This window comes from Acinetobacter sp. YH12205 (assembly GCF_013418125.1).
Classification (GTDB): domain Bacteria; phylum Pseudomonadota; class Gammaproteobacteria; order Pseudomonadales; family Moraxellaceae; genus Acinetobacter; species Acinetobacter towneri.
This window is the reverse complement of record NZ_VPCQ01000006.1, coordinates 57303-114973: the sequence shown is the minus strand read 5'-3', so window position 1 is coordinate 114973 and position 57671 is coordinate 57303. Positions and strand designations below refer to the sequence as shown.

The following is a 57671-nucleotide window of genomic DNA, read 5'->3' as shown; positions in this document are numbered from 1 at the left end:
GCCTAAGCGATATTTGCGATGATCCAGTGCGGTATTGATATGCTGTTCGGAAACCGTTTTATCGCCCGCCTGTGCCGCATGGTGATGCGATTCACGAATTAAATCCCCCAAGGTGAGGGCATGTAAGGAGAGTGAGCTTTGATCTTCAGCTTGACGACTTGAGTCAGTAAGTAAAGCTGCCAAAGCAGAACGGTCAAATGGTAATAATTTGTCAGATTGCACATAGTCGGCAATCAGCTGCATATATGCCTGCTCGTTTTCGTCATTACGTTGTAATGTATCGGTAAAGTCGGCACGGATTTTAAACACGCTGCCAAGTTCGGGTTCTAGCTCTAAAATTTCATAATAAATTTCAGGCTCTGCCAGTAAAATCACTTTAATATTTAGTGGAATGGCTTGTGGTTCAATTGAAATGCTGCCTGTTAAAGTTAGCATGTGTTCCAAAGATGAAAGTTTCAATTGCCCCGATTTTAAAGCGCGTTTCAGTCCTTGCCATGCATAAGGCTGTTCCAGTAACTGCTCTGCTTCGAGCATCAAAAAGCCGCCATTGGCTTTATGTAAGCTACCTGCACGAATTAAGGTGAAGTCAGTGGTAATGGTGCCGTTTTGCGTGAGTTGTTCTACATGCCCCAATAAATTGTAATGGGTTGGAAAATCTTCAAAAATAACAGGTACACCGCTGTTGGGTTTGTGCGTCACAATAATATTGGCTTGGTAGCGCGCAGGAATACGGCTAAAGGTGCCAGGACGGAAATCATCTTCTTCCTGTTCTAAAACAAACTCGACATTATTAATAATATCTTCGGCATAGTATTGTAAATATTCAGTCAAACCTTCGACACTAGGATATTTATTTTGAATAATATCAATGCGTGGCATTACCACTTGTTTGGCAATATCACGGTTCAGGTCTTGTACTTTGTCACGTGCGTCATCTTCTAAATCGCCTAAATGCAAACCCAAACGCTCCAGTTTTTTATTCATATAACGAATATTGGACGCAATTTCTGCACGGGTTTTGCTGTCCAAGGCGTTAATATCTTCCTTAGACATTTCCTGCATTTTGTCATTTTTCAGATGCACGGGTACAAAGCAATGTTCATCTTCCTGCGCAATCAGTTTTAAATCGAGTTCTTCACCTTCACTGGTCAGCTCAATTAAGGCTTGTTGCTGTTCATCACCCGCTTGCTGACGAATCATTTCAATGCGGTTGTGATAGGTTTCTGCGGTAAAGCGACGTTCGAGTTGCTTTAAAATAGTTTGCCAAGTTTGATGTAACAAACTTTGAAATTTAGGCGCTTGACCTGCAGGCAGTTGCAAGGCAATCGGTTGGCGCGGGTGTTTGAAATTATTGACATAAACCCAGTCATTCGGTGTGGGCATGCTCTTGGCATGTTGCTGCAGCAAACGCTTGACCATGGTACGTTTGCCCAATCCCGCCGTACCCACTGCAAAAATATTGTAGCCAGAATATGGCAGGGAAATACCTGCTTCCACCGAAGCGCGTGCCCGATCTTGTCCTAAAAAATTATTCAGCGGTTTAATGCGTCGGGTCGAAGCGGGAATGTTATCGTAATTTGGAATATGGGTTAGTTGTGTTGCTTTGAGTCGTGTATTTTCTAAAGTCGTTTGTATTTCGCTTTGTTCAAAGGCAGAGCTGAGAAGCGGTTGTTGTTCATCTTGCGCTGCTGTTGTTGTGTTGGTTGTCATTGATGGGGTGATTTGATCAAGTCTTTGGGTCACTGTAGAAATCCAAAACGAAATATTGCAGTTAGAAGTTTAAAGGTATACAGGTTTAAGCGGAAAATTCAAGCTAAGCCGTAATTTTTACTACAAAATGACAAGGCTGTTGTGGATAATTTCATAAATACTGTTGAAACAGAAGCTATTCCGCGATTGAATAACAACAATTTGACTTGATAGAAAATAATAATCGAATGACCACACAACAGACTGGGCAAACTTCAGCACAAAATACAGGGTGGAAAGCAGCATTTACGGCATTTTTAGACCGTCGTGCGCTGATCATGCTGTTTTTGGGCTTCTCTGCAGGTATTCCAATTTTACTGATTTTTTCCAGTCTATCTTTGTGGTTGGGCGAAGCAGGCATTGACAAAAGTGCGGTCACTTTCTTTAGTTGGGCTGCCTTGGGTTATTCCTTTAAATTTGTCTGGGCACCATTAATTGATGAATTACCCGTACCCTATTTAACCAAAAAACTGGGGCGACGTCGGGCATGGCTGCTCATCGCCCAATGTTTAATTGTTTGTGCAATTGCGGTGATGGCATTTTCTGACCCAGCTTTGGGACAGGCGCATTTATATCAAATGGCATTGGGTGCAGTATTACTGGGCTTTTCTGCAGCCACGCAAGATATTGTGATTGATGCTTACCGTATCGAACTGGCTGAAACTCAAATGCAAACCGTGTTGGCATCGACCTATAACGCGGGCTATCGCATTGGGATGATTGTCGCAGGGGCAGGTGCTTTATTTTTGGCAGCCTCGTTAGGTACAGCCAAAGGCAACTATATTTATAGTGCATGGAAAATTACCTATTTGGCGATGGCTGCGGTGATGCTGATTGGCATTATCACGACTTTGGTGATTCGTGAGCCGCAAGTGAATCGGGTCAGCAAGCATTATCAACGACGCGACTATTTTCGTCTGGTTACGGTGTTTTTTGTTGCGGTATTCAGTTTTGTATTGTGCTACGTCTTTTCGGGTAATTTTACCGAAGCCTTAAAACAACAATTCCAACTCAAAGATGCATTTTTATTATTTTCTATAGAAGCTTTACGTTTTATTGCATCGGGTGCGGCTGCTGTAGGCATGGGCACAATTTTGGTCAAATTGGGCGCAGTCAATAAACAGATGGCATTTGAAACATGGGTGCATCCTGTTGCAGATTTCTTTAAACGCTACGGCATGAAACTGGCACTGGTGTTATTACTCTTGATTGGTTTTTATCGAGTTTCAGACATTATTGCAGGTGTAATTTCCAATGTGTTCTATCAGGATTTGAACTTTAGCAAAGAACAAATTGCCGAAGCGGTTAAGGTTTATGGGGTCATTTTCAGTTTAGTGGGTGGCTTCTTGGGCGGTTTACTGGCACAGCGTATGAACATTATGAAATTAATGTTTGTTGGCGCGGTGTTGGCATCATCCACCAATCTTATTTTTATTGGTCTGGTGAAGTCAGGACAGCAACTGAGCGATGTGCAAGTTTCTGTGGGGCAGCAACAATATCAAACCCAGGCCGATGAAGTTGGATATTGGAAAGTGGCTGTGCCTAGTCAGGTTTTAGCAACACAGGATGAAATTCAGGTACGTGCGCAATACCAAACGGGCGATACGCCGTCACGTTTAGTGTCGATGCCGTATTTGCACCAAACTGAGATTGAAACTGCACAACTCCAGTTTTTACCACTGACTTCGGATAATCGTATTAGCGAAAATGAAGCCAGCAACAGTATTGTCGTACGTGGGCAATATGCAGGGCCTGCCTTAACCGAACAGCAAAAAATTGTACTGCAGCTAGATGGTCAAAATTTTGATGCAAAACTAGATGCACAAGGAATTTTTACGGCAGCGATTGCAGGGCAGCTTTTGGCAGACTCACCAAGTAAACAACTGCAAGCCGTATTATTGAATAGACAGCAAACAGTACAACAACACAGCCAAACCTATCAGGTCGATTTAAACACACATGAAGGCAATGCTTTGGATGTAGATATACAACCTTTGCCGATCGTTCAATCATCTTCAAACAATATGGTTGAAATTCAGGGCAAGGTGATTAAGCCATATAGCACAGCATGGTTATATTTTGCGATTATTGTCGATAACTTGGCTTCAGGTTTAGCGGGCGCGGCTTTTATCGCATTTTTATCCAGTTTAACCAGTGTGTCATTTACTGCTGTGCAATATGCAATTTTTAGCTCACTCATGACCTTGACTCCTAAGATTTTAGGTGGTTATTCAGGTACTATAGTGACCAATATTGGTTATCCAAACTTTTTCCTCATGACCACATTAATTGGAATCCCTATTTTAATTTTAGTGGTGTGGGTGGCGAAATTGTTACGTGACCATCAACACATACAAGCAAAACCGATTGAACAAAAGGATGAATGACATGCGCATGCTGCATACCATGTTACGTGTAGGTAATTTAGAGCAATCATTAAAATTTTATACAGAAGTTTTAGGCATGACTTTGCTGCGTAAGCGTGATTATGAAGAAGGTCGTTTTACCCTTGCTTTTGTAGGCTATGGCGATGAAGAAAATCACACCGTTTTGGAGTTGACGCATAACTGGGATACAGACAGCTATGATTTGGGCAATGGTTATGGTCATATTGCAATTGCGGTAGACGATGCCTACAAAGCATGTGAAGAAATTAAAGCGCGCGGCGGCAATGTGGTACGTGAAGCAGGGCCAATGAAAGGTGGTGTAACTGTCATTGCTTTTGTTGAAGACCCAGATGGTTATAAAGTTGAATTGATTCAGCAAGATCAGAACGCACGTAATAACTAAGTCTTCATCAGTGAAGCAGTAAAAACCAAACCTTTATGGCGCAATAAACTGAATGTTGTTCAGTATTCATTTTGAAAATATTGAACATCGCCTGAAAATGCTCGCTTTTTGAATATTGCTCAGTAATATACCTTTATCGAAAGGTAAAAATTGCTGGGCTTTTTTGCAACAGTAAAAGAATATACAGGATGTGTTTATGTTGAAGTTATTGGCATTGGATCGCTTTACCATTCTTTTGTTTGTGATGGTCATCCTCGCCAGTGTCGTGCCTGTGTCAGGGCAAGCAGCCGAAGTTTTTAGTGTGATTACGACAGTTGCCATTGCAATCTTATTCTTTTTGCATGGGGCGAAATTATCACGTGAAGCTGTCATTCAGGGCATGATGCATTGGAAATTGCATGCGTTGGTATTTACTTTTACCTTTGCGTTATTCCCAATTTTAGGTTTGCTGGCAAAGCCAATTCTAGTGCCAATGCTCGGGCAGGAGCTGTATTGGGGCTTTTTGTTCATGTGCTTTTTGCCTTCAACCGTGCAATCTTCAATTGCCTTTACGTCAGTGGCAAAAGGCAATGTTGCCAGCGCAGTCTGCAGTGCGTCATTCTCTAATTTAATTGGGATGTTTATTACCCCAGTTTTAGTAGGCATCTTTATTTTAGGGCAGTCTGAACACGGTTTTGACCCGACAAATTCGATTATTCAAATTACTTTATTGTTATTGGTGCCATTTATTTTGGGGCAGTTATTACGTCCTTATGTTTTTCCTCAGATGTTGAAATTACCAAAGCTGGTCAAGGTATTTGATCAGGGTTCGATTTTGATGGTGGTTTATGGTGCATTTAGTGGGGCAGTGGTAGCAGGATTGTGGCATCAAGTTAGTGGTATGACTTTATTGCTGTTGATTATTGCTTGTTCCGTGTTATTGACCCTTGTGATGTGGTTGGCGTGGGTTGTGCCGCAATGGTTGGGTTTTGCACGTGAAGACCAAATTGCCGCATTTTTTTGTAGCTCCAAAAAAACCTTAGCCAGTGGTGTACCGATGGCGCAAATTTTATTTATTGGGCAGCCGTTGGGGATGATTGTTTTACCGATCATGATTTTCCATCAAATTCAGTTGATGGTGTGCGGTGTGATAGCCAATTATCTCGAAAAGCAGCCCGATTCGACTGAACCTCAGGAATTAAATTCCTAAGAATAATTAGCTTTAAAATATTTTATTCCGTATAATATTGCCCAACTTGTTGTGCTTAGCTCTGACGGTATCCGTCTCGGTGGGCCAAAAGAATGGTCTGTTGTGGTGTTGGTCTGCTTTTAAAGCATGTCCTCATTTTTTTAATGAGAGTGACCAATTGCGATGACAGCTTAAGCCTTCTTAAATCTTAGGAGTAATCGACGATGCGCGCCGATATTCACCCAAAATATGAAAAATTAGTTGCAACTTGTTCTTGCGGTAACGTAATCGAAACTCGTTCAGCAGTTGGTAAAGAAACTCTTTATCTTGACGTATGTTCTGCATGCCACCCGTTCTACACTGGTAAGCAAAAGAACGTTGACACTGGCGGTCGTATCGACAAGTTCAAACAACGTTTTGCTGGTATGTCACGTTCTATCAAACGTTAATATCCAGTACGAAAAAAACGGGCAATTGCCCGTTTTTTTGTGCCTTAAATTTTAGGGTCTACAAATAGACCCTAATGCACAAGACCTTATTGGTCTTGCACATCAATTAAATGATCGAGTTTTTTCTGGAAATAATCACCCTGAATAAAGCGCGCATCGACATTCCACGCATTCGCAAACAGGTTCATATCATTTAAGTCACGCAATAACACTTCTACAGGTTTAATTTCACTATAAATGCTCAATTGTTCCTGTAATTCTTGCGTCGAGTCATCAGCAGCCAGTTTTTCAGTCAGTGCACTGTGCAAGGTCAAGTAGTGAATATCGACTTGTTTCAAGATAGATTCACTATAAATCGAATGACCAAAATCACGCAGAGAAATTTCAGCGCCGTGCTGACGTAATAAACTGATTTGTTTCTGCGCATCACCTAAGTTTTGGCTGATGTCTTCTTCAGAGAATTGCAAAATTAATGGATGGCTGAGGCGGCTACCAATAATCGTTATCAGTTTAGACACAAACTCAGGGAAGCTGCGGTCTTGTAATAAAACAAATTTGTTTAAATTGATAATCAGCTTCGCTTCAGGATATTGGGTGATGAAGTTGTGCAATTGTTTACAAGCTTCGACCAAAATCCAACGATCCAGTTTAATGGATAATTCTGGGTCTTCAGCCAAATCTATTAAGCCTGTCAGTGATTTCCATTCACTATTGAAAATAAAGCCACTAGTTACTTCATAGGTATATAAATTGGTGTCTTGCTTATCATAAAGTTGTTGATACTTCAGATGAATTTCACCACGATCAAGACTTTGACGTATCGCTGCAATAATCGCAGATTCACTATACGATTGTGGTACAGCTGCAGCAGATTCAATTACATTTAAGTTAGATTCACCAAAGGACAAGTCTAAGGTTAAACCTGAGTTATGTTGTTCTTGCTGTTGTGGTAATGCGTTGGCAAAACCTTGGCTAATCAGTTGCTCAAAACTGCTTTCATTTTGAATGTCTGGAGTGAATGGCACATAACCAATACGCAAATTAAGTGGGTAAGTATGTTGATCTACCGTAAGTAATTGCGGTTTCGTGAGTGAATTTAAGCCAATCAGTTTCGATTCTAAAATTGCAGGCGATTCTGCTTGGAACAAACCAACCACTAAACCATTACTCACATTAAATAATGGTACATTGGTCTGTTCTTTTAAAAAATTTTGAATGTTGGTAAAGTAATTTTTTGTGGTTTGCCAGTCGGCTTGGAAAATTGATTCAGGGCAGTTCGCCAAAGAAAACACCACCAAAGCATTGGCATTAGATGGCTGTTTGGCTAAAGTGCGATTTACCAATTGGTAGGTGCTTGGTTTTGTCGCTGCTTTGTCTGCTGTCGTTTGAGCAGGGACAGTATTTTGCGCCGTATTTTCAATATCTATGGTGATTTGTATGGCGTCGTCAGCTGCTCCAACAAATTCAATTTTGAGCGGGTTTTGTTTTGCTAATAGCGGGTTTTGGCTATGAATATCAAAACGGCCGTGTTCAAATTGTCCTTGACTGACTTTCTTAAAGCGGAATTTAAAATCTGTAATATCTTGCGGTTGCAATAAATCCAATAATGGCAAGCCAATAAGGTCATCTTCACTTTTTAAACCAAATAGCTGTAAATATTCAGCATTGGCTTGTGCATGAATTCCTTCCTGAATAATGGCTACTGCTTTGCTACTGTCTTCGACCAACGCCTGAGCTTGTGATTGCGCATTTTCCAGTTCAGTCATAAGTTGTTCTTGTGACTGCTGTAAGCGACTAAAAGACAGTGCGCGAATTAAGCCAAAATAGAAGCGTTCGGGGTAATCTAAATTGATAATGTCATAGATGCCTTTGCGCACATAACTGGTGTATTGCGTGGCATCGTAATCGTCTGGTTTGAGCAAAAGTAGCGGTAAATTTGGTTGCTGTGATGCACGAATTAAAGTGAGTGCCTGATCGACTTTTAGGTCATAAGCACGACCAAAGATCACCAAATCCCAAGTTAAATGTAATTGTTTTTCAAAGTTTTTAATGTCATCTAATAGATAAGCCTGAACACGGTGCTCATTTGCAGTGAGTTGTTCACAAATTTGATTAAAACGTATTTGGTTGTCATCGATTATGAGTAAACGTGTTTCGGTACGTTTGAGCTTTTTAGACAATAATGGATTTCTCACTTTAATGCTTCCCATAAATCGTGATTTTTAACTTCATTCACTTGTTTCTGAATAAAACCATCAAGTAAAGACTGTTGTTGGTCATTCAACAACTCAAAATCAAAGCGCATAAAGCTTTGGGTAATCAATAACGGCTTAATTAAGAACACTTTTAGTTCTTCTTCACCTAAACGTAGCTGTACGGTTTGTTTGTCACGTAATAATTGCAGACTTGGCAAAATCAATGAGGTATTGACTTCATTGACCTGCGTACTTTGTACCAATAATGCTGGATGATAATGTCCTGTATGCCGATCTGTTTTAACAAAAACAGCACAAGGGTAAATATCTTGGGTTAAAATTTCCAAGCCAAGTTCTAAGCTTTTTTCAGCAGATTGTTTAATCCAGCGAATAACACCACCACGCCACGGACTTTGGCTATTTTCCTGAACCAGAATAAATTCACCTGTTTTAAGGTTTTTCGGTGTTTCACCCGTCCATTTAATACGATAGCCATTGACACTAATATCTAAAACATCGGCATTGTAAATTTGTTTGGCTTCACGGTCTAAGGTTTTAACAGCGCTAATATCTACCGTAGAGTTGGTATGCATGGCATTGATAAACTGGCTTTCATTCTGGAATTGGTAGTTATCGCCCAAAGCCAGCGTTTCATTGAAGTTTTTACCATTAGACAGATAAAAATGTGCCACAGTCAAACCAAAGCAAATTTTAATCCGTGCCGAATATTCATAACGCTCATGCACACGTTCTGCTGTATTGGTCAAAATATTGTGCAAATGGAAATGCAAAGCAGGGGTTAAGAATAGCTTTTCATTGCGTGATAAATGTTCACCTTTACGACCTTGAACTTCATTTAAATGATCGAGTAGGGGTTGAGTTGCAATAAAAATATTGGCATGAAAACCTTGGCTTTGGTGCGTATTGTAAATAGGTGGATGATCTTTGCTTGCATCGACCACATAACGTGAAAGCGTCGTTTCTTTGGGTAAAACTTGAATCAGTTTTGCCCAATCAAAGCTACAGAGATATAAGCCTTGAATTTCTGCAGGTCGAATTTGATGGGTATTGAAAATTTCCAATAAAATCAGCTGTGCATAGGCTTGAGCAATATTAATCAGTTGATGTTGTGTGCCTTGTAACTGATTAATATTATTTAAATAATAATGTTGTTGAATGGCTGTATCTAAAAGTTGGTGTGCAATTAACCACTGATTTGGCAAGGCGTGGCTATAAAGCATGTGTTGTTGATAGCGCAGTAGAGCTAATTGTTGTAAAGCATAATAGCTAGATAGAACTCGTGCAGTTTGTAAGTTCTTTTTTAAATTAAAGGCAAATAAAGAAAATTTTTGTTGGGTGAGTTGTTGGTGGCTACGTCGGGAAATATTAATATAGACTTTGGCGAAATGACTGCGTAATAACAGCGCGAGTTCAATAATATGATCGTTGCGGTCATTACTAATCAAAGCCTGGTTGAAAAAATGCTTTTCCAGACTGGTAAGCACATTTTCAAGTGTCGGATGAATAGCTTGAATTAAGTCAAAACGTAATGTTTCCTGACATTTCAGTTCTGAAATTTCTAAAAGTGCATTAAATAGAGCTTGGGAAGAATCACCCAATTGTAAAATGGATAAATCCGCTGCCCATGCCTGAATGCTTTTAACCGTATTTTGACAAAAACTCAATTGCTCCAGCTTTAGTTCGCTGGGAACTAGAAAAAGATCTGAAGTATTCATATTCATGATTGTTATTTAACTCAATAAGTTGAAACCCCAAAAAGCGGTGTCTTGTTTTTTTCGCCCGCAATTTCCCTAACGAGTTTAGGAACTAAATAGCCGGGTAAGTTCGCTAAAAGCTCTTTATAGATGTGATCAATGTCTTGCGGCATTAAATCAAAATGATGCGCTCCTTTTACTTTATCTAACACGTGTAAATAGTAAGGCATCACCCCTGCATCAAAAAGACGATAGCTTAAATCGACCAAGACCTGAGCAGAATTATTGACCCCATTTAATAAGACTGCTTGATTCAGAACGGTGATGTTTTGTTCGACTAACTTGGCAAGTTGCGAACAGGTAAAGTCATCTAATTCTGATGCGTGGTTCGAGTGTACCACTAGAATAATACGCAGCCTACTATTTTTTAGTAAGGAAATCAGCGATTCATCGACACGGTTGGGAATAACAATCGGAACTCGTGAATGAATTCTCAAAAATTTTATTTGCGGAATAGACGCCAATCGCTCAATCCAGATATTTAATTTACGATTTGACAAAGTGAGCGGGTCGCCACCACTTAAAATCACTTCATTAATATCGGGCTGACTTTCAATGTAATTACGGATATTGTCCCAGTCTTCAGTTTTTGGCAGATTTTCCTGATAAGGAAAGTGCCTGCGGAAACAATAACGACAATGTACTGCGCAAGCACCAGTCAAGGTCAGCAAAAAGCGTGATTTATATTTGTGTAAGACTCCAGGTTGTTGATTGGCTTGTTCCTCACCCAAAGGGTCGGTCACAAATCCAGGATGATCTTCCAGTTCTAAATGATGCGGCAGAACCTGTAACAGTAAAGGATCGAGTGGATTGCCTTTTTGCATTTTGGCCACAAATGCACGCGGGATACGCAATTTAAACTGATTGGATGCCAGTAAAGCACCTGACAGCAACTGCTGTTCAGACAGCTCTAAAATATTTAACAATTCGCGTGGGTCGGTGATCAAGTCACTGAGTTGAGATTGCCAGTTTTGTTCTTGGTACAGGTAGTTGATCATGCCAGAAAAGATTTAAATATGAGGTGAAAGGAACCAAGTACACATCTATTTAGCGTAGATGAATTCTTTGTTCATTGAGCGTGAATGCCGCGAATGATTAATCGCTTTGAATCAGAATCATTACAAAACAGCTGATTTTACTGATATCTTGAGGTGATCGGTAGTGGATTTTCATTGCTTCGTTATGGCTTGCTCATTTACAATACGTCCGATGAAAAAAGATGTTGCAAGATGGCGAGCATCGCAAAGCTGCGTTGGTCATTTGCTTTGTAACATAAATAGTTAAGTTAGTCAGTTTGGAGTGTGCCAGTCATGGCCTATTATTCTACGAATGATTTCAAGTCAGGCCTTAAGGTTATGCTTGATGGTAACCCATGTTCAATCATGGAAAATGAATATGTAAAGCCAGGTAAAGGTCAAGCGTTTAACCGCGTAAAACTTCGTAACCTTCGTTCTGGTAAAGTTTTAGAAAAAACATTTAAGTCTGGTGATTCACTAGAAGCAGCTGACATTGTAGAAGTAGAAATGGAATACCTCTACAACGATGGCGAAATGTGGAACTTCATGGATCCTGTATCTTTTGAGCAAATTGCTGCTGACAAAACCGCAATGGGCGATGCTGCAAAATGGTTAAAAGATGATTCAAACGAAAAATGTACCATTATGTTGTTTAACGGTGTGCCTTTAACTGTAAACGCACCAAACTTCGTGGTATTAAAAATTGTCGAAACTGATCCGGGTGTACGTGGCGATACTTCTGGTGGTGGCGGTAAACCAGCGAAATTAGAAACAGGTGCAGTGGTACGTGTTCCTTTATTCGTACAGCAAGAAGAAAGCGTTCGTGTAGATACACGTACAGGTGAATACCTAGAACGCGCATAATGATTTATTGATAAATCATAAGTAAAAGAGGGGGATGATTCGCGTCATCCCCCTTTTTTGTTGATTTGATTATGTGGTAAAAGAATAGGTGAAAAGTATAGGAAACTGTTGGTGCTCCATTTAAGTGTACGGTAGCGCACACTATGGATGTAAGGGCAGCAGACATCAAAATAAAAGGAGCAGGATCAACCAAGGATTTAGGAATTAAAGCAAGGGTCTGTAGACATTTCATAAATGGCTTGCGCTGTAGGCTAAAACTGAGCAGATCAGGCATGAAACGCAGGGAATAGCGAGACTATTGCCAAGTTTCATAACGCAATCTGAGAAAGTTTTAGCCACAGCCTTAGCAAAAACAAGCACTGCTTTGTTTGCAGTGCAAGGCGCAGCGAAGGACAAGCATATTTTTTTGCTGCTATTTCGTTATGAGTCAGTCATTTAGAATGACTAAATTTCCTGCCTCATGCCTTATATCAGTTAAAAAATATGCGTAGTCGCAAACATAGACGAAGTGTCTACAGCCCCTAAATCTCGACAATAAAAGTAACACTTAAAAAATGTAACAAGAAGAGAGATTGACATGGAAACAGTTCAACCGAAGTCTGGTCTGACTTCAAAAATTATATGGCTTTTGGTCGCTATATTGGGTGCAGTATCTTTTGGGATATTGGCAGTCAGTAGAGGCGAACACGTCAATGCAGTCTGGTTAGTTTTAGCTGCGGTCTGTGTCTATAGCATTGCATACCGCTTCTACAGTTTATTTATTGCCACCAAAGTATTTGAGTTAAATGAGCGACGCTTAACGCCCGCACATCGTTTGGCTGACGGTTTAGATTATGTGCCCACCAATAAAAGTGTGTTATTTGGTCACCACTTTGCCGCGATTGCAGGTGCAGGCCCTTTAGTTGGGCCTATTCTTGCAGCACAAATGGGTTATTTACCCGGCACGATCTGGCTTTTAGTCGGGGTGGTGTTGGCAGGTGCAGTCCAAGACTTTTTGGTTTTGTTTATTTCTACACGTCGTGATGGGCGTTCTTTGGGAGAAATGGCAAAACAAGAGTTGGGTTCATTTGCTGGTGTGATTGTCATGCTGGGTGCGCTGGGCGTGATGGTGATTATTCTTGCCGTACTCGCTTTGGTTGTCGTGAAAGCTTTAACCAATAGTCCGTGGGGCGTATTTAGTATTGCAGCCACCATCCCAATTGCGATTTTCATGGGCATTTATATGCGTTTTATTCGCCCGGGGAAAATTGCTGAGGTTTCCATTATTGGTTTTGTCCTGATGATGATGGGTATTATTTATGGTGAAAATGTTGCACAGCATCCATTCTGGGGGCCTTTATTTACTTTAAGTGGCACAGAATTAACGTGGTGTTTAATTGCCTACGGTTTTATTGCTTCAGTTTTGCCAGTGTGGTTGTTATTGGCGCCACGTGATTATTTATCGACGTTCTTAAAAATTGGTGTTATAGCGGGTTTGGCTGTCGGGATTGTGTTTGCAATGCCTGAAATGAAGATGCCTGCGGTGACCCATTTTATTGATGGTACAGGGCCAGTATTTGCGGGTTCATTGTTCCCATTCTTATTTATTACCATTGCCTGCGGTGCGATTTCAGGTTTCCACGCCTTAGTGTCTTCAGGTACGACGCCAAAACTAGTCAATAACGAAAAAGACATTCGGATGATTGGTTATGGCGGCATGTTGATGGAGTCTTTCGTGGCAATCATGGCAATGATTTGTGCCACGGTGCTAGACCCAGGCGTGTACTTTGCCATTAATGCACCCACTGCAGTTTTAGGTACAACGGTGGAAAGTGCAGCAGAAGCGGTACGAAATTTAGGCTTTGTAGTGACTCCTGAGGCTTTAACCATTTTGGCAAAAGAAGTCGGTGAAAGCTCGATTCTGTCACGTACGGGTGGTGCGCCAACGTTTGCAATTGGTATGGCACATATCATCACCGAGATTTTTAATAACCGCTCAATGATGGCATTCTGGTATCACTTTGCCATTTTATTTGAAGCCTTATTTATTTTAACTGCAGTAGATGCAGGCACACGTGCTTGCCGTTTTATGGTGCAAGATACTGTAGGTATTGTTATTCCTGCAGTGAAAAACTCACATAACTTCTTTGGTAACTTGCTTGGCACAGCAGTTGCGGTGGCTGGTTGGGGCTTCTTCGTCTATCAAGGCGTGGTCGATCCTTTAGGCGGTATTAATAGCTTATGGCCTCTATTTGGTATTGGTAACCAAATTTTGGCAGCGATGGCGCTCATTTTAGGTACAGTGATTCTGTTTAAAATGAAAAAAGAAAAATATGTTTGGGTGACGATTATCCCTACAGTTTTCTTGTTCATTACTTCAATGACTGCAGGTTGGCAAAAGATTTTCCACGACAATCCCAAAATTGGTTTCTTGGCGCAAGCAGATCGTTTCAATGCTGCAATTCAACGCAATGAAATTTTAGCACCTGCAAAAACAGTGACTGAAATGCAAACCATTGTCATGTCCAATCAAATTAATGCCGTGTTATGTGGTTTCTTTATGATTGTGGCATTTGTGATGTTGTTCGCTGCCATTGGGGTGATTCGTCGTGCCTTGGCAAGTCCAACACCAACTGTACATGAAGCTGAAGCGATTTATCGTGATCCTGAAACGATTCAGCCGAATAGTGGTCATTAGGAGTGAGCACATGATTAAGCTTAAATTTGCCCAACAGAGTAAAACGGTGATTTACAACATCATTAAAATGACCATCATGTCGCAAAAGGATTTGATTCTGAATCCGAAAAACTGGTCGCGTATCGCTACTTTATGGCAGCGTTTGCAACAAAGTTTTCGTTTAATGGTCGGTGTACCCGATTATCAGAATTATTTGGAACACATGCGTAAGCATCATCCAGATTTAGAAGCCATGGATCCGAAGACTTTTTATCGCTACTGTGTCGATGCGCGTTATCCATCGGCAAAAGGTGGTTTGAAAAAGTGTCCGTGTTAATCCCGTATCACGATGGAAACGTATAGAGATACGAGCTGTTTAAAACTTACTTTTTTAGGCAGTTTAGAATATCTCGAGGATTTCTTTGGAAATTTAGCAAAACGGTGTATGTTTAAACATGCGCCGTTTTTTATTGGGGATAAGGGGATTTACTGTGATTTGGGGTACAGAAAAAGTTCAAAAACAACAACTGACGCAAGCGCAGCAACAGCTCAATGCACAGATTGAATCTTATGCTGGAAAAATTCAGGCTTTTTTGACTGAAATTAATACCATTATTTTAGATAAAGAACAGCAGACCAAATTGGCGTTAAGTTGTTTGTTGGCGGGCGGGCATGTGCTTTTTGAAGATTTACCCGGATTAGGTAAAACGACTTTATCGAGTGCCTTATCGCACTTGGCGGGTCTGCAATTTCAGCGTATTCAGTTTACCAATGACATGCTGGCCAGTGATGTGATTGGCGTGAATATGTTTAATCAAAAAGAACATCAATTTGAGTTTAAGCAAGGCCCTATTTTTACCCAAATTTTATTGGCAGATGAAATTAACCGTTGTTCGCCTAAAACCCAAAGTGCCTTGTTGGAAGCGATGGAAGAAGGCGCGGTTACGGTGGATGGTGTGCGTTATAGCTTGCCGCAACCTTTTTGGGTGATTGCCACACAAAATCCACTGTTTCAAAGTGGTACTTATGCGCTGCCAGAATCACAGCTTGATCGTTTTTTAATGCGTCTGTCTTTGGGTTATCCATCGCGTTTTGCTGAAAAAATGTTGCTGCAACAAAACTCCAGACATGCGCTGATTGCCAGTTTGGCCCATATTTTTACTGAAACAGAAATTTTAAATTTACAGCAATTGGTCACGGAAATTTATGTGTCAGATACCGCGCTAGATTACTTACTCGACTTAGCCACAGAAACCCGTAAAGCGCGTCACGGATTATCTACCCGTGGTGTTTTGGCATTGAAAAAAGCAGCACAAGCACATGCTCTAATTGAGCAACGTAGTTTTGTCACTGCCGATGATATTCAAGCGGTATTTGTGGCAGTTGCTGCACATCGTATTGGATTGAGTGAGGCAGAAACTTTGTATGTGATGCAACAGGTTAAAGTGAGTTAGTACACGCATGTTTAAGCAGGCATGGCAAAACTGGATCAAGACACGTTTTAAATTTGATCGACACAAGGCCTTAAAACAAAAAGATATTTTGGTTTTTATTTACCAACAGGGCTATCTGTATTTAGTGCTGATTTTGATCACGTTTATTGCAGGCGTGAATTATGGCAATAACCTGATTTTAGGCTTTTGCTTTTTGATCAGTGCCATTTTATGTATCAGCTTTTATTTGACCTTTAAGCAGTTGCATGAATTAGAGATAGAAATTGTGACTACTGAAGTTGGGCAAGTGGGCGAAGTATTGCAATTACAATTGCATTTCAAACAAGAGGTCGCGCAGGCACGCTATTTATGGATTAAAGCCAATCATCAATTAGAAAAGGTTCTTATTCAAGACACCCAGCAGCAGTATGTATTGACATTTTTTGCGGAGCAACGTGGGCAGTTTAATTTCCCTCATTTACACATTTATTCGGTTTATCCTTTTGGCTTGGTACGTGCGTGGACTTATTTGAATTTGACACGTACCGCGTGGGTTGCGCCCAAAGCCGCCATGTATAGCGCAGAGAATAAACAGCATCAACACAGCTTTCAACCTGATTTAGACGAGTTTCGTGAGCTGCGTGATTTTCAATTGGGCGATTCTTTGCAAGCTGTGTCGTGGAAGCAAGCGGCACGAGGGCAAGGCTTATATGTCAAAGTTTTTGAACAATATCAGGATCAACAGAGTATCGACATTCACTATGAACACATGCCTGCACCGACCCACGAAGAAAAATTAAGTTTGATGATGGGTTTGGCCGAGCAATGTGAACAACAACAGTTGAATTATGCGATGTTTTTGCCACATGCGACCCTTGAAAAAGGCGTAGGTGAGCGGCAGTTGAAACAGGCAAAAATTCTTTTGGCACAGGCTTGATGATCATGCACAATTCGATTCAGCAATCTATTCTGCTTAGCCTGATCTTAATTTTGGCTGCTCACATGCTGTTTAGCCCTGTGGCATTGAGTGTCATTTTCGGACTCATGTTGTTGCTGTTGTATCTTCACTATAAAAACAAGACAGCGCGTATTTCTAAAGTTTGGACTTATGGATTGACCTGTTGTGCCTTAGCCAGCATTTATTTGAGTTATAAAAGCCTGATTGGTGTAGAGGCAGGGGTTGCCTTATTAAGCACCTTTTTGTTTGCCAAAGCTTTAGAAAGTCATACTCAGCGCGACCTGATTATTTTATTTAATTTTGCGCTTTTTGTGAGCGCCAGTTCATTTTTATACAGCCAAAGCATGTGGATGACCGTGTTGGTCATTCTATGTTTAATCAGTTGTTTAATTGGGTTATATCGGATTCAAAAAAGTGCATTTTCAGATTATGCGTCGCGTCATTCGAGCAGCCAAGATGCAAAGCATGACCTTAAAAATGTCGCCAAGTTTATCGCATACGCTTTGCCATTCTTTTTATTATTGTTTTTATTCTTTCCACGTTTACCGCCATTGTGGCATGTACCTATTCCTGATGCCAAAGGCGTGACAGGTATTAGTGACACGATGTCACCAGGCGATATTGCCGAATTATCACAATCTTCTGCTTTGGCATTTCGTATTGTGGGGAATATGCAGCAACTGCCGCCACGTTCAAAACTATATTGGCGGGCGATGGTACTGGATCAATATGATGGTCGCACATGGACAAGCAATTTTAGCAATCAACAACCCGTTCAGGCAGCACAATTACAGCCAGAGCAAGTCGATTTTCAGTATCAATATATTGCAGCAGACCCACGTGCACAGTGGATTATGGCGCTGGAAAAATCTGTACCGAATCAACACGGTTATGTATTACGCCGTGATTGGAGTATGGTGCCACAGCGTCAAAATGGTCGGATTCAACCGATTGCTTTGCAGTGGGTTGGGGAATCCGCACGTATTCAAGGGGATGATGCACAGAACGAGCGTTATCGACGCTTTAGCCAGCGTTTAAATGTTCAGGTACAGACGCAATCTGACCCAAAAGCTCAGCAATTTGCCCTGCAGATGTTTGCTCAAAGTCAGCAACAACCTGAACGCTACGTGCAGAATGTATTGCAGTGGTATCGCAATAATGGCTTTAGTTATACCTTAAAACCTGGAATGCTCGGACAAAACCGAGTCGATGAATTCTTGTTTCAGAGTAAGCAAGGTTTTTGTGAACATTATGCCTCAAGTTTTGCCTTATTGATGCGTTATGTCGGGATTCCAGCGCGTGTAGTCGTGGGCTATCAGGGTGGGGAACTTGCACCCGATGGACAAAGCTGGGAAGTACGACAGCAAGATGCACATGCTTGGACAGAAGTGTTGCTCAATCAACAATGGGTACGCATAGACCCGACAGCCATCATTGCACCTCAACGTATAGATGATGGTATGCAAAACCTAATGGCAGATGATCGGGCCGTTTTGGGTGCTGACACACAAATGTGGCAATACCAACATTCTAATTTTATTCGTTCTTTACGGGTGTGGAGTGATTATGCAAGTTATCAATGGCAAAGCAAGGTCGTGGGTTATGATGCCGAGTCACAGCGTCACTGGTTTGGACGCTTAGGGCTGCACTCAAACTATGCTTTGGCAGCGGTGTTGGTTTCAAGTATTCTCATGATCTTAGCAGGGTATTTTGGCTGGATTTTTTGGAAAAAACGTCAGCAAGGTTCTCGCATAAATCGTACCTTAGACAAATTTTCTAAAAGATTGCCCGCTCAGTTGCAAAAACAGGATGCAGAAACAGTGAGTGTGTGGATGCAGCGTTTAGCAGCGCAGGTAGATGCAAATGAACAAGAGGCATTTAAGCGTTTAGGCGTGTGCTATCAACAATATTCTTATGCGCCTGAACATGACCGTGTTTCAGAGCAGGTGTTTTTTGATTTGCTTAAAACTTGCTCGGATGTGTTGAAAAAACACAGAAAGGACTTGTCTTAAAAATCAAAACTGAATATGATGCGAAGCACTTTAGGCGTATAGCTCAGTTGGTTAGAGCGCTACGTTGACATCGTAGAGGTCTCCAGTTCGAGTCTGGATATGCCTACCAATACATTAAAATTATATGTTGTTACATAACTTCATATAAGTAATAAAGCTCTGAATTATAACGATTTAGGGCTTTTTTATTGCTTTTCTTAAAGATACATAAATTCGCTTATAGTTTAAAAATATGTACACAGTGGTGTACACATGTAAGTTTTCGGCTTATTTTGCACTAATTGGTTTTTATTTTGCACTAGAGCTTTGAAGCCTCTTTCCACATTTCATTTGTGCACTGATTCGTGAGCGAGAACATGGCACCATTAAGCATTTAACGGTTATGCTAGTCACGGTTTTTGAAATTATGCTGGCAAAGGTTTTATCGATGAGCCTTGTGGTGCTTTTAGCAGCTTTTTTAGGCTTAAAAGTAGTGGTGCAGGGGGCATTACAGGTACCCATAGAAGGAAGTTTGCTGTTATTTTTCTTTGGAGCCTTGCTGACCTTATTTGCAACAACCTCAATGGGTATATATATGGCAACCGTGTCTAAATCGATGCCGCAATTCGGTTTGCTGATGATGCTTATTCTGATTCCCTTGCAAATGTTGTCTGGGGCAAGTACACCACGAGAAAGCATGCCAGAAATTATTCAAAATATCATGTTGATTGCAACGACAATGCATTTTGTAACATTGGCGCAAGCAATTTTATACCGAAATGCAGGATTGGATGTGGTCTGGCCTTCCTTTCTATGGTTAATCGCAATTGCAACAACATTTTTCTATGTATCTTGGAAACGTTTTAAAAATACCATTCATACAATGGCTTAATGTAATAGATTGAGTTTGATCGCTGAAGCACAAATTTTGACTGGGGCGTATTAAGAGTTACACTGCGCATAATTTTTGCTAATATGTATGAAAATTGTTCAATAAAAGTAAATGACATGAAACACATTCTTGTGCCAGTTTTGGTGGTGTTGGTCGTTTTATTAGGTTATCTCGTTTACTTGGAAGAGGAAACGCGAAAGCAGGCAGAACTGAACCGAGTTTTGACTGAATCTGCAAATTTATCGCTAGAAAAAACAGAAGCGGCTACACCACAGATTTTGCAAGTCACAGAATAAGCGTAGAAATTTCTAACATAATGTGTGGTAATTGCTTTATTCATCACACTTTTGTGTGCTTCACTTTATCGTAAAATTTTATCTTTAATTCAAAAAACTAGAATTTTTAAAAAATCCCTATGGTATAATTTGCCAATTGAAACTGCTTCATCACAACTCAAAGGCATTACTTTTGAGAGTGACTGAAGTAAAAAAAAGATGAACAAAGCTGCATAAAATTTATGCGGCTTTTTTATTTAGCATTCCGAATTTTTGATTTTGATAAAATCAAATGCTTGATTGTGAATTAAGTTTATCTTTTTCATGTAATTTTACATGCTCATTGGGCAAATCCATTGCCGCAACTGACACAGGCTTTTAAGTGCTGACTTAAAATTGCGTCATGCTGCAAATTCAGTTTATTTACAGGGGCTAGGTCATGACGACTCCTAATCCATCCTCAGCGGGAATGCTTGAGCGCTTATTCAAATTAAGCGAAAACAAGACCACATTCCGTACCGAGATTTTGGCGGGTGTAACCACATTCTTAACCATGTGTTACATCATTATTGTCAATCCGATGATTTTATCTGAAACAGGAATGGATCATGGAGCTGTCTTTGTCGCCACCTGTTTAGCCGCAGCTATTGGCTGCTTGGTGATGGGAATTGTTGCCAATTACCCAATCGCACTCGCACCAGGCATGGGGCTAAACGCCTATTTCACTTACTCGGTTTGTTTAGGCATGGGTGTGCCTTGGCAAACGGCTTTGGCTGCAGTTTTTGTATCAGGGATTATTTTCATTGCCATTAGCATGTTTAAAATCCGTGAAGCCATTGTTAATGCCATTCCCATGTCATTAAAACTAGCCATTGGCGGTGGTATTGGTTTATTCCTAGCTTTAATCGCCCTAAAAAATGCAGGTGTTATTGTTGATAATCCTGCGACTTTGGTGGGCTTGGGTGACTTAAAACAACCATCAGTACTGTTAGCGCTACTTGGCTTTTTAATGGTTGTAGTAATGCATCACTTTAAAGTACGTGGTGCAATTATCATCAGTATTTTGGTGCTGACTGCTATTTCAACAGCTTTAGGTTTAAGCGAATTTAAAGGTGTGGTTGGTGAAATTCCATCTATTGCACCTACTTTTATGCAAATGGACTTTGAAGGTCTATTTACAGCAAGTTTAATTGGCGTAATTTTCGTATTTTTCTTAGTCGATTTATTCGACTCTACAGGTACTTTAGTGGGTGTTTCACACCGTGCAGGCTTGTTGCAAGATGGTAAATTACCCCGTTTGAAAAAAGCACTTTTTGCCGATTCTTCTGCAATTGTTGCAGGTGCGGCATTGGGTACATCTTCAACAACGCCGTATATTGAATCATCTGCAGGTGTTGCAGCGGGTGGTCGTACAGGCTTAACCGCAGTGATTGTTGGCTTGTTGTTTATTGCCTGTTTGTTCTTGGCACCACTTGCGCAATCGGTACCAGGTTTTGCGACTGCACCTGCCTTGTTATTTGTGGGTGTGTTGATGATTCAAGGCATTGTGCATATTGATTGGGATGACATCACCGAAGCCGTGCCTGCATTCTTAACAGTCGTGTTCATGCCATTTACTTATTCTATTGCCGATGGCATCGCTATGGGCTTTATTAGCTATGCGCTGATTAAACTACTCACTGGCAAAGCCAAGTCTGTACCTTATATGGTGTGGATTATTGCTGCACTTTGGGCATTAAAATTTGCCATGTTTGGCGGTTAATATTCTTAAACTGAAAAGGGGTGTAAACTCAGTTTGCACCCTTTTTATTTTGATCAATTTTTTAATATTCTCCCATAAAATAGCAAAAAGGACAGAACATGAATCAACTTGAGCTAATCTGTGCATTACCTAAAGCAGAATTGCATGTGCATATTGAAGGTACTTTTGAACCTGAATTGATGTTTGCCATTGCGCAGCGCAACCAAATAGACATCCCTTATCAGTCCGTAGAAGAAGTCAAACAAGCATATAACTTTCATAACTTGCAGTCTTTTTTAGATATTTATTATGCAGGCGCACAAGTGTTGGTGCATGAGCAAGATTTTTACGATTTGGCTTGGGCATATTTTGAAAAATGTGTTGAAGACCGTGTGGTACATACCGAAATGTTTTTTGATCCGCAAACCCATACCGAGCGTGGTGTGGCATTTGCAACCGTGATTAATGGCTTACAACGTGCTTGTGATGATGCGCAAACAAAATTAGGCATCAGTTCAAATTTAATTATGTGTTTCTTGCGTCATTTAAGCGAAGATGCAGCATTTGCCACACTTGAACAGGCTTTGCCTTATAAAGATCAAATTATCGCAGTGGGTTTGGACTCAAGCGAAGTTGGACATCCACCTTCAAAGTTTGAACGTGTCTTTGCCAAAGCACGTGAAGCAGGCTTTTTAGTCGTGGCACATGCAGGCGAAGAAGGGCCAGCCGAATATGTTTGGGAAGCATTAGATTTACTGAAAGTAAACCGTATTGATCATGGTGTGCGTTCTGAAGAAGATCCTGTATTAATGCAACGTCTAATTGCAGAGAAAATGCCGCTCACGGTCTGTCCATTGAGTAATTTAAAGCTATGCGTAGTGGATGATATGGCACAGCACAACATCCGCCGTTTATTGCAGCAGGGTGTTAAAGTGACAGTTAATTCAGATGATCCATCTTATTTTGGTGGTTATATGAATGATAACTTTGTTGCTATTAGCCAAGCTTTAGATTTAAGCAATGCTGAATTAAAACAATTGGCGGTTAATTCTTTTGAAGCTTCATTTATTTCGGCTGAAGAAAAGCAAAAATGGATTGAGCAAATTCAAGCATTGGGATGAGTTAAACTGAATTTAGATTAGCTTAGACTACAAAAAAGCAGCTTAATTTAAGCTGCTTTTTTGTGGGAGAACGATTTGAATCGCTTTAAACTCAAGCTTTAAAAATTATTTACCTTGTTGCGTCATACTACGCAATACATCGTCTTTATCTATAAAGTGATGTTTAAGTGCTGCAAGCATATGCCCAACCACCATTGCCCCTGCAAACCATGACAAATAAGTATGCACAGGTTTAACAATTGCTAATAGTTCGGGGTTCTTATCCACCAAGGCTGGAATTTCAAATAAATACAACACAGGCACAGGTTTACCCACGCTCCAGCTAAACAAACAGTCCGTGATTGGAATCGCAATCAGCATAAAATACAGACCTAGATGTCCTAAATGCGCTAGTGTTTTCATCAACGGTGACATGCTGTCAGGCAGTTGTGGCGCAGGGTGGGTGTAACGCCAAAATAAGCGAATCACCAATAAAAATAATCGCCATGAGCCAATGTAAAACTTGTGCGGTACGGGTGTAATATGAATGAGAACTGTTCATGTTATGTTTCAGGCGAATAGTGTGCTTGCATGCTAAACAACAGCATGTAGCGAAAAAAGTATCCACCTGCAACGGAGTGTTGAAAATCTGCAACGCTGCAAAAAAAATAGCGTTCTTGAGGGGGCTGTTGATATTTCATAAATAGTTTGCGCTGTAGGCTAAAACTGAGCAGATCAGGCATGAAACGCAGGGAATAGCGAGACTATTGCCAAGTTTCATAACGCAATCTGAGAAAGTTTTAGCCACAGCCTTTCAGGACAAGCATATTTTTTGCTGCTATTGCGTTATGAGTCAGTCATTTAGAATGACTAAATTTCCTACCTCATGCCTTATATCAGCTAAAAAATATGCGTTGTCGCAAACATAGAAAAATTGTCAACAGCCCCTAGCCTTAAGCCTAAGCACATGAATGTAGAAATTGCAAAAAGCTATTCCTTCGTCAAACAAGTTTAGGCACAATAGCGGCATTGTTTCACTCAAATGACTTGAATATTAAATACAGGAAATATCCATGAAAAAACTACTCGCTGTATTGGCACCTATCGCTTTGGTTTTATCTGCATGTACCACCACTACAGGTACTACTACAGGAACGACAACTGCACCGACAGCAACTCAACAATTGGGTATGGCGGCGATTAAAATTGCAATTAATGCCAAGTGTGTGACTGAATTAAACAACATTCCTGCATGGCACACTGCGACACGTGTTATGACACCAACGCAAAAGCAAAATGTTCAAGCGGAAATTTGTGGTTGTGTTAGTGAAAAAGCACCACAAAATGTGACTGCAGTAGATTTAGCCACTGCAGCAATTGACCCTGCTGCACGTGCAACCATTGTGAGCAATGCAGTATCTCGAACCATTAATGCATGTGTGGCAGAAGCAGTAAGATAAGTTTTACCGATTCTGTAAAATTAAAAATGGTGCGTTGTGACTCGCATCGTAAGATAGGCTGAAGATTTCAGCCTATTTTTTCTGGAAAAAGATGATGAAAATTGCAGGTGTAGATGAAGCAGGGCGTGGGCCTTTAGTGGGTTCTGTTGTCGCTGCGGCAGTTATTTTAGATCCGAATAACCCGATTGAAGGTTTAAATGATTCTAAAAAACTGACAGAAAAAAAGCGTGAAAAGTTATTTGTTGAAATTCAGGAAAAGGCTTTGGCTTGGGCAATTGCAGAAGCATCTGCAGCCGAAATTGATGAACTGAATATTTTGCAAGCATCGTTATTGGCGATGCGTCGTGCGGTGGAAGCCTTATCTATTCAACCTGAGCATGTCTTAGTCGATGGCAATAAAATTCCGCAGGGTTTAGCGATGTCTTGTGATGCCGTTGTTGGGGGAGATGCATTACATGCAGAGATTTCGGCAGCCAGTATTTTAGCTAAAGTGGCGCGTGACCGTGAAATGGTATTGCTTGATCAAGCATTTCCACAATTTGGTTTTGCCAAACATAAAGGTTATCCAACCAAAGCACATTTTGAAGCCATTGCACAGCATGGCGTGATTGCGGCACATCGACGTAGTTTTGCACCTGTGCGTAAAGCTTTAGAATTAATGGAAAACTCACAGTAATTTTCATGCAAAACTTGTGCTGAGTTGCCTGTAAAATAGTCTTTACATGCTTCGAATCAGCGAGCAACTCTGAAATGATGCGAGTTTTTAAAAAGCATTCAGCAGAAAAATTTAAAGCGGCAAATGAGCCGCTTTATATTCAATTACCTTAATCGTTTAACGATTAAAGTCATTTTGCGAGTAGTTATCTTCTTCAAATGAAGGTTGATAATCTTGATCTAAATGTTGCAAATGCTCATGCATGGCACGCTCGTGTTGAATACGTTGATAGATTTCTTCACGATGAACCGATACTTCTTTCGGGGCATTTACACCAATACGAACTTGGTTACCTTTGACACCAAGCACAGTCACGCTGACTTGGTCCCCAATCATTAATGTTTCTCCGACACGTCGGGTCAGAATCAGCATGTTTATCTCCTTGCAAAATGCTAAACCTGCATTGATTTTTAAAGCAATTTAAAAGTCACAACCAAATAAAAACCAGTAAATTTTAACGGAACGTATCATTATTTATTTTATAAGATACAGCGCTGCCAAAATTTATGAAAGCATATTGCTCAATATAACAGAGCCACTATAAAAAAAACTATAGTGGCTCTATTTTTTTGTACTTTTTCGCAAAATTTGTCAGACAATTACATTTTCTGACAGGGGCGTATTAAGCGCGTGCGCTAGACTCACCGCTTTCACGATCTAGACCAAATACAGTGTGTAAAGTACGTACTGCAAGCTCTAAATAGTTTTCTTCAATAATGACTGAAATTTTAATTTCAGAAGTAGAAATCATGAGAATGTTAATGCCTTCATCTGCAAGGGCAGTAAACATTTTGCTTGCAACACCTGCATGTGAACGCATACCTACACCAACGATAGATACTTTCACGATGTCACCACGTGTAGCGACTTCACGTGCACCAATTTCTTTGGCAGTTGCTTCAAGAATTGATTTTGCTTTGGCAAGTTCGCCACGGTTTACAGTAAAAGTAAAGTCGGTAGTACCATCTTCTTCTACGTTTTGGATGATCATGTCAACTTCAACATTGGCAGCGCCAATAGGTGACAAGATTTTAGATGCAATACCTGGCTCATCAGGCACACCTAAAATAGTTAATTTTGCTTCGTCACGGTTAAACGCGATACCTGAGATGATAGGTTGTTCCATGTTGTCTTCCAATTCAGTAGTAATGAGTGTGCCGACATTTTGTTTAAAATCTTCGTCGAATGCGCCATCATTGTCATTATCAAAACTTGATAATACACGTAAAGGTACTTGGTATTTACCTGCAAATTCAACCGCACGAATTTGCAATACTTTAGAACCTAAAGAAGCCATTTCTAGCATTTCTTCAAAAGAAATACGATCTACTTTTTTGGCTTTTGGTGCAACGCGTGGGTCTGTGGTGTAAACGCCATCTACGTCAGTATAAATTTGGCATTCATCGGCTTTCAATGCAGCAGCAAGCGCAACGCCAGAAGTATCAGAACCACCACGACCTAAAGTAGTGGTGTTACCTTCAGCATCAAAACCTTGGAAACCAGCAACCACAATCACACGGCCTGCGTCTAGGTTTTCAGTTAACACGTCAGTATTAATCGCTTCAATACGTGCTTTGGTAAATGCGCTGTCAGTTTGAATACCAACTTGGCGACCAGTTAGTGATTTTGCCGCAACGCCAATAGAATTCAGCGCCATCGCTAACATCGAAATCGTCACCTGTTCGCCTGTAGACACCATTTGGTCTAATTCACGCGGATCAGGGGTTTCGGTAATGGCTTTCGCGAGAGCGAGTAGGCGATTGGTTTCGCCACTCATGGCAGAAACGACAACCACTACTTTGTGGCCATGATCATGCCAGCGCTTCACACGACGAGCAACATTTAAAATGCGCTCGGGAGTACCCATTGAGGTACCGCCATATTTTTGAACGATTAGTGCCATAGTTGTTCCATATAAGCCATGACCCTGAATTTACCTGCTCAGGGTCAGTTACACAAAAAGTGAGATTATTTTGCCGCAAGCCAAGCAGTTAAACCTGCCATCACCGTTGCAAAGTTCTCGTTAAGTGGCGCGCCACCTTGTGCCAAATCAGGTTTACCACCACCTTTACCACCTAGTTCTGTAGCCAAGTGTTTGATGATGTCTCCTGCTTTAATCGTAGCAGTAAAGTCTGGTGCAACAGAAGCGATTAAGCTGACTTTATCGCCTTCTACACCTGCAAGTACAATCACTGCTTGGTCGAGTTTGGATTTTACACCGTCGTGCAAATTACGCAGTGATTTTGCATCCATATTTTGTACAGTGGTAATGAGCGTGGTACGTCCAGCAAGTTCTTGTACTTGACTTAAAAGTTCAGCTGCTTGGAAGTGCGCTAATTTTTGATTGAGCTGTTCAATCTGCTTTTGAAGGCTAGATGCTGTATCGACCAATGTATTCACTTTTTCTAAAGTTTGGTCTTTTTGTGCTTTCAACAAAGCATTGATGCTGTTGATATCGCGTTCAGTTTTTTGAACGGCTTCAACGGCTTTGCTGCCTGTAATTGCTTCAATACGACGTACACCAGCTGCAACACCACCTTCAGAGATGATTTTGAACAGACCAATATCACCTGTACGTTTCACGTGAATACCGCCACAAAGTTCAATGGAGAAGTTTTTATCTTCAATGATTGAACCCATAGAAAGTACGCGAACTTCATCGCCATACTTTTCACCAAATAGCATCATTGCGCCTTTGGCTTTGGCTGCTTCAATATCCAGTAATTCAGTAGAAACTGCGGTATTGGCAATGACTTCTGCATTTACCAAACGCTCAATTTCTTGCAATTGTTCAAATGACACAGGTTGGTCATTGGCAAAGTCAAAACGTAAAATATCAGAAGCAACCAACGAACCTTTTTGCTGTACGTGTGCACCTAAAACTTGACGTAGGGCAGCGTGCAATAAGTGTGTTGCAGAGTGGTTGCGTGCAGTAGCTTCGCGGATGTCTGCTTTTACAATCGCTTCCACCGCTTGCGCAGCTTTTAAACTGCCCATGGTAACAATACCTTGATGAACAAAAGCACCGCCAGATTTTTTGGTGTCTTGAACTTCAAAAATACCTGTTTCGTTTTTGAATAGACCTGTATCACCAATCTGACCACCGCTTTCTGCATAGAACGGGGTTTGATTGAGTACGATTAAAGCTTCATCGCCTTCAACTACTTCATCGACTTGTTCGCCATCTTTATAAATAGCCACAATTTGACCCTGACCAGTCGTTGCGTCATAGCCATCAAATTGAGTTTCACCTTCAACTTTTACAATTGAGTTGTAGTCAACTGCAAATTTACCTGCATCGCGTGCACGTTGACGTTGCGCTGCCATTTCAACTTCAAAGCCTGCTTCGTCAATGGTCAAGTCGCGTTCACGTGCAATATCTGCCGTTAAATCTGTTGGGAAGCCGTAAGTGTCATATAGTTTAAATACCACTTCACCAGGAATGACCGAGCCTTTAAGCTGTGCCAATTCACCCTCAAGCAATTTCAAACCTTGCTCAAGCGTTTTGGCAAATTGTTCTTCTTCTTTTAGAAGTTGCGCTTCAATACGCGCTTGATTTGCTGCAAGTTCAGGATAAGCTTGACCCATTACTTCAATTAAAGGCTGAAGCATTTTGTGGAAGAATGAACCTGTTGCGCCAAGCTTGTTGCCGTGACGTACTGCACGACGAATAATACGACGCAATACATAACCACGACCTTCATTCGATGGATTCACGCCATCGGCAATTAGGAAGCAGCAAGAACGAGCGTGGTCAGCAACTACTTTGAGTGAAGCAGGGTAGTCTACAGGCTTGCCAGTTTGCTGTGCAGTTACTTCAAGAGCAGCCGTGTCTAAACCAATAATCTGTGCTGCATTTTTGAGTAAGTGCTGGAACAGATCAATTTCGTAGTTAGAGTTGACGTGTTGCAATACTGCAGAAATACGCTCCAAGCCCATGCCTGTATCTACAGACGGTGCTGGAAGTGGGTGCAATACGCCATCTGCAGTACGGTTAAACTGCATGAATACGTTGTTCCAGATTTCAATGAAACGGTCGCCATCTTCTTCTAGTGTGCCTGGTAAACCGCCCCAAATATGATCGCCATGATCATAGAAAATTTCAGAACACGGACCGCAAGGACCTGTATCACCCATTGCCCAGAAGTTGTCTGAAGCATATTGGCCGCCTTTGTTATCGCCAATACGGATAATACGAGAAGCATCTAAACCAATTTCTTTGTTCCAGATGTCAAATGCTTCATCATCGGTGTGGTAAACCGTGGCATATAAACGGTCTTTTGGTAGCGCTAACCATTGTTCACTGGTTAAAAATTCCCAAGCAAATTTAATTGCATCACGTTTGAAATAATCACCAAACGAGAAGTTACCTAACATTTCAAAGAAAGTATGGTGACGTGCGGTATAACCCACATTGTCTAAATCGTTATGTTTACCGCCTGCACGCACACATTTTTGTGACGATACAGCACGTACATAATCACGTTTTTCTAACCCAAGGAAACAGTCTTTAAACTGGTTCATACCTGCATTGGTAAATAACAGGGTTGGGTCATTGGCGGGTACTAGAGAACTCGATGCGACACGTGTATGCCCTTGCGATTCAAAGTAACGCAAAAATGCTTCACGAATTTCAGCTGATGTCATAAAACGAGTACTCACAACCAAGTCACTCCATAATTTCCGATTGGGCTAAACGCAAGACAGTCTGACAAAAATAATTCTTTTGCTGTCATGCAGGCTTAAAATTTTAAAAACGCCAAATTATAACGGAAAAAGCCATTATCACCAATCATTTTAGTGTGAATAGATGACAATTCTGACGCAAACTTGGTTGCGATTACGCAGAATAAATCTTTGCAATAGAAGATGATGAACATTTACATTCAAAATAAGCGTTTACTGTAGGTCACGGAGTATGCCGAACTGCCATAAAGTAGAATACAAAATTTAAGAAAACGTAAATGTAAGCTAGAAAGTCAAAGCTGATATTTTTGATTTGCCGAATTAAACAACAAATTGCGTGAAAATTCGCAGAATTGATCTGATTTTTTTCAGTAAGGCCTCAAAATCTATTAACATAGTCTGTGCTTAAATTTTGATTTCATTATGAAAGGATCGGTCATGCAACGAGTGGCAATCAATGGCTTTGGTAGAATCGGGCGCAATGTGCTGCGGGCTTGGTTTGAAAATCCCAAAGACTTTCATTTTGAAATCGTCGCCATAAATGACATTGCCGATGTAGAAACCTTGGTTCATTTATTTAAATACGACAGTACCCATGGTCGTTTTAAAGGGCAGGTGGAAATTAGCCTTGAAAATGAACAGATTTTTTTGAATATTTCTGCAGGTTTGGCGCAATTAAAAGTTCAGGTGTTGAATCAGGCTCAACCTGCACAGTTGCCGTGGCAAGCTTTAAATGTAGATGTGGTATTGGAATGCACAGGGTTGTTTCGTTCCCGCGAGGCGGCAACGCAGCATATTACTGCGGGCGCCAAACGTGTGATTATTGGCGCTGCACCATTCGATACTGTAGATGCTGCGATTGTTTATGGTGTCAATCATCACGAAGTCAAAAATACTGACCAAATTATTTCCAGTGTGTCTTGCACCACGCAGGCTTTAGTACCACTGGTTAAAATTATTGATGACGCTTTTGGAATTGATACCGCATTAATGACTGAAATTCATGCAGTCACAGCCGATCAAACTGTATTGGATCAGGCGCATCGCGATTTACGTCGTGCGCGTGCATCAGGACAAAATATTATTCCTACAACTTCTTCTGCCCTAGGTGCTTTAAAACAAGTCATGCCAAAAATGGCAGATCGGATAGATGGTTATTCGATTCGTGTGCCGACCATCAATGTTGCAGCCATTGATTTAACTTTTATTTCTCAGTCGCCAATTACGGTGCATAAATTGAATCAGGTGTTGTGTGCTTCGGCAGCGCATGATTATGCCGAAATTATGCAAGTGACCGATGAGCCTTTGGTATCGAGCGACTTTAACCATTCACCTTATTCTTTAATTGTCGATTTAAGTCAAACCATGGTCGTGGGTCATCAAGCCAAAGTTTTTGCGTGGTATGACAACGAGTGGGGTTATGCCAACCGTTTACTAGATTTGTGTGAATCTTTTAGTCAGCGGGCGGTGTAAGCGGCTACTTTTTAAGACATATACAAAGTGTGAAAAGCGTGTAATAGTGATGACAGATTTTACACTTCGTATTCACGGTTAATTCACTGATTGATATAACAAAGTTTGCATAGAAAATTTGAATAGAGTAGTGGCATGATGATTATTTTATTGTGGGGATTTATTTTTTTGCTGGCACTTGCCGTCATTTTTCTGATTTGGTTGCAGTTTAAAAATCAGGCAGACAGCAGCAGTGATGTGCAGCATCAACAGCAAGTCGAGCAAAAAGTATTACATTTAGAAGAGCATCTAAAAAAGACGTTGGAGATTATGCAAGATTTGGCTAAAAAGATGCAGGTTCAGCAAGATGCACTCGATAAAACCGTGCAAAAAACCGCACAGCTTGAAATGCAAAATGCTGAGTTGGTCAGTTTATTGGCAAAGGCGGTGAAATCAAATCAGGACTTTTAAATGATGGCTTTGAAAGATGTGGTGTATTCATATTTTTTTACCGCATATTTCAGAAAAAGTCAGGTGCATGAGCAAAAGTATCATGCTAAACTAGGAGAAATCGGGTGTGCTCCCGATTTTTTTATGCGGATTCGTTCCGCGCAAACAAGAATTTAGGTTTACAACATGCCCATTTCAGAGACATGGTTATTACCTGATGGTGTAGCTGATGTATTACCAGAACAAGCGCAAGTGATTGAAAGCTTGCGTCGTAAGTCACTGGATTTCCTCGCATCTCGAGGTTATCAGTTGGTGTACACGCCATTCATAGAATACATTGAATCTCTATCTTCTCTTTCAGAATCGAATCAAGATTTAGACCTTGCCACATTTAAAGTGATCGACCAACTTTCAGGTCGTTTGCTGGGTGTTCGTGCCGATATGACACCACAAGTGGCGCGTATTGATGCGCATGTACATCCTGTAGATGGCATTGCACGTTACTGCTATGCAGGTACGGTTTTACATACCAAACCACAAGGTTTTAATACCACACGTGCACCATTGCAATTGGGTGCAGAGTTATTTGGTTCAGACAGCATTGATGCCGATGTAGAAATGGTTGATCTGATGCTCAGCTTGCTAAAAGAAGCAGGTTTGGCAGAAGGTGTGCATTTAGACTTGGGTCATGTCGGCTTGTTCCGTAGCTTGGTTAAACAAGCAGAATTAAGCAAAGCCACTGAACGTCAATTGTCAGATTTATATCAGCGTAAAGCATTGCCTGAATTGGCAGAATTTACCCAAGATTTAAATTTCGGTTCAGATTTTTATGCTTTAGGTCGCTATGCCAGTGATTTAACCGCTTTGCAGGCTCATTTAAGTGCTGATGTGTTGGAAAATACCGAATTTAAGCAAGCGTTTGAAGCCGTGAAAGCAACACAAGCTGAAATTCAGGCACGTTGGCCAAACTTGCATATTGGTATTGATGTGGTTGAGCTGCGTTCTTATCACTATCACACAGGTTTAATGTATGCAGTGTATGCGCCAAATCGTGCTGCACCATTGGCACAAGGCGGTCGTTATGATGGCATTGGTCAGCATTTCGGACGTGCGCGCCCTGCAACAGGTTTCTCTTGTGACTTGTTTGTATTAAGTGCAGGTCGTTTTGAATCATCGTCTGTTGTTGTTGCGCCTAAAGGCTCACAACCTGATTTAATCGCGGCTATCCAAAACACACGTGCGCAAGGCTTTAGTGTAATTCAATTGTTGGGTAATGATGATTTAAACTCGGTTCCATACGCAACGCACCAATTGGTTCTTGCAAATGGTGAGTGGACAGTCGAAAAAATTTAATCGCCAAGGCATGTTTCATGTTACAGGTCTTGGTTTTCAATTTTAACAGCATGATGTAATGAGGCTATTATGGGCAAGAATGTTGTGGTACTTGGTACCCAATGGGGCGACGAAGGTAAAGGTAAGATCGTCGACCTGCTCACAGATCAGGCGGCGGCAGTCGTTCGTTATCAAGGCGGACACAACGCAGGCCATACTCTCGTGGTTGGTGGTAAGAAAACTGTATTACACCTCATTCCATCAGGTATTTTACGTGAAAACGTACTGTGCTTAATTGGTAATGGTGTAGTACTTTCTCCTGAAGCACTCATTAAAGAAATGGGTATTTTGGAACAAGAAGGCGTGCCAGTGAAAGAGCGTTTACGTATTTCACCAAACTGTCCGCTTATTTTGCCGAACCACATTGCACTTGACCAAGCACGTGAGAAAAAACGTGGTAATGCCAAAATTGGTACAACAGGTCGTGGTATTGGCCCAGCTTATGAAGACAAGGTTGCACGTCGTGCGATTCGTGTTGCTGACTTGGTTCGTGGCGGTGAAGCACTACGCGCTCAATTGACTGAATTATTGGACTATCACAACTTCCAATTGACACAATACTACGGTGTTGAAGCAGTTCAGTTAGATGAAGTTTTAGCGCTATGTGACCAATGGCGTGAAGTGATTGCACCATTAGTGGTTGATGTAACGACTGAAATTCATAATTACCGTAAAAACGGTGACAACATTATGTTTGAAGGTGCGCAAGGTTCATTACTTGATGTTGACCACGGTACTTATCCGTATGTGACTTCATCGAATACAACTGCGGGCGGTGTAAGCTCTGGTTCAGGCTTAGGTCCATTACATTTAGACTACGTTTTAGGGATTACCAAAGCTTATACCACACGTGTAGGTGCAGGCCCATTCCCAACTGAGTTGGTGTATGACGCAGCAAATGACGTAGGTGATGCGATTGGTAAACACTTAGGTACTGTGGGTCACGAGTTCGGTGCTTCTACAGGTCGTCAACGTCGTTGTGGTTGGTTTGATGCCGAAATTTTACGTCGTTCAGTCGATGTAAACTCACTGTCTGGTATCTGCTTGACCAAGTTAGACGTATTGGACGGTTTAGAAGAAATCAAAATCTGCGTAGGTTATGAAAATACCGATTCAGGTTGTGTAGGTTCTTCTGATGCGCTTGCATACGAAAACTTAAAGCCAATTTATGAAACAATGCCAGGTTGGTCTGAATCAACTGTGGGTGCGACCAGTGTAGAACAATTGCCTGAAAATGCAGTGAACTACATCAAACGTCTTGAGCAGTTAATTGAATGTCCAATCGACATTATTTCTACAGGTCCAGACCGCGCAGAAACTATCGTATTACGTCATCCATTTGATGCTTAAGTCGTTGTGATTTAGCATAGCATTTAAGCTCTGATGATGTATTCAGCCCTGTCTAAATGATGGGGCTTTTTATTGCTGTTGTTTCAGTTTCAATAGCGACTCATTTTTGGAAACATTATAGATGATGCTGAGTGAGTTGTTTTTTCAAGACTAAAGTTGCAGATGACTGGCGCTGTGCAGAGCAGGGTGGCTTGTTACAATGGCTTTAGAAAATTAAATTTAATTAAGGTTATGCAGGATGCATAAAAATATTACCAGTACGATTTTTTATTCTTTATTGTTTGCGATGGGCGGTGCACCGACCATTGCCATGATGCTGATTTTATCGCAAAAGCATGATCCGAATATTATGTATCAGGCATTTATTGGTTTAAGCGTTATTTTTGCCTGTATTTTGGTGCCACTGATTCTGATTCAAAATGCTTACCTACTCTACAAACGCAAAAATCCAGAAATGGAAGAAAAAGTAGAAGTAGTGTCTAAAATTTACTTGGGTTTAAATGTTTTCTGTTTAGTATTTTGGTTGTGTTATCAATTTCTTTACTAGGGTAGTGATTGATCGCTCAGACATACAATCTGTACACAGCTTAGGCGTTGTTTACATAAATGATATGTTTATGAAGTGATTATAGATTTAAAGCCTTGAATTGATTTCATATAATTGATTGGTATGAAGATAGCTCGCAAGGCGGAGATTATTATAATGAACAAAAAACTGATGTTAAGTTTATGTGCCGCAGGCGCAATCACAGTTTCAGGGTGTACGACTGTTGCAGACATGGCGGGTGCAGATACTGCGACCTTAAATGCAACTGCTACCAAAAGCTATAATGAAATGGTGCAAGACGCACGCAATAAAAATCAGTTAGACACAAGCTCCACCACGTATAAACGTATCAATACTGTGTTTCAGCGTTTGATTCCACATGCCAATCAAATGAACCAAACAGGTCAGCCTTTCCAGTGGCAATTGGCGGTACTTAAGTCTGATCAAGTCAATGCTTTTGTCGCACCTGGTGGTAAAGTGGTGTTCTACACTGGTATTGTGAATAAACTGAATTTAACTGATGCTGAAATTGCCGCAATTATGGGGCATGAAATGGTGCATGCTTTAGAAGAACACGCGAAAAGTAAAATTGGTGCACAGGCTTTAACCAATATTGCCTTGAACGTAGGTTTAAGTGCGGCAGGCAATAACGTTGGTCAATTGGGTGCAGCAGCAGCGCAATTGGGTACCCAAATTGGGATTGGCTTGCCATATTCACGTAATTTGGAAAGTCGTGCCGATCAGGGTGGTTTAATGCTGATGGCGCGTGCAGGTTATAACCCACAAGCTGCAATTACCCTTTGGGAAAAAATGAACAAGCTTGAAGGTGGCGGCGGTGCGTCCTTCTTATCGACTCACCCATCGAACAGTCAGCGTATTGAAGCAATGCGTAAAAACTTGCCAGCAGCACAAGCGCTATATAACCAAAGTCGTCGTTAAGATGACCTCAGCCAGTTCAACTGGTTAAGATAAAACACAAAAAAGATGCGCATGGTTTTATGCGCATCTTTTTTTATGAAGACTTTTTGACTTTAAACAGCATAAAAATGATGAATTATTGCTGAGTTCATATTTTTAATTTCATTTTAAAGCAGTGCTTAAAATAAAATTAGGGCGCTGGATTGGGTTGTTGACGATGAATGGCTTCAATGCCTTGTAAAATTTCATCTGATAAGGTGATGTCAAAGGCATCAATATTTTCTTTGAGTTGCGCCATATTCGTCGCGCCAATAATGGTACTTGTCACAAAAAATTGCTGCTTGATAAATGCCAGCGCCAGTTGCGTCAAACTCAAGCCGTGTTGTTCTGCAAGTTGGGCGTATTGCTCGGTTGCCCATTCGCTTTGTGGATTACTGTAACGGCTAAAACGTGAATATAGCGTGACACGTGCATTGGCAGGGCGTGCGCCATGACGGAATTTACCAGTTAAATAACCAAAAGCCAAAGGTGAGTAGGCGAGTAGTCCAACACCTTCATAATGGGCAATTTCAGACATACCAATTTCATAAGTACGATTCAGCAGGTTATACGGATTTTGTACGCTGACAAATTTACTTAATCCTAATTGTTCTGCCAAGTGTAAAAACTTCATGGTGCCCCAAGGGGTTTCATTCGACAGACCTATATAGCGAATCCGTCCTTTTTGAATTTCTTGTTGCAACGCGGTTAAGGTTTCAGCAAGGTCGGTTACTTCTTGCGTATTTTGTGCTTCTTGGTTGCCATAACCAAGTTTGCCAAAAAAGTTGGTTGGACGCTGCGGCCAGTGCAGTTGGTATAAGTCGATATAGTCGGTTTGCAGGCGTTTTAAATTGCCATCCAGTGCAGAATGAATATCCTCTGCGTTAAAGCGGGTTTTGCCGTCTCGAATATGACTGCCGCCTTGCGAAGGGCCTGCAATTTTAGAGGCTAAAAACAATTTGTCACGTCCGCCACGTTGTTGTAACCAATTGCCAATAATAGTTTCAGTTGCACCTTGAGTTTCTACTTTTGGTGGTACGGGATACATTTCTGCGGTATCCCAAAAATATAAGCCTCGTTCTAGCGCATAATCGAGTTGTTGAAAGGCTTCTTGCTGGGTATTTTGTTCACCAAATGTCATGGTGCCTAAACAGATTTCTGGAACTAGAATGCCTGTTTTTGCCAATGGTTTAAATTGCATATTGTCTCTCGCTCAAGATTATATGTATATATTGATGTTACAAGAGCTGAAACCATTTTGCGCCACTTGTGGCTGCGAAAATTGCTACTTCATTGTAGTGACAGCAATAATGGTATTTTGATAATTGAAAATGGTAAAAAGTTAACAGCTGGTAATAAAAAAGCAAATCCGAAGATTTGCTTTTTTAATGAGCATATAGATGGTTTACTCGTCATCAAAGTTGCCATCAGTGGATTCATTTTGCTCCAAAGAAGCATCAAAAATCAGAATGGCTTTACCATCAGTTTCAATCATGCCTTGTTCTTCAAGTGTTTTTAGAACACGCCCGACCATTTCACGTGAACAGCCGACAATACGACCAATTTCTTGGCGTGTAATACGAATTTGACGACCGTTTGGCAAAATCATGGCTTCTGGTTGCGCAGAAAGATCAATCAAGCAACGTGCAATACGACCAGACACATCTATAAAGGCAAGGTCAGTTACCTTACGTGTAGTATTTTTTAAACGACGTACCAGCTGTGCAAAAACGGCATAGCTTAAGTCAGGATATTGTTTGCTGAGTTCGTGGAAGTTTTCATAAGTAATTTCTGCAATTTCACAGACATCACGAGTACGAACTTCTGCAGTACGTTGTGGATTCGATTCAAACAGACCCATTTCCCCAAAAAAGTCGCCTGGATTCAAATATGCCACAACAATTTCGCGATCATCATCTTCGCGAAGAATAATTGATACTGAACCTTTTAAAATCAAATATAACGATTTAGATTCAGTCCCCGCATCAACAATAGTTGTCCGTTTTGGATAACGGTTGATGTATGCACGTTTTAATAATGCTTTGACTGAGTCAGGCAGTTGTCCAGGGGACAATGCATCAGTGCTCAGCTGTGAAAAGTTTGAAGTCATGCTAACGGTTCCGAAAATGGATAAATAATAGATCGCACAAGACCTAGTCTGAACTTGTCACACAGTAGAGATGAAATTCCTTATCAACTCAAGTTATGTTAGTGTACAAATACCCATGTCAATTTATAGTTTTTTTTAGGTAGTTGCAATGCAAACAAGTGTTCAGTGGTTAGAGAACGTTGCTTTTGAAGCCAAATCGGAAAGTGGTCATTCTGTGGTGATGGATGGATCTGCAGAATATGGCGGTGAAAACCGTGGTCCACGTCCTATGGAGTTAATCTTAATGGGACTTGGTGGTTGTGCTTCATTCGATATTGTGACTATTTTAAAGAAATCACGCCAAGAAGTGACGCATGTTGAATGTCAGTTAAAAGCAGAACGTGCCGATAGCATCCCTGCCGTGTTCACCAAAATTCATTTGCATTTTGTGGTCAAAGGCAAGGCTGTCAAGGAAAAGCAGGTTGCGAAGGCGGTTGAACTTTCAGCAGAAAAGTACTGTTCTGCCAGTAAAATGCTATCTGATGGTGGCGTCGAAATTAGCCATGATTTTGAAATTATTGAACAAGATTAAGCGTTGACTGATAGGTCATACAATGGTTGGTATATTTGCCAATCATTGTAACTAAATATTTCTATTTGCATGAATAATAATCAGAAGCCTTTAATTTGTTGATATACAAGTGTATGTCAATAATTCAACTCACTATAAAAAAATTACCTGATTAAACTTGAAATTTACTTTAATCAGTCCAATATTATAATTGAAATCTAACCGTTAATTTTAATTAAGATTTTGAAAAATATATAAAAAATTTAATTGAAATTTACGCCTGCGTTCCCATATATCCATCAAGTACACAATTTGTTGTGAGGAATAACAAGAATGCGTTTTGAAAAGTTTACCAACCGCCTACAGCAAGCTTTATCCGATGCCCAATCTCTCGCGATAGGGAAAGATCATACTGCCATTGAAGGCATTCACTTATTGGCGACTTTGCTCGAAGAAGCTTCCAATGTCAGTTTATTACAACAAGCAGGCGCAAACCTACGTGATTTGCAAAGCAAATTACAGCAAGCGATTGCTGATGCACCGACTTTGGCCAATCCAACAGGCGATATCAACTTAAGTCCAGATGCGGTTAAAGCCTTGAATTTGGCTGACAGTTTTGCCCAAAAAGCAGGTGATGAGTTCTTGTCAACCGATTGGTTGATGCTGGGTTTGACCGAAGTGGGCGCGACCAAAACACTACTGAACAGTGTAGGCGTGACCTCAGATAGTTTGCGTAGCGTGATTGACAAAATTAGAGGGGATGAAAAAGTCATGAGCAATAATCACGAAGATCAACGTGACTCACTCAATAAATATACCATCGATTTAACCGAACGTGCGTTGGCGGGCAAGCTAGACCCTGTAATTGGTCGTGATGATGAAATTCGCCGTACCGTTCAGGTGTTGTCACGCCGTACCAAAAACAACCCAGTACTCATTGGTGAACCTGGTGTGGGTAAAACTGCGATTGTTGAAGGTTTGGCGCAGCGTATTGTGAATGGTGAAGTGCCAGAAAGCTTAAAAGGTAAACGTGTTTTATCTTTAGATTTGGGCTCATTGTTGGCAGGTGCGAAATATCGCGGTGAGTTTGAAGAACGCCTAAAAGCGGTCTTAAAAGACTTGGCGAAACAAGAAGGTGAAGTCATCTTATTTATTGATGAATTACACACACTTGTGGGTGCAGGTAAAGGCGATGGTGCCATGGATGCAGGCAATATGTTGAAACCTGCATTGGCGCGTGGCGAATTGCGCTGCGTCGGTGCCACTACTTTAGATGAGTATCGTCAATATATTGAAAAAGATGCGGCTTTAGAGCGTCGTTTCCAAAAAGTATTGGTCGATGAGCCAAGTGTAGAAGACACCATTGCAATTTTACGAGGTCTGAAAGAACGCTACGAAGTGCACCACGGGGTTAAAATTTTAGATTCGGCGATTATTGCCGCCGCTAAAATGTCGCACCGTTATATCACTGACCGTCAACTTCCCGACAAGGCAATTGATTTGGTGGATGAGGCAGCGTCACGGATTAAAATGGAGCTAGATTCTAAGCCTGAAGCCTTAGATAAATTAGAGCGCCGTTTAATTCAATTAAAACTGCAACTTGAAGCCGTGAAGAAAGATGAAGATGCAGGCAGCCGTGCTGAAGTTGCACATCTGGAAAAACAAATTATTGAAGTTCAAAATGAATACAATGATTTGGAAGAAGTTTGGAAAGCGGAAAAAACCTTGGTTGAAGGCACTAAGCAAATTCAGACTCAGCTTGATCAGGCACGTATGGCATTGCAAAAAGCGCAGCGTGAAAATGACTTGGCGGAAATGTCACGTTTACAATACGGTGTGATTCCTGAGTTGGAAAAACAACTGGCACAAGATGAGTTGGTTGAAGAGAAAGAAGAACCAAAATTATTGCGTAACAAAGTTACGGACAATGAAATTGCTGAAGTCGTGAGTGCTGCAACGGGCATTCCTGTATCGAAAATGCTGCAGGGTGAACGTGAAAAATTGCTACACATGGAAGATTTCTTGCATAACCGTGTGGTGGGGCAAGATGAAGCTGTGGTGGCGGTGTCGAATGCGGTACGTCGTTCACGCGCAGGTTTGTCTGATCCTAACCGTCCAAGTGGTTCGTTCCTGTTCCTTGGCCCAACAGGGGTAGGTAAAACAGAATTGACCAAAGCGTTAGCGAACTTCTTGTTTGACAGCGATGACGCCATGATTCGGATTGATATGTCTGAATTTATGGAAAAACACTCGGTCAGCCGTTTGGTCGGTGCGCCTCCAGGCTATGTCGGTTATGAAGAAGGTGGTGTATTAACCGAAGCAGTACGTCGTAAACCGTACAGTGTGGTGCTGTTTGATGAGGTGGAAAAAGCCCATCCAGACGTATTTAACATCTTGTTGCAGGTGTTGGATGATGGACGCCTAACCGACTCGCAAGGTCGCGTGGTGGACTTTAAGAACACTGTAATTGTGATGACTTCTAACTTGGGTTCACACGAAGTACGTGAATTGGGTGACAATCCAACACGTGAAGAAGTGCGTACCGTGGTCATGGCCGCAGTTTCACAACATTTCCGCCCTGAGTTTATTAACCGTATTGATGAGTTGGTGGTGTTCCATTCACTGGAAAAAGCACAAATTCGTGGCATTGCCGATATTCAATTGGATCGTTTACGTGCGCGTTTAAGCGAACGCGACTTGAGCTTGTCGATAGACGATACTGCATTTGATCAATTGATTGAAGCAGGTTTTGACCCAGTCTACGGTGCGCGTCCATTGAAACGTGCAATTCAGCAACAAGTGGAAAACACATTGGCGCAAAAAATCCTCGCAGGTGACTTTGTTGCAGGTGATACGATTTTAATTAAAGCTGAAAATGGTCATTTGCTGTTTGAAAAAATGAAACTCAGCTAATTGGCTATGTGTAAGCAACTTTTAAGAAACCCAGCTTCGGCTGGGTTTTTTATGACTGACAATTTAGGTCACATAAGTAAAATTTTTGGTAAAAAATGACAGCTATTTTTAATATTTTGTGATGAATATTGTATTTAAGTGATTTATTTGCAAAACAATTATCTTTTTTAAAGAAGATTAATTATAATTTATTGTTCAATAAGAATAGATAAATTCTGAGCAGAATCTATGTCAAAAATAGTATGGGGTGGAATGGGGGTTGCAGTGTTGGCAGGAGCTGTTACTGCAGGAAATTTATATGCAGATAAGAGCCTGCGTGAGCATTATCAACAAAATTTAAATCCTGTACCCAATGTGAGCGTCCAATATACGGACTACGACATGGGGACTTTAACAGGTACTGCCAAATGGAAAATGACCATTATTGCAGACCCATGTAATGCTAAAGAAAAACTGGTGTTTCACGGACAAGATCAAATTCAGCGGACATGGAAAGGTTACCAAATTGATTCTAAAATGAATCTGGAACAAGGGCAGGGACAATTTTCCGAGTTCTTTCAGCAGCCTCTAAATGTGACAACGCAAGTGAATTGGTTGGGTGTATCGACCACGAAATTGAGCATACCTGCTATAGAGAAAAAAGAAGCAGGACTTGAAGCTAAATTTTCTCCTATGCAGATTGAGTTTCAGGCGAAACAAAGTCAGGGGCAGCAGAAAATTGTAAATATGAGTTTTGATGTGCCTCAATTGACGGTGCTGGATCAATTTGGACATCTTCAAGTAAAAGGCATGCAGTTTAAAACCAATCAGGCTTTGAATGTGCAGTCTTTAGAGCCGGGCTATTTCCAATTCAGTATTGCAGAAATGCAGCGTCAAGACCCAAAAGCAGTGGGTTCAGGCAAAATGAAAGACTTCAGTTGGCGTATGGATACTCAACTGCATGAGCGCACGGTAGATATTCAATCGAAATTTAAAATTGCCGAGTTAGGTTTAAATAATGTGCCTGCCATGCAAGACCTGCAAGTGAATTGGGATGTTAAAAACTTGCAGCGCAGTAAAATGCAGACGTTTCTTGATATTGTGCAAAAACAAAACAACTCATGCCTAGAAGCGGAAAACTTTGAGAAAGATGTACAACAAGCCTTGTTGGCTGTGATTAATGAGGGCTTTCAGTTCGAATCCAAGAAGAATCAGTTGAAATTAGGCACAGGCAGTATTCGGGCAGATTTGGTTGGTAAAGTGATGCCAGGGCATCAAACCACTGTAGAAGGCTTAGCGAAAATGTTCCCAAGTTTGCTAGAAGTGCAAACCGATGTGAGTTTTAACAAACAAGTAGTCAAAACTATTATGAATAATTATATGAATGCTGCGGGTAAAAGCATGTCTGATCAAGAATTAGAACAGATGCTCAGTGCGATGCAAAGCAATCAGCAAATTCAACGTGATGGTGATGAATTTAAACTGTCGATGCATTATCAATATGGTGAAAAGAAGTTTTTAACTGGTCAATAATCTAGATACTGATCTACGATACAACAAAGCCTGTTCAAATGAACAGGCTTTGTTGTATTGCCATATCGTTTATTTAAACAGGCGGGTGCTGAATTTTCCAAGCACGGTGGATTTTGGTGTTGCGTTTGAAATCTTGCCCAATAGTTTCATGGCTAATTTCCTGCACATCAAACATGGCTTCAATTTCTTCATCCATTTCAAAACCACGGTAGTTGTTGGAGAAGTACAGCGTTCCGCCTGTGGTTAAGCGGTTCATGGCACGCTTAATTAAAGAAACGTGGTCGCGTTGTACGTCAAATGTTCCGTAGAACTTTTTAGAGTTTGAGAAAGTTGGTGGGTCAATAAAGATCAGATCATATTGTTCATGACCTTCTTTGAGCCATTCAAAACAATCACTGGCAAAGAATTGATGTTGTTCATCGGCATGGTCTACCGTTAAACCATTCAATACAAAGTTTTCTTTAGACCAATTCAAATAAGTATTGGATAAATCGACGCTGGTGGTACTTGCTGCACCGCCAAGCGCGGCATGTAAACTTGCAGTTGAGGTATAACTGTATAAATTCAGGAAGTGCTTGCCACGTGCTTCTTTGGCAATACGTAAACGCATTTGACGATGGTCAAGGAACAAGCCTGTATCTAGGTAGTCGGTGAGGTTAACCAAAATTTTAGCCTGACCTTCTTGCACAATAAAACGCTTCGAGGCGGTACTTTGTTTGGTGTACTGGTTTTTACCTTCCTGACGGGCACGGGTTTTAATAAATACCGCATCGCGCCCTAAACCTGTGACAGCGCGAATGGCTTGTAAGGCAAGGTTAAAACGCTTTTTGGCTTTTTCAGGATCAATTTTTTTCGGCGGCGCATATTCCTGCACGTGCAAACGGTCGCCGTATAAATCGACTGCGACATTAAAGTCAGGTAAGTCTGCATCGTATAAACGCAGGCAATGCACATTTTCTTTCACCGCCCATTTTTTCAGGCTCTGCATGTTTTTTTGCAAACGGTTGGTGAAATCTTCTGCGCCTTCAATGGGTTCAAACTGTTGCGGTTGCCAATCTGCTAAGAATGGGCGTGCGAATGTTGCAGGTTTGATCGTACCAAAACGGACATAAATTGGCAGTTTACCGTTCATCAAACGTAAAATTTGCGGGTCATTGAAAGCCAACACATCGGCTTGTTCAACTTGGGCTGCAATGACGGCTGCTTTTTGATTTGGGAAATGCTTTTGCAAGAGGGCAGACAGACCCAAATATAAGGCACGGTTCGAGGCTTTATCGCCCAAACGCTCACCATAAGGTGGGTTGGTTACAATAAAGGCCTTTTTACCTTCGGCTTGAAAGTCGGGCCAGTCAGCCAAAGTACGTTCTTCAATTTGAATCTGATCGAGCAGACTTTCAAAACCTGCTGCAATAATATTTTGCTTGGTGGCTTTGACTGCTTCCCAGTCGGCATCGAAAGCATAAAATTTTGGCAATGGTTGTTGTAATGCAGTTTGATGGCGTTCAGCCGCTTCTGCTTTAATGGTCATCCATAATTCATGGTCGTGACCTTGCCAACCGTTAAAACCGAAACGACGTACCAAACCCGGTGCACGGTCAGTCAGCATCATCAATGCTTCAATAATAAACGTACCCGAACCACACATTGGGTCTAAAATAATGTCGGGTTGAATTTGTTGTAATTGACCTTTTTGCAGAATCGCTGCGGCAAGGTTTTCTTTAATTGGGGCATCGGTCATAAAACGACGATAGCCGCGTTTATGCAGTGAATCGCCAGATAAATCTAGGCAGTATGTATGTTCTTTTTTACCTGCCAACACGTATAAGGTAATTTCAGGCTGTTTGATGTCAATGCTTGGACGTTTGCCCACTGCATCCATAAATGAATCGACCACACCATCTTTAACGCGCAAGGTCGCAAATTGGCTGTTCACTTTAATGTCACGCTCTATATGCAAACGCACTGCAAAAGTACTTTGTGGCGCAAAAATCAGTGACCAGTCAAAGCTCAGCGCACCTTCATAAAGCTCTTCGGCTACATCGCGCGCGTCGTGACTAAATTCAATTTCGTGTGTGTGAATTGGTGTAAGGACACGTGAGGCTAAACGTGACCACATGCAGACACGATAGGCATTTTCGAGTGTGCCTTTGAAAATTAAACGACCCGGTAAACGTTCGATATTTTGAATACCTAAACCTTGCATTTCTTCTTGCAATAAGGTTTCAAGTCCATCTGCACAGGTGACCCAATATGTAGAAAGACGGGGTTTCGAATTCATGAAAATTTCCAAAAGCAATTCAGCAATCGGCTATTTTACCGTATTTTGTGCTAGAAAACTTAGTGATTTAGCGTGAATCGTGCAGAATTTTAAAGGTCTAGGTTTGAAGAGCTTCAGGGCATTTTTTACTGTTTTTTTCTAAAAAGGCAATGAGGATGTAATGACATCTCTAAAAAATTTTGAGTGATTGTATTGCGGAAAAATAAAAACCTGAATATTCACATGATTGGTATGTATTTTGCTCATACATTGTTGTGATGGTGAACATTTTGCAGATGAGCATCAAACACTGCAAAACAACAATGAAGCGATAAGGGGAATATTTAAATGACCACGGCTACTTTAAACACGGCACAGGCTTTAACAGCAAATAACGAGATTTTTTCAGTTGCCACTTTAATTTATACGCGATTAAGACGGGTCAGTGGACGTGTGATTGATGTCATGTATCTGGTTGAAAATTCAGACTATGCACGTGCTGTGCTGCAATTGGCGCTCGCTACACACGATGAGGAATTGTGCCGTTATGCGCTGCGCTTAAACAGTATATTGGCTAACTTAATGGATGCTGATGCAGAAATAACGTCGCCACAGACTGAAGCGCAGCAATTAGATGCAGTAGAAAATATAGAAAATATAGATGACTTGACTGAACCTACAGCTGAAGAAATTTATCGGGCGCAGGTGTCCCATCATTATATAGGGGCACTGCGTTAAACGGTGAATTGTACAGACTATGCCTACATAGCCTGAAGGTTGCGTAGGCAGTTGTAGGCGAAGATTGACCCACCAGATGTTCATCAAGCTCATATCAAGATGATTGGCTAGCAGAGCAGTTAAATATAAATGCCATCCTTTCACATCGCTTTGTAGAGTATTAAGCATGAAAGAAAGTGTAGATGAGTCTGCATGACTTAATTTTTAAAATCATAAGTTTCTTTTGACTAAATCATGCCAAGTTACACTGCTTTGCCAAATCAATTTCTGTATAATGCGTTAACTTAACGTATAAGGAATCTCTCATGCATTTGGCGGCATTGCATACTCCGAGCCAGATTCAATTGAATAAAGATGGGCATTTAAAACACTTTTTAACCATCGAAGGTCTTTCCAAAGAAACCCTCACCCAAATTCTGGACACAGCACAGTCCTTTTTCAATGAACAAAACCAACTGATCACCAATAATTTGCTCGAAGGGCGCACGGTGATGAATTTGTTCTTCGAAAACTCTACTCGTACCCGCACCACATTTGAAGCCGCAGCCAAGCGTCTTTCTGCCAATGTACTCAATATTGATATTGCCCGTTCAAGTACCTCTAAAGGTGAAACTTTGCGTGACACTTTGTGGAACTTAGAGGCGATGGCTGCTGACATTTTTGTGGTGCGTCATTCATCTTCAGGTGCAGCACATTTTATTGCTAAAACGGTTTGCCCAAAGGTTGCCATTATTAATGCGGGTGATGGCCGTCATGCACATCCAACGCAAGCGATGTTGGATATGCTGACCATTCGCCGTGAAACCCAACGACCTTATGAAGAATTAAGTGTTGCGATTATTGGTGATATCAAACATTCACGCGTGGCGCGTTCCGATGTGGCTGCCTTGCAAACACTGGGCTGTAAAGACATTCGCGTGATTGCACCGAACACCTTGTTGCCCTACGGTTTTGATGAATATGGCGCAGGCGTGCGTTTATTTAACAAAATGGAAGAAGGCATTAAAGATTGCGACGTGATTATCACCCTGCGTATTCAAAATGAACGTATTGATTCGCCAGCACTTGCCTCACAAGCCGAATTCTACAAAATGTACGGTTTAAACAAAGAGCGTTTGGCGCTTGCAAAACCAAACTGTATTGTGATGCATCCTGGTCCAATGAACCGTGGTGTCGAAATTGATTCAAGCATTGCCGATGGGCCTCAATCGGTGATTTTAAATCAAGTAACCAACGGTATTGCGGTACGTATGGCGGTATTGGCCTTGGCGATGCAAGGTCAATTGCAAGAACAAGGTTTGATTGACGCGATTGCGGTATAAGGAAAAAGTCATGGCGATTGTAAAAATTGAAAATGTACGTGTGCTTGACCCAATCCAGCAAATTGACCGCGTACAAACGGTATATCTTGAAAATGGCAAGTTGGTTGCAGAAAGTGCAGATATTAGCGAAAGCATAGATGCCCAAGGTCAATGGCTCATGCCAACTATGGTCGATTTATGCGCACGTTTACGTGAACCTGGTCAGCAACAACATGGCACGCTCAAATCTGAAGGCAAGGCCGCACGTGAAAACGGAATTCTGCACTTATTTACGCCACCCGATTCTAAACCAATCGTGCAAGACAACGGTGCACTCATTCATGGTTTGGTCGAAAAAGCCATGTTGGATGGTGGCATTTATTTAGAAGTGATTGGTGCACAAACTCAAGGTTTAAACGGCAAGCAGCCTGCCAATATGGCGGGACTGAAAAAAGGCGGCTGTAGTGCAGTGTCCAATGCCAATGCACCTTTTGAAGATGATGATGTCGTGATTCGCACACTGGAATATGCTGCAGGTTTGGACATGACCGTGGTGTTCTATGCCGAAGAACCGCAAATTGCTAAAGATGGCTGTGTGCATGAAGGTTTTATTGCATCGCGTCAGGGCTTGCCTATGATTCCAACTTTGGCAGAAACCGTAGCGATTGCCAAATATTTGCTGATGATTGAAGCCACAGGTGTACGTGCGCATTTTGGCTTATTGTCTTGTGGTGCATCAGTTGAATTGATTCAACAAGCTAAAGCCAAAGGTTTGCCTGTCACTTGCGATGTGGCGATGCATCAACTGCATTTAACCGATCAAATTATTGATGGTTTTAACTCGTTAGCGCATGTACGTCCGCCACTGCGCTCAGAGCAAGACAAAGCATTACTGCGTCAAGGTGTAAAAGATGGTGTGATTGATGCGATTTGTACTCATCATGAGCCGTTAAATAGCTCTGCAAAAATGGCACCATTTGCAGATACTTTGTCAGGTTTTACTGCATTTGATACTTATATTCCATTTGGGATTCAACTGATTCAGGAAGGTCTGTTCAGTCCATTGGAATGGGTAGAAAAAGTGACACTTGCACCTGCGCGTGTGGCAAAAATGCAAAGTCGTTGGGAACAGGAAGCGGGTTGGGTCTTGGTTGATCCAGAAGTGGAATGGACACTGAACAAAGAAACGATTGTGTCACAAGGCAAAAATACGCCTTTGATTAATCAAGTTGTAAAAGGCAAAGCAGTACGCGTCTTTACTGCTTAATATGCTCTGATTGATATTTTATTTTCAAGTTTAAATAAGAGTCAGCTTCGGCTGGCTTTTTTATTGAATTTTAACAATCCCCAAATAGAAAATCGAAGAAGAGACTCTACATTCCGTTGACTCAAATTTCACAACAAAATCAAAACACCACAATTTATTACATTTGTTTAAATTTTAAGCATATACACTAAAAAACAACTTGAAAACAAAGACAAAAAAGAGGGCATATATATGCAAACAGATTTTATAGACTTGCTCAAACAAAGTGTGTCATCCATTGTATTGGAAGGGGAAACCCAGCATTTGCTTGAAAAAAATCAGGCATTAAATAGTTTTTATCCCATTTTATTGTCTATTTTAAATTCACGACCTGAACTGATTGACAATCTGCTGCGACAACTGAATCCACGTGTGGGCGATGTATTTGGTTCAAATCTATCTTTAAAACAGCAGTTTTTAGATTTGGTCAGCGGCACAGCACCGCAAACCGAAATTGAAAACACCCTGAATCGTTCAATTGCACCAAGTTTAAACTTTTTGGAAAATCAGGCAGGTTCATCTGACCCAGTTGCAATTCAGCATTTACTGCAAAACAATTTAGATTCAATTCAGGCGGCTTTACCGCAGTGGGCAACAGCATTATTGGCTGCTTTGGGGGTAAATAATGCTGCGGGCCAAACCGTACATCAAGCACCTGAAGTCATTGTGACTGAGCCCGTAGAAGAACGCCGTTCGTGGTTATTGCCAATTTTAGCTTTAATTATTTTAATTGGTTTATTGGCATTTTTATTCCGTGCATGTAGTGACCGCAACCAAGCGCCTGCAACCACACAGACCCAAGTGGCAGCCAATCAGGCTGCAATGTTGCAAGTCAGTACAGGCAGTGATGGTAATTTGGTGACCTGTCAAATTTTGCTGAATAGTCCAAGCTATATGGAAATTCTGCAGAATGAAGTGAAGCAAATTTTCAATCATCCAACAGGTTGTGGTGCAGAAAATTTTGCCAACTATCATTCGGAATTTATTGATCAGGACGTGATTCCAAGCGTTTTAAAAATGCTGAAAGGTGTACCGAATGTCAATTTAAACTGGGTGGGTAATCAACTGTCTATTCAAGCCGCGAACCCTGCCGATGCAGAGCGTTTAGCCAGTCAAATTCGTCCATTGGCTAAAAACATGACCGTAGTGACTCAGCAACCTGCAGAAACTACAGTAACCGATGTTAATCAGGCTGTAACCAGCAGTATTAGCAATGCAGAGCAGGCTTTGGCTGCAATTAACCCTGACAATATTCAAGCTTTGGATGTTGCGACGGCACTCAATATGCAAATCATTAATTTTGATTCTGCATCGACTGAAATTCCAGCAGCCAATAAGTCTATTTTAGATCAGGCTGCGGTATTGATGCAGCGCGCGCCACAAGTGCAATTAACCGTGAAAGGGCATACCGATGCCGTAGGTGATGCCAATGCCAACAAAACTTTGTCACAACAACGTGCGCAAGCAGTGGTCGATTATTTAGTATCACGTGGTGTAAATCCGGGTCAATTGCAAGCCATTGGTTTTGGTTCAGAGCAGCCGATTACAGCAAATGCAACCCCAGAGGGTCAGTTTAAAAACCGCCGGATTGAGTTTGAAGTCTTGAATGTAGATACAGGCACAGTGCGTAGTGTGGAAGATGCAGGCGTGGTAGAGCAAAAGACGCCTCAATCTTAAACAGGTTTATTTTCTTGTAAGATTAAACTTGTATTGAGCCTTCACTTTGCAAAGTGAAGGCTTTTTTTATTGCAGATCAGTGCCGAAGTATCGTGCAAATATCGAAATTGAAAGTAATTTTTGAATGCTCTTTGGTTTGAGGAATAGTTTTATAAATTAGTGATTTGTTGAGTAGATTGAATAAGTTGAGTGGGAAAGTATGAAAGTCAAAACAAACCCTCTCCCTTGTATTAAGTTTTAAAGCAGTGCATCAAAACTTGCAAAGGAGAGGGTTATTCACTCGAGATAAATTCATCAAGCTGCGACTTTTTGTAAGGCAACACCTGTGACTTTTTGAATTTCATCAAAACTGACATCGGGTGCAAGTTCAATCAACTTTACGCCTTGTGGAGTAATATCAAGCACGCCTAAGTCGGTAATGATACGATGCACCACCGCTTTACCTGTGAGTGGCAAACTGCACTGCGATACAATTTTAGGCGTACCATCTTTGGCACAATGTTCCATCAGCACTACAACTTTTTGTACGCCTGCAACCAAATCCATTGCACCGCCCATACCTTTAACTTTCTTGCCGGGAATCATCCAGTTGGCAAGATCGCCTTGTTCAGAAACTTCCATTGCCCCTAAAATAGCGATATTGACATGCCCGCCACGAATCATGGCAAAGGAATCTGCGCTAGAGAAAAAAGCCGCACCTTTACGCGCTGTCACAGTTTGTTTACCTGCATTGATCAGGTCGGCATCTACAGTTTCGGCAGTTGGGAACTCACCAATGCCAAGCAAGCCATTTTCGGACTGTAACCAGACATTGATATGTTCAGGAATATAATTGGCGACCAGTGTGGGTAAGCCAATGCCTAAATTGACATAAAAACCATCTTCTAATTCTTGTGCAGCGCGCTGCGCCATTTGATTACGCGTCCAAGCCATGTCTTAAGCCTCCGCCTTTAAAGTCATTTGTTCAATCCGTTTTTCTGGGCTTGCATTGAGGACAATGCGGTTCACATAAATACCAGCTAAGTGGATTTCGTCGGGGTCTAAATCGCCAATTTCAACGATTTGTTCAACTTCGGCAATGGTGATTTTGCCTGCCATAGCACAAACAGGATTAAAGTTTTGTGCTGTTTTACGGAAAATAAGATTACCCGCTTTATCTGCTTTGTAGGCTTTGACCAAAGCGACATCTGCAGTCAAAGATTCTTCTAAAATATAATCTTTGCCGTTAAATTCACGGACTTCTTTGCCTTCTGCAATGACAGTGCCTACACCTGTTGGGGTGAAAAATGCAGGAATACCCGCACCGCCTGCGCGTAATTTTTCTGCCAGTGTGCCTTGCGGGGTAAGTTCAACTTCCAGTTCACCGCTTAAAAACTGGCGTTCAAATTCTTTATTTTCGCCGACATAAGATGAAATCATTTTTTTAATTTGTTTGGTTTCAAGCAATAAGCCTAAACCAAAACCATCGACCCCTGCGTTGTTGGAAATACAAGTCAGCTGTTTCACACCTGTATCTTTTAACGCAGCAATCAAGGCTTCAGGAATACCGCATAAACCAAAACCACCCACCGCCAAGGTATGCCCATCTTGAACCACGCCATTTAATGCAGCTTGTGCGCTGTCATATACTTTATTGGACATTTGTCACCTCTTTATTCTCTGCACGGCATTCACTTGCCATGTTGTGTTGTTGCCATCCTTATTGCTTATGTTCCAATGCTATTGAGGATGAAATGGGTTTTAAGCACAAACCTTTTGCCAGTAGGCATTGGCATAGTGAGATGGATTATCACGCTGTAAGATATTGCTGATGTTGCGACTGGCTTGCATCAGCGGCTCTAACCGCACACCTGTTTCAAAACCCATCTTGGACAGTAAATAGTACAAGTCTTCGGTAGACACATTGCCCGATGCACCTTTGGCATACGGACAGCCACCCAAACCAGCAATGGATGAATCAAATACACGAATGCCTTGTAAGAGCGATTGATAAATATTGGCAATCGCCATGCCGTAAGTATTGTGAAAATGACCTGCTAAAACTTTGGCATCGACCTCTGCCAAACATGCATCCCAGACTTTTTGCACACGGTCAGGGGTTGCTGTACCAATGGTTTCACCCAAAGACACTTCATAGCAGCCCATGTCCAATAATTGCTGTGTGACTTTTGCGACTTGTTTCGGGTCAATTGCGCCTTCATAAGGACAGTCCACCATACAAGATACATAACCACGCACGCGAATGTTGTGCGCTTTGGCTTGACGCATGACATCGCTAAATTTTTCCAAACTTTCTTCAATTGAACAGTTGATATTTTTTCGGGTAAAGCTTTCAGAAGCGGCGGTAAACACGGCAACTTCTTTGCAACCCACCGCCAAAGCCGACTCAAAACCTTTTGAGTTTGGGGTCAGTAAACTGAATTGAATGTTTGGGTTTTGTGGCAGGCTGGCAAACAGCACATCGCTGTCTGCCATTTGCGGTACCCATTTGGCCGATACGCAAGAACCGACCTCAATGCTGCTTAAACCTGTTTGCATTAAATCCAAAATCAGGTTTTTACGGTCTGCCAAAGTGAGTGGCGTTTTCTCATTTTGCAGACCATCTCGTGGGCCAACCTCTACAATTTTGACAAATTCAGTCATGCAACTTCCTCCGTCAAGGCTTCAAATTCAACCAGTTCATCGCCTGCTTTGACCTGATCGCCCGCTTGGAAGTACGAACTTGCCACAATGCCATCGAAAGGCGCACGAATTGAATATTCAATTTTCATGGCTTCCAGTGTCATCAGTACATCATCTTTTTTCACACGGGCATTGGCTGCCACCAAAACTTGGGTGATTACACCCGGCATTGGTGCAGTCAGATTGTTGGCATTGTCTTGTTGATCATCGCTGTTAAAGTTTGCTTGTACATAGCTAAACACATGACGCTGACCGTTTTGGAACAGGGTGATGCCTTGCGCATGTTGGTTAAATGCTATTTTTTGTTGCTGACCATTGATACAAACCTGTAGACGATGTGCATCCAAAAGCTCGCCTTGAACGCTCAGCGTTTGCCCATTGTAGTGAGCCTCAAAACCAGAAGTGCATGGTTTTAACTGGATTTTGAGTGTTTGGTCATTGCACTGTAATTGCACTGTGTGGGCGCTTTGCTGATTTAAGCGCCAGAAGTGGTCTTTTTGCCAAACCGCGTTGTTTGCCGCTTTGTTGTTTTGAATACGAGAAAGTACATCAATTAACGCAGCTGCAACGACAGTTTCTGTAGCGACTTCAGGTTTTGCGTTAAGTAAAAATGCTTCCTCACGTTGAATAAGCCCTGTATCCAAATTGGCATGTTTAAAGGAATCACACAGCACCAAACGATCCAAGAATGCAATGTTGTTGCCTAAACCATCGACGTGGAACTGACCTAAAGCATGGTGCATTTGCGTTAATGCTGCTTCACGGTTTTTACCCCAAACAATCAGTTTGGCAATCATTGGGTCGTAGTAGGTGCTGATTTCATCACCTTCGACAATCCCGCTATCGACACGTACGGCATCATTTTGCTCTGGATAATGCAGATAGCTGATTTGACCAATGGCAGGAATAAAGCCTTTTTCTGGTTCTTCGGCATACACACGCGCTTCAAGGGCATGACCATGAATTTGCAATTCATGTTGCTGTTTTGGCAATGGCTCACCAAAAGCAACTCGCAATTGCCACTCAACCAAGTCTTGCCCTGTAATCATTTCTGTGACGGGGTGTTCGACCTGCAAGCGGGTATTCATTTCCATGAAATAAGCAGTACCGTCTTGCTCGACAATAAACTCTACCGTACCTGCGCCCACGTAATTTACAGCACGTGCGGCATCAATTGCGGCTTGGCGCATAGTTTCGAGTTTATCTTCTGGCATTTTTGGTGCAGGTGCTTCTTCAAGCACTTTTTGGTGGCGACGTTGTACCGAGCAATCACGTTCAAACAAATGCACGTAGTTGCCGTGAGTATCGCCAAAAACCTGTACTTCAATATGACGTGGTTGAATCACATAGCGTTCAATCAGCACATCTTCATTACCAAAGCTAGAACGTGCTTCACTTTTACATGAAGCGAGTGAGCTGAGAAAGTCTTCACTGCGTTCTACTAAACGCATGCCTTTACCGCCACCGCCTGCACTGGCTTTAATGAGCACAGGATAACCAATGCTGTCGGCTTGTTGCTTTAAAAATGCCGCATCTTGATTGCTGCCGTGGTAGCCCGGAGTTAGTGGCACACCTGCTTTTTCCATCAAGGCTTTAGAGGTTGCTTTTAGACCCATCGCCAAAATGGCTTCAACTGGCGGGCCAATAAAAACAATATTGTTGTCTTTACAGGCAAGTGCGAATTGGTCATTTTCAGATAAGAAACCATAACCCGGGTGAATCGCTTGTGCACCTGTGCTTTTGGCTGCCTGAATAATACGTTCAACTTGCAAATAACTTTGTGCCGCAGGCGATTCACCAATATAAATGGCTTCGTCTGCCAGTTTAACGTGTTGTGATTGCGCATCGGCATCTGAATACACCGCGACAGTCGCAATCCCAAGTTTTTTTGCGGTACGAATTACACGGCAGGCAATTTCACCACGGTTGGCAATTAAAATCTTTTCAAACATCGTGCGATCCTTCTTTTATTCTGCCGTGGTCTTGATCCAAGCCGGGCTTTGTTTATTTAAAAAAGCATTTAAGCCATTTTTCGCCTCAGTTCCTTGGCGAACATGTGCAATATGCTGTGCAGTTTGTTGGAGTAAATCTTCGGTCAAAACTTGATGATTAACCATCTGAATCAGTTGTTTAGAAGCATGTTGCGCTTCTGGGCCACCAAGCAATAAGGCTTGCACAATTTCATCAATTTTGCTGTCTAAGTCTTCGGCTGAAGTGACTTCATGCGCTAAACCAATTTGCTGTGCCTGTTCTGCAGAAATACGCTCTGCCGTTAAAAAGTAACGTGATGCCTGACGTGCGCCAATCGCACGAATGACGTAAGGGCTAATGGTAGATGGTGCTAAACCTAAACGTACTTCAGAGGTCGCAAACTTGGCATCGGTGCTGGCAACGCAAATATCACAGGCAGCTGCCAAACCCATACCACCACCAAAGGCAATACCATGCACACGGGCAATAGTCGGTTGTTTTAACGTCGCTAAACTTTGCAGCATTTTTGCCAGTTTTAGGGCATCGGCTTGATTTTCTGCTGTAGAAGCTTGACCTGCCTGTTTCATCCAGTTCAAATCTGCACCTGCAGAAAAGCTTTTGCCGCGTCCTGCCAAAATCACCACTCGAATATCATCACGGCTATTCAGTGCCTGAAAGCAGGCGTGTAATTCTTCAATTACCTCTGTATTGAAAGCGTTATGCAATTCCGCACGATTAATCCAAACCGTAGCCACTTGGTTGTTCTGTTCGAGCTGTAAAAACTGATAATCCATTTTGTCACCTCTTACATGCGGAACACGCCAAATTTGGTCGGTTGGATGGGTGCATTGAGGGCAGCGGCTAAACTTAATGCCAAAACTTCACGCGACTGTGCTGGATCAATCACACCATCATCCCATAAGCGTGCAGACGCATAATATGGATGACCCTGACGTTCGTATTGTTCACGAATTGGTTGTTTGAACTGATCTTCTTCTTCTGCAGACCAGCTACCACCTTTGGCTTCAATCTGATCACGCTTTAAGGTAGACAATACGCTCGATGCTTGTTCGCCACCCATCACTGAAATACGTGAGTTTGGCCATGTCCACATAAAACGTGGTGAATAAGCACGACCACACATCCCGTAGTTACCTGCACCAAAAGAACCGCCAATCACCAAAGTCAGTTTAGGCACATTGGCTGTGGCAACCGCCATCACCAGTTTGGCACCATTTTTGGCAATGCCTTCATTTTCATATTGGCGTCCAACCATGAAGCCTGTGATATTTTGAATAAATAACAGGGGAATGTTGCGTTGGGTGCATAGTTCAATAAAGTGTGCGCCTTTTTGTGCCGACTCGGAAAATAAAATACCGTTGTTGGCAATAATCCCGACAGGCATACCATATAGTTTGGCAAAACCTGTAATTAATGTGGTGCCAAAGCGCGCTTTAAATTCATCAAAACGTGAACCATCGACAATACGGGCAATCACTTCACGTACATCAAACGGTTTACGCGCGTCAGTCGGAACAATGCCATACAGTTCAGAGGCATCGAATAATGGTGCTTCTATATGCTCAGGCTGCGGGTTTGGCTTTTTATTTAAATTGGCAACGATGTTGCGGGCAATTGCCAAGGCATGTTCATCATTTTCTGCCAAATGATCGGCTACACCTGAAAGGCGAGTGTGTACATCGCCACCACCCAAGTCTTCGCTGCTAACCACTTCACCTGTTGCGGCTTTAACCAGCGGTGGGCCGCCCAAGAAAATTGTCCCCTGATTACGCACAATGATGGTTTCATCTGACATGGCAGGGACATACGCACCGCCTGCGGTACAACTTCCCATCACAACGGCAATTTGGGCAATGCCCATGCTCGACATACGCGCTTGGTTATAGAAAATGCGTCCGAAATGATCACGGTCTGGAAAGACTTCATCTTGTAGCGGCAAATATGCACCGCCAGAATCGACCAAATAAATACAAGTCAGGTGATTCTGTTCGGCAATTTCCTGTGCGCGTAAATGCTTTTTCACAGTCAGTGGATAGTACGTTCCACCTTTTACTGTGGCATCGTTGGCAATGATCATGCAGGTCACGCCATTCACTTGACCGACACCCGCCACTACACCCGCAGCAGGGACATCATCCTGATAGACCTGATAAGCGGCCAACTGACCAATTTCAATAAATGCAGTACCCGGATCGATCAGGTGGTCAATCCGTTCACGTGGCAGTAATTTGCCACGGTCTAAATGTTTTTGGCGTGCAGTTTCGCCACCACCCAAAGCAATTTTTTGGACTTTTTCTCTGAGGTCATCGACTAGGCTTTGCATCGCAGCTTGGTTGTTTTTAAACTCGTCGCTGCGAATATTAATTTTGCTCTGTAATTGATTCATGCCAACATCCTTGTCTATTCTTGTGATTTATTTTTAGGCAGTTTCGTTAAACAATTCACGGCCAATCAACATACGGCGAATTTCTGAAGTACCCGCACCAATTTCATAGAGTTTGGCATCACGCCATAAACGTCCTGCAGAGAACTCATTGATATAGCCATTACCGCCCAAGGTTTGAATGGTTTC

Annotated in this window: 45 protein-coding genes, 1 tRNA gene and 2 pseudogenes (2 of these 48 cut by a window edge); 30 read left to right on the top strand and 18 right to left on the bottom strand. The window is 41.6% G+C overall.

From position 1 onward, the window contains the following. On the bottom strand, positions 1–1743 hold the 5' portion of the coding sequence (locus tag FTU92_RS09860; RefSeq protein WP_131261142.1) for a Lon protease family protein. Its footprint begins 951 nt before the window's first position; only the first 1743 of its 2694 coding nucleotides appear in the window; its start codon is at positions 1741–1743; the stop codon falls past the left edge of the window. A 194-nt stretch (positions 1744–1937) separates the two neighbouring features. Here FTU92_RS09860 and FTU92_RS09855 point away from each other — a divergent pair, with 194 nt between their 5' ends. The 4 genes from FTU92_RS09855 to rpmE all read left to right on the top strand — a co-directional run bounded on the left by FTU92_RS09855 (position 1938) and on the right by rpmE (position 6156). Then, the gene (locus tag FTU92_RS09855; protein ID WP_004971628.1) at positions 1938–4136 is read left to right on the top strand and encodes an MFS transporter; all 2199 of its coding nucleotides are present in this window, start codon (positions 1938–1940) and stop codon (positions 4134–4136) included. Position 4137: 1 nt separating this feature from the next. Then, complete coding sequence (gene gloA / locus FTU92_RS09850) at positions 4138–4539, top strand: lactoylglutathione lyase (protein WP_004971627.1); 402 nt, start codon at positions 4138–4140, stop codon at positions 4537–4539. 190 nt (positions 4540–4729) lie between these two features. After that, a complete protein-coding gene (locus FTU92_RS09845; RefSeq protein ID WP_171062555.1) occupies positions 4730–5728 on the top strand; it encodes a bile acid:sodium symporter family protein in 999 nt (332 codons plus the stop codon). A gap of 203 nt (positions 5729–5931) precedes the next feature. Then, a complete protein-coding gene (gene rpmE / locus FTU92_RS09840; RefSeq protein ID WP_004971624.1) occupies positions 5932–6156 on the top strand; it encodes a 50S ribosomal protein L31 in 225 nt (74 codons plus the stop codon). 86 nt (positions 6157–6242) lie between these two features. Here the strand turns inward: rpmE and FTU92_RS09835 are convergent, their stop codons facing one another. The 3 genes from FTU92_RS09835 to epmB are packed head-to-tail and all read right to left on the bottom strand — an operon-like array spanning position 6243 to position 11124. Next, entirely contained in the window at positions 6243–8366 is a 2124-nt protein-coding gene (locus tag FTU92_RS09835) for an EAL domain-containing protein (RefSeq protein ID WP_179989873.1), read from the bottom strand. Further along, the gene (locus FTU92_RS09830) at positions 8348–10093 is read right to left on the bottom strand and encodes a GTPase (RefSeq protein WP_180096165.1); all 1746 of its coding nucleotides are present in this window, start codon (positions 10091–10093) and stop codon (positions 8348–8350) included. Before FTU92_RS09830 ends, FTU92_RS09835 begins: the two co-directional genes overlap by 19 nt. 14 nt (positions 10094–10107) lie before the next feature. Continuing rightward, on the bottom strand, positions 10108–11124 hold the full coding sequence (gene epmB / locus FTU92_RS09825) for an EF-P beta-lysylation protein EpmB (protein WP_096901068.1): 1017 nt from the start codon (positions 11122–11124) through the stop codon (positions 10108–10110). A gap of 312 nt (positions 11125–11436) precedes the next feature. On the opposite strand from epmB, the gene efp reads away from it, so the two are divergent. From efp to FTU92_RS09770, 11 genes and pseudogenes are all read left to right on the top strand, one after another. After that, positions 11437–12006: an elongation factor P gene (gene efp / locus FTU92_RS09820; protein WP_004971615.1), complete on the top strand. Its 570-nt coding sequence runs from the start codon at positions 11437–11439 to the stop codon at positions 12004–12006. A gap of 577 nt (positions 12007–12583) precedes the next feature. Beyond that, the gene (locus tag FTU92_RS09815) at positions 12584–14683 is read left to right on the top strand and encodes a carbon starvation CstA family protein (RefSeq protein WP_004971612.1); all 2100 of its coding nucleotides are present in this window, start codon (positions 12584–12586) and stop codon (positions 14681–14683) included. 10 nt (positions 14684–14693) lie between these two features. Continuing rightward, positions 14694–14999 carry a YbdD/YjiX family protein gene (locus tag FTU92_RS09810; protein ID WP_004971610.1) on the top strand — a complete coding sequence of 102 codons (306 nt, stop codon included), beginning with the start codon at positions 14694–14696 and terminating at the stop codon, positions 14997–14999. A gap of 157 nt (positions 15000–15156) precedes the next feature. Then, a complete protein-coding gene (locus FTU92_RS09805) occupies positions 15157–16116 on the top strand; it encodes a MoxR family ATPase (protein ID WP_096901148.1) in 960 nt (319 codons plus the stop codon). Between the two features lie 7 nt (positions 16117–16123). After that, positions 16124–17032, top strand: a complete 909-nt coding sequence (locus FTU92_RS09800) for a DUF58 domain-containing protein (protein WP_167845921.1) — start codon at positions 16124–16126, stop codon at positions 17030–17032. 5 nt (positions 17033–17037) lie between these two features. Continuing rightward, entirely contained in the window at positions 17038–19065 is a 2028-nt protein-coding gene (locus FTU92_RS09795) for a DUF3488 and transglutaminase-like domain-containing protein (RefSeq protein ID WP_180096163.1), read from the top strand. 32 nt (positions 19066–19097) lie between these two features. Continuing rightward, positions 19098–19174: transfer RNA gene (locus FTU92_RS09790), tRNA-Val, on the top strand. 225 nt (positions 19175–19399) lie between these two features. Further along, positions 19400–19936, top strand: a pseudogene (locus tag FTU92_RS09785) (ABC transporter permease); the annotation flags it as partial. A gap of 116 nt (positions 19937–20052) precedes the next feature. Continuing rightward, a complete protein-coding gene (locus FTU92_RS09780; protein ID WP_004971601.1) occupies positions 20053–20232 on the top strand; it encodes a hypothetical protein in 180 nt (59 codons plus the stop codon). A gap of 418 nt (positions 20233–20650) precedes the next feature. After that, on the top strand, positions 20651–21973 hold the full coding sequence (locus FTU92_RS09775) for an NCS2 family permease (protein WP_096901065.1): 1323 nt from the start codon (positions 20651–20653) through the stop codon (positions 21971–21973). Positions 21974–22071: 98 nt separating this feature from the next. Beyond that, positions 22072–23073, top strand: a complete 1002-nt coding sequence (locus FTU92_RS09770; RefSeq protein ID WP_096901064.1) for an adenosine deaminase — start codon at positions 22072–22074, stop codon at positions 23071–23073. A 105-nt stretch (positions 23074–23178) separates the two neighbouring features. On the opposite strand, the pseudogene FTU92_RS09765 reads toward FTU92_RS09770, so the two are convergent. Beyond that, positions 23179–23614, bottom strand: a pseudogene (locus FTU92_RS09765) (cytochrome b). Positions 23615–24125: 511 nt separating this feature from the next. Between FTU92_RS09765 and FTU92_RS09760 the strand changes: the two are divergent. Together FTU92_RS09760 and rnhB are read left to right on the top strand one after the other, a co-directional pair. Next, positions 24126–24512 carry a hypothetical protein gene (locus FTU92_RS09760; protein ID WP_004971594.1) on the top strand — a complete coding sequence of 129 codons (387 nt, stop codon included), beginning with the start codon at positions 24126–24128 and terminating at the stop codon, positions 24510–24512. A 94-nt stretch (positions 24513–24606) separates the two neighbouring features. After that, positions 24607–25188, top strand: coding sequence for a ribonuclease HII (rnhB, locus tag FTU92_RS09755; protein WP_004971591.1), 582 nt, complete (start codon positions 24607–24609; stop codon positions 25186–25188). Between the two features lie 156 nt (positions 25189–25344). Here rnhB and csrA read toward each other — a convergent pair whose 3' ends face one another. The 3 genes from csrA to alaS all read right to left on the bottom strand — a co-directional run bounded on the left by csrA (position 25345) and on the right by alaS (position 29889). After that, positions 25345–25599 (bottom strand): carbon storage regulator CsrA, encoded by a 255-nt coding sequence (csrA, locus tag FTU92_RS09750; protein WP_004971589.1) that lies wholly within the window; start codon positions 25597–25599, stop codon positions 25345–25347. 250 nt (positions 25600–25849) lie between these two features. Further along, a complete protein-coding gene (locus tag FTU92_RS09745) occupies positions 25850–27130 on the bottom strand; it encodes an aspartate kinase (protein ID WP_004971586.1) in 1281 nt (426 codons plus the stop codon). A 65-nt stretch (positions 27131–27195) separates the two neighbouring features. Beyond that, complete coding sequence (alaS, locus tag FTU92_RS09740) at positions 27196–29889, bottom strand: alanine--tRNA ligase (protein ID WP_180096161.1); 2694 nt, start codon at positions 29887–29889, stop codon at positions 27196–27198. A gap of 462 nt (positions 29890–30351) precedes the next feature. Between alaS and FTU92_RS09735 the strand changes: the two genes are divergently transcribed. The 6 genes from FTU92_RS09735 to FTU92_RS09710 all read left to right on the top strand — a co-directional run bounded on the left by FTU92_RS09735 (position 30352) and on the right by FTU92_RS09710 (position 36043). Beyond that, a complete protein-coding gene (locus tag FTU92_RS09735; RefSeq protein ID WP_004971581.1) occupies positions 30352–31386 on the top strand; it encodes a type I glyceraldehyde-3-phosphate dehydrogenase in 1035 nt (344 codons plus the stop codon). Between the two features lie 135 nt (positions 31387–31521). Then, on the top strand, positions 31522–31836 hold the full coding sequence (locus tag FTU92_RS09730) for a hypothetical protein (RefSeq protein WP_004971580.1): 315 nt from the start codon (positions 31522–31524) through the stop codon (positions 31834–31836). 165 nt (positions 31837–32001) lie between these two features. Beyond that, entirely contained in the window at positions 32002–33168 is a 1167-nt protein-coding gene (locus FTU92_RS09725; protein WP_096901061.1) for an ATP phosphoribosyltransferase regulatory subunit, read from the top strand. A gap of 69 nt (positions 33169–33237) precedes the next feature. Next, a complete protein-coding gene (locus FTU92_RS09720) occupies positions 33238–34557 on the top strand; it encodes an adenylosuccinate synthase (RefSeq protein ID WP_004971574.1) in 1320 nt (439 codons plus the stop codon). 238 nt (positions 34558–34795) lie between these two features. Then, positions 34796–35104 (top strand): hypothetical protein, encoded by a 309-nt coding sequence (locus FTU92_RS09715; RefSeq protein ID WP_004971573.1) that lies wholly within the window; start codon positions 34796–34798, stop codon positions 35102–35104. 156 nt (positions 35105–35260) lie between these two features. Beyond that, positions 35261–36043, top strand: a complete 783-nt coding sequence (locus FTU92_RS09710) for a M48 family metallopeptidase (protein WP_004971571.1) — start codon at positions 35261–35263, stop codon at positions 36041–36043. Positions 36044–36212: 169 nt separating this feature from the next. On the opposite strand, the gene FTU92_RS09705 is transcribed toward FTU92_RS09710, so the two are convergent. Together FTU92_RS09705 and crp are read right to left on the bottom strand one after the other, a co-directional pair. Further along, positions 36213–37262, bottom strand: a complete 1050-nt coding sequence (locus tag FTU92_RS09705) for an NADP(H)-dependent aldo-keto reductase (protein WP_131261355.1) — start codon at positions 37260–37262, stop codon at positions 36213–36215. A 204-nt stretch (positions 37263–37466) separates the two neighbouring features. Further along, positions 37467–38171, bottom strand: coding sequence for a cAMP-activated global transcriptional regulator CRP (gene crp, locus FTU92_RS09700; RefSeq protein WP_004971566.1), 705 nt, complete (start codon positions 38169–38171; stop codon positions 37467–37469). A gap of 148 nt (positions 38172–38319) precedes the next feature. Between crp and FTU92_RS09695 the strand changes: the two genes are divergently transcribed. The 3 genes from FTU92_RS09695 (at position 38320) to FTU92_RS09685 (ending at position 43146) form a co-directional block, all read left to right on the top strand. Beyond that, complete coding sequence (locus FTU92_RS09695) at positions 38320–38742, top strand: OsmC family protein (protein WP_004971563.1); 423 nt, start codon at positions 38320–38322, stop codon at positions 38740–38742. Between the two features lie 312 nt (positions 38743–39054). Then, entirely contained in the window at positions 39055–41634 is a 2580-nt protein-coding gene (gene clpB / locus FTU92_RS09690) for an ATP-dependent chaperone ClpB (RefSeq protein WP_004971561.1), read from the top strand. 228 nt (positions 41635–41862) lie between these two features. Then, positions 41863–43146 carry a DUF945 family protein gene (locus tag FTU92_RS09685; protein WP_004971558.1) on the top strand — a complete coding sequence of 428 codons (1284 nt, stop codon included), beginning with the start codon at positions 41863–41865 and terminating at the stop codon, positions 43144–43146. A gap of 73 nt (positions 43147–43219) precedes the next feature. On the opposite strand, the gene rlmKL is transcribed toward FTU92_RS09685, so the two are convergent. Continuing rightward, positions 43220–45424, bottom strand: a complete 2205-nt coding sequence (gene rlmKL, locus FTU92_RS09680) for a bifunctional 23S rRNA (guanine(2069)-N(7))-methyltransferase RlmK/23S rRNA (guanine(2445)-N(2))-methyltransferase RlmL (protein WP_180072271.1) — start codon at positions 45422–45424, stop codon at positions 43220–43222. A gap of 327 nt (positions 45425–45751) precedes the next feature. Between rlmKL and FTU92_RS09675 the strand changes: the two genes are divergently transcribed. The 4 genes from FTU92_RS09675 to FTU92_RS09660 all read left to right on the top strand — a co-directional run bounded on the left by FTU92_RS09675 (position 45752) and on the right by FTU92_RS09660 (position 50425). Further along, positions 45752–46141, top strand: a complete 390-nt coding sequence (locus FTU92_RS09675; RefSeq protein WP_104851793.1) for a hypothetical protein — start codon at positions 45752–45754, stop codon at positions 46139–46141. A gap of 305 nt (positions 46142–46446) precedes the next feature. Further along, entirely contained in the window at positions 46447–47463 is a 1017-nt protein-coding gene (locus tag FTU92_RS09670; RefSeq protein ID WP_004971550.1) for an aspartate carbamoyltransferase catalytic subunit, read from the top strand. Between the two features lie 10 nt (positions 47464–47473). Beyond that, positions 47474–48709, top strand: coding sequence for a dihydroorotase (locus FTU92_RS09665; protein ID WP_004971548.1), 1236 nt, complete (start codon positions 47474–47476; stop codon positions 48707–48709). A 231-nt stretch (positions 48710–48940) separates the two neighbouring features. Continuing rightward, positions 48941–50425: an OmpA family protein gene (locus tag FTU92_RS09660; protein WP_180096160.1), complete on the top strand. Its 1485-nt coding sequence runs from the start codon at positions 48941–48943 to the stop codon at positions 50423–50425. A gap of 294 nt (positions 50426–50719) precedes the next feature. On the opposite strand, the gene FTU92_RS09655 is transcribed toward FTU92_RS09660, so the two are convergent. The 7 genes from FTU92_RS09655 to FTU92_RS09625 all read right to left on the bottom strand — a co-directional run. Then, positions 50720–51358: a CoA transferase subunit B gene (locus FTU92_RS09655; RefSeq protein WP_004971544.1), complete on the bottom strand. Its 639-nt coding sequence runs from the start codon at positions 51356–51358 to the stop codon at positions 50720–50722. Positions 51359–51361: 3 nt separating this feature from the next. Then, a complete protein-coding gene (locus FTU92_RS09650; protein WP_004971542.1) occupies positions 51362–52066 on the bottom strand; it encodes a CoA transferase subunit A in 705 nt (234 codons plus the stop codon). A 99-nt stretch (positions 52067–52165) separates the two neighbouring features. Then, positions 52166–53068 carry a hydroxymethylglutaryl-CoA lyase gene (locus FTU92_RS09645; protein ID WP_096901054.1) on the bottom strand — a complete coding sequence of 301 codons (903 nt, stop codon included), beginning with the start codon at positions 53066–53068 and terminating at the stop codon, positions 52166–52168. Next, positions 53065–55059 carry an acetyl/propionyl/methylcrotonyl-CoA carboxylase subunit alpha gene (locus tag FTU92_RS09640; protein ID WP_167845930.1) on the bottom strand — a complete coding sequence of 665 codons (1995 nt, stop codon included), beginning with the start codon at positions 55057–55059 and terminating at the stop codon, positions 53065–53067. Before FTU92_RS09640 ends, FTU92_RS09645 begins: the two co-directional genes overlap by 4 nt. Before the next feature lie 15 nt (positions 55060–55074). Further along, positions 55075–55872 (bottom strand): enoyl-CoA hydratase/isomerase family protein, encoded by a 798-nt coding sequence (locus tag FTU92_RS09635; protein WP_004971533.1) that lies wholly within the window; start codon positions 55870–55872, stop codon positions 55075–55077. An 11-nt stretch (positions 55873–55883) separates the two neighbouring features. Then, positions 55884–57485, bottom strand: coding sequence for a carboxyl transferase domain-containing protein (locus FTU92_RS09630; protein ID WP_131261348.1), 1602 nt, complete (start codon positions 57483–57485; stop codon positions 55884–55886). A 33-nt stretch (positions 57486–57518) separates the two neighbouring features. Next, positions 57519–57671: the 3' end of an isovaleryl-CoA dehydrogenase gene (locus FTU92_RS09625; protein WP_180096158.1), read on the bottom strand. Its footprint extends 1020 nt past the window's final position; the window shows 153 of its 1173 coding nt (coding positions 1021–1173); the start codon falls outside the window, past its right edge — the gene reads right to left on this strand; it ends in the stop codon at positions 57519–57521.

Excerpts from the sequence above, each read along its gene's own strand:
- FTU92_RS09855 (WP_004971628.1), top strand. The coding sequence starts at position 1,938 with ATGACCACACAACAGACTGGGCAAACTTCAGCACAAAATACAGGGTGG.
- gloA (WP_004971627.1), top strand. The coding sequence starts at position 4,138 with ATGCGCATGCTGCATACCATGTTACGTGTAGGTAATTTAGAGCAATCA.
- rpmE (WP_004971624.1), top strand. The coding sequence starts at position 5,932 with ATGCGCGCCGATATTCACCCAAAATATGAAAAATTAGTTGCAACTTGT.
- FTU92_RS09835 (WP_179989873.1), bottom strand. The coding sequence starts at position 8,366 with ATGGGAAGCATTAAAGTGAGAAATCCATTATTGTCTAAAAAGCTCAAA.
- FTU92_RS09830 (WP_180096165.1), bottom strand. The coding sequence starts at position 10,093 with ATGAATATGAATACTTCAGATCTTTTTCTAGTTCCCAGCGAACTAAAG.
- epmB (WP_096901068.1), bottom strand. The coding sequence starts at position 11,124 with ATGATCAACTACCTGTACCAAGAACAAAACTGGCAATCTCAACTCAGT.
- efp (WP_004971615.1), top strand. The coding sequence starts at position 11,437 with ATGGCCTATTATTCTACGAATGATTTCAAGTCAGGCCTTAAGGTTATG.
- FTU92_RS09815 (WP_004971612.1), top strand. The coding sequence starts at position 12,584 with ATGGAAACAGTTCAACCGAAGTCTGGTCTGACTTCAAAAATTATATGG.
- FTU92_RS09810 (WP_004971610.1), top strand. The coding sequence starts at position 14,694 with ATGATTAAGCTTAAATTTGCCCAACAGAGTAAAACGGTGATTTACAAC.
- FTU92_RS09800 (WP_167845921.1), top strand. The coding sequence starts at position 16,124 with ATGTTTAAGCAGGCATGGCAAAACTGGATCAAGACACGTTTTAAATTT.
- FTU92_RS09795 (WP_180096163.1), top strand. The coding sequence starts at position 17,038 with ATGCACAATTCGATTCAGCAATCTATTCTGCTTAGCCTGATCTTAATT.
- FTU92_RS09780 (WP_004971601.1), top strand. The coding sequence starts at position 20,053 with ATGAAACACATTCTTGTGCCAGTTTTGGTGGTGTTGGTCGTTTTATTA.
- FTU92_RS09775 (WP_096901065.1), top strand. The coding sequence starts at position 20,651 with ATGACGACTCCTAATCCATCCTCAGCGGGAATGCTTGAGCGCTTATTC.
- FTU92_RS09770 (WP_096901064.1), top strand. The coding sequence starts at position 22,072 with ATGAATCAACTTGAGCTAATCTGTGCATTACCTAAAGCAGAATTGCAT.
- FTU92_RS09760 (WP_004971594.1), top strand. The coding sequence starts at position 24,126 with ATGAAAAAACTACTCGCTGTATTGGCACCTATCGCTTTGGTTTTATCT.
- rnhB (WP_004971591.1), top strand. The coding sequence starts at position 24,607 with ATGAAAATTGCAGGTGTAGATGAAGCAGGGCGTGGGCCTTTAGTGGGT.
- csrA (WP_004971589.1), bottom strand. The coding sequence starts at position 25,599 with ATGCTGATTCTGACCCGACGTGTCGGAGAAACATTAATGATTGGGGAC.
- FTU92_RS09745 (WP_004971586.1), bottom strand. The coding sequence starts at position 27,130 with ATGGCACTAATCGTTCAAAAATATGGCGGTACCTCAATGGGTACTCCC.
- FTU92_RS09735 (WP_004971581.1), top strand. The coding sequence starts at position 30,352 with ATGCAACGAGTGGCAATCAATGGCTTTGGTAGAATCGGGCGCAATGTG.
- FTU92_RS09730 (WP_004971580.1), top strand. The coding sequence starts at position 31,522 with ATGATGATTATTTTATTGTGGGGATTTATTTTTTTGCTGGCACTTGCC.
- FTU92_RS09725 (WP_096901061.1), top strand. The coding sequence starts at position 32,002 with ATGCCCATTTCAGAGACATGGTTATTACCTGATGGTGTAGCTGATGTA.
- FTU92_RS09720 (WP_004971574.1), top strand. The coding sequence starts at position 33,238 with ATGGGCAAGAATGTTGTGGTACTTGGTACCCAATGGGGCGACGAAGGT.
- FTU92_RS09715 (WP_004971573.1), top strand. The coding sequence starts at position 34,796 with ATGCATAAAAATATTACCAGTACGATTTTTTATTCTTTATTGTTTGCG.
- FTU92_RS09710 (WP_004971571.1), top strand. The coding sequence starts at position 35,261 with ATGAACAAAAAACTGATGTTAAGTTTATGTGCCGCAGGCGCAATCACA.
- FTU92_RS09705 (WP_131261355.1), bottom strand. The coding sequence starts at position 37,262 with ATGCAATTTAAACCATTGGCAAAAACAGGCATTCTAGTTCCAGAAATC.
- crp (WP_004971566.1), bottom strand. The coding sequence starts at position 38,171 with ATGACTTCAAACTTTTCACAGCTGAGCACTGATGCATTGTCCCCTGGA.
- FTU92_RS09695 (WP_004971563.1), top strand. The coding sequence starts at position 38,320 with ATGCAAACAAGTGTTCAGTGGTTAGAGAACGTTGCTTTTGAAGCCAAA.
- clpB (WP_004971561.1), top strand. The coding sequence starts at position 39,055 with ATGCGTTTTGAAAAGTTTACCAACCGCCTACAGCAAGCTTTATCCGAT.
- FTU92_RS09685 (WP_004971558.1), top strand. The coding sequence starts at position 41,863 with ATGTCAAAAATAGTATGGGGTGGAATGGGGGTTGCAGTGTTGGCAGGA.
- rlmKL (WP_180072271.1), bottom strand. The coding sequence starts at position 45,424 with ATGAATTCGAAACCCCGTCTTTCTACATATTGGGTCACCTGTGCAGAT.
- FTU92_RS09675 (WP_104851793.1), top strand. The coding sequence starts at position 45,752 with ATGACCACGGCTACTTTAAACACGGCACAGGCTTTAACAGCAAATAAC.
- FTU92_RS09670 (WP_004971550.1), top strand. The coding sequence starts at position 46,447 with ATGCATTTGGCGGCATTGCATACTCCGAGCCAGATTCAATTGAATAAA.
- FTU92_RS09665 (WP_004971548.1), top strand. The coding sequence starts at position 47,474 with ATGGCGATTGTAAAAATTGAAAATGTACGTGTGCTTGACCCAATCCAG.
- FTU92_RS09660 (WP_180096160.1), top strand. The coding sequence starts at position 48,941 with ATGCAAACAGATTTTATAGACTTGCTCAAACAAAGTGTGTCATCCATT.
- FTU92_RS09655 (WP_004971544.1), bottom strand. The coding sequence starts at position 51,358 with ATGGCTTGGACGCGTAATCAAATGGCGCAGCGCGCTGCACAAGAATTA.
- FTU92_RS09650 (WP_004971542.1), bottom strand. The coding sequence starts at position 52,066 with ATGTCCAATAAAGTATATGACAGCGCACAAGCTGCATTAAATGGCGTG.
- FTU92_RS09645 (WP_096901054.1), bottom strand. The coding sequence starts at position 53,068 with ATGACTGAATTTGTCAAAATTGTAGAGGTTGGCCCACGAGATGGTCTG.
- FTU92_RS09640 (WP_167845930.1), bottom strand. The coding sequence starts at position 55,059 with ATGTTTGAAAAGATTTTAATTGCCAACCGTGGTGAAATTGCCTGCCGT.
- FTU92_RS09635 (WP_004971533.1), bottom strand. The coding sequence starts at position 55,872 with ATGGATTATCAGTTTTTACAGCTCGAACAGAACAACCAAGTGGCTACG.
- FTU92_RS09630 (WP_131261348.1), bottom strand. The coding sequence starts at position 57,485 with ATGAATCAATTACAGAGCAAAATTAATATTCGCAGCGACGAGTTTAAA.